This is a genomic window from Streptomyces sp. NPDC047841 (assembly GCF_040704085.1).
Taxonomy (GTDB): Bacteria; Actinomycetota; Actinomycetes; order Streptomycetales; family Streptomycetaceae; genus Streptomyces; species Streptomyces argyrophylli.
The window spans coordinates 286,265-342,668 of record NZ_JBEYRP010000010.1 but is presented as its reverse complement, the minus strand read 5'-3'; the positions used below and the strand labels follow the sequence as shown (position 1 = coordinate 342,668).

The 56,404-nt window shown below is 73.5% G+C and carries 54 protein-coding genes and 1 riboswitch (2 of these 55 cut by a window edge); of the genes, 32 read left to right on the top strand and 22 right to left on the bottom strand.

Translation table 11 applies throughout. The features are described 5' to 3' along the window. From AB0947_RS19080 to AB0947_RS19070, 3 genes are all read left to right on the top strand, one after another. Positions 1-116, top strand: the 3' end of a protein-coding gene (locus tag AB0947_RS19080; protein WP_366751479.1) for an NlpC/P60 family protein. It extends 928 nt beyond the left edge of the window; 116 of the gene's 1,044 nt are visible here — the last part of the coding sequence; its start codon lies beyond the left edge, outside the window; it ends in the stop codon at positions 114-116. Between the two features lie 238 nt (positions 117-354). After that, positions 355-1,365, top strand: coding sequence for an NlpC/P60 family protein (locus AB0947_RS19075; protein ID WP_366751478.1), 1,011 nt, complete (start codon positions 355-357; stop codon positions 1,363-1,365). 27 nt (positions 1,366-1,392) lie between these two features. Next, a complete protein-coding gene (locus AB0947_RS19070) occupies positions 1,393-2,580 on the top strand; it encodes a hypothetical protein (RefSeq protein ID WP_366751477.1) in 1,188 nt (395 codons plus the stop codon). Between the two features lie 37 nt (positions 2,581-2,617). Here the strand turns inward: AB0947_RS19070 and AB0947_RS19065 are convergent, their stop codons facing one another. Then, positions 2,618-3,853, bottom strand: coding sequence for a glycosyltransferase family 87 protein (locus AB0947_RS19065; protein WP_366751476.1), 1,236 nt, complete (start codon positions 3,851-3,853; stop codon positions 2,618-2,620). A 165-nt stretch (positions 3,854-4,018) separates the two neighbouring features. On the opposite strand from AB0947_RS19065, the gene AB0947_RS19060 reads away from it, so the two are divergent. After that, a complete protein-coding gene (locus tag AB0947_RS19060) occupies positions 4,019-5,161 on the top strand; it encodes a glycosyltransferase family 4 protein (protein WP_366751475.1) in 1,143 nt (380 codons plus the stop codon). Positions 5,162-5,250: 89 nt separating this feature from the next. On the opposite strand, the gene AB0947_RS19055 is transcribed toward AB0947_RS19060, so the two are convergent. Then, a complete protein-coding gene (locus AB0947_RS19055; RefSeq protein ID WP_366751474.1) occupies positions 5,251-7,047 on the bottom strand; it encodes an AMP-dependent synthetase/ligase in 1,797 nt (598 codons plus the stop codon). Between the two features lie 307 nt (positions 7,048-7,354). Here AB0947_RS19055 and AB0947_RS19050 point away from each other — a divergent pair, with 307 nt between their 5' ends. The 6 genes from AB0947_RS19050 (at position 7,355) to AB0947_RS19025 (ending at position 12,344) form a co-directional block, all read left to right on the top strand. Further along, a complete protein-coding gene (locus AB0947_RS19050) occupies positions 7,355-8,152 on the top strand; it encodes a metallophosphoesterase (protein ID WP_366751473.1) in 798 nt (265 codons plus the stop codon). Positions 8,153-8,275: 123 nt separating this feature from the next. Further along, positions 8,276-8,719, top strand: coding sequence for an SRPBCC family protein (locus tag AB0947_RS19045; protein WP_366751472.1), 444 nt, complete (start codon positions 8,276-8,278; stop codon positions 8,717-8,719). A 44-nt stretch (positions 8,720-8,763) separates the two neighbouring features. After that, a complete protein-coding gene (locus AB0947_RS19040; protein ID WP_366751471.1) occupies positions 8,764-9,936 on the top strand; it encodes an ArsA-related P-loop ATPase in 1,173 nt (390 codons plus the stop codon). Between the two features lie 55 nt (positions 9,937-9,991). After that, on the top strand, positions 9,992-10,480 hold the full coding sequence (locus tag AB0947_RS19035) for a DUF5304 domain-containing protein (protein WP_366751470.1): 489 nt from the start codon (positions 9,992-9,994) through the stop codon (positions 10,478-10,480). Positions 10,481-10,547: 67 nt separating this feature from the next. After that, the gene (locus tag AB0947_RS19030; protein WP_366751469.1) at positions 10,548-11,501 is read left to right on the top strand and encodes an ROK family glucokinase; all 954 of its coding nucleotides are present in this window, start codon (positions 10,548-10,550) and stop codon (positions 11,499-11,501) included. Positions 11,502-11,600: 99 nt separating this feature from the next. Next, positions 11,601-12,344, top strand: a complete 744-nt coding sequence (locus AB0947_RS19025) for an endonuclease/exonuclease/phosphatase family protein (protein WP_366751468.1) — start codon at positions 11,601-11,603, stop codon at positions 12,342-12,344. A 6-nt stretch (positions 12,345-12,350) separates the two neighbouring features. On the opposite strand, the gene AB0947_RS19020 is transcribed toward AB0947_RS19025, so the two are convergent. Together AB0947_RS19020 and AB0947_RS19015 are read right to left on the bottom strand one after the other, a co-directional pair. Further along, positions 12,351-12,980, bottom strand: a complete 630-nt coding sequence (locus AB0947_RS19020; RefSeq protein ID WP_366751467.1) for a hypothetical protein — start codon at positions 12,978-12,980, stop codon at positions 12,351-12,353. Beyond that, positions 12,973-13,752, bottom strand: coding sequence for an alpha/beta fold hydrolase (locus AB0947_RS19015; protein ID WP_366751466.1), 780 nt, complete (start codon positions 13,750-13,752; stop codon positions 12,973-12,975). Before AB0947_RS19015 ends, AB0947_RS19020 begins: the two co-directional genes overlap by 8 nt. Before the next feature lie 105 nt (positions 13,753-13,857). Between AB0947_RS19015 and AB0947_RS19010 the strand changes: the two genes are divergently transcribed. The 4 genes from AB0947_RS19010 (at position 13,858) to AB0947_RS18995 (ending at position 17,734) form a co-directional block, all read left to right on the top strand. After that, positions 13,858-14,643: a lysophospholipid acyltransferase family protein gene (locus tag AB0947_RS19010; RefSeq protein ID WP_366751507.1), complete on the top strand. Its 786-nt coding sequence runs from the start codon at positions 13,858-13,860 to the stop codon at positions 14,641-14,643. A gap of 36 nt (positions 14,644-14,679) precedes the next feature. Further along, on the top strand, positions 14,680-15,915 hold the full coding sequence (locus tag AB0947_RS19005; protein ID WP_366751465.1) for a DUF5931 domain-containing protein: 1,236 nt from the start codon (positions 14,680-14,682) through the stop codon (positions 15,913-15,915). Next, a complete protein-coding gene (locus AB0947_RS19000; RefSeq protein WP_366751464.1) occupies positions 15,912-16,586 on the top strand; it encodes a response regulator transcription factor in 675 nt (224 codons plus the stop codon). Before AB0947_RS19005 ends, AB0947_RS19000 begins: the two co-directional genes overlap by 4 nt. Positions 16,587-16,705: 119 nt before the next feature. Next, complete coding sequence (locus tag AB0947_RS18995) at positions 16,706-17,734, top strand: 6-phosphofructokinase (protein WP_366751463.1); 1,029 nt, start codon at positions 16,706-16,708, stop codon at positions 17,732-17,734. Between the two features lie 16 nt (positions 17,735-17,750). On the opposite strand, the gene AB0947_RS18990 is transcribed toward AB0947_RS18995, so the two are convergent. After that, the gene (locus tag AB0947_RS18990; RefSeq protein WP_366751462.1) at positions 17,751-19,622 is read right to left on the bottom strand and encodes an anthranilate synthase family protein; all 1,872 of its coding nucleotides are present in this window, start codon (positions 19,620-19,622) and stop codon (positions 17,751-17,753) included. A gap of 100 nt (positions 19,623-19,722) precedes the next feature. After that, positions 19,723-19,779 (bottom strand): trp operon leader peptide, encoded by a 57-nt coding sequence (locus AB0947_RS18985; protein ID WP_366751506.1) that lies wholly within the window; start codon positions 19,777-19,779, stop codon positions 19,723-19,725. A 97-nt stretch (positions 19,780-19,876) separates the two neighbouring features. On the opposite strand from AB0947_RS18985, the gene AB0947_RS18980 reads away from it, so the two are divergent. Beyond that, a complete protein-coding gene (locus tag AB0947_RS18980) occupies positions 19,877-21,229 on the top strand; it encodes a class II 3-deoxy-7-phosphoheptulonate synthase (RefSeq protein ID WP_366751461.1) in 1,353 nt (450 codons plus the stop codon). Positions 21,230-21,397: 168 nt separating this feature from the next. Continuing rightward, positions 21,398-21,622: a bacterioferritin-associated ferredoxin gene (locus AB0947_RS18975; protein WP_030641969.1), complete on the top strand. Its 225-nt coding sequence runs from the start codon at positions 21,398-21,400 to the stop codon at positions 21,620-21,622. Between the two features lie 19 nt (positions 21,623-21,641). Here the strand turns inward: AB0947_RS18975 and bfr are convergent, their stop codons facing one another. After that, a complete protein-coding gene (bfr, locus tag AB0947_RS18970) occupies positions 21,642-22,160 on the bottom strand; it encodes a bacterioferritin (protein WP_366751460.1) in 519 nt (172 codons plus the stop codon). Between the two features lie 171 nt (positions 22,161-22,331). On the opposite strand from bfr, the gene AB0947_RS18965 reads away from it, so the two are divergent. Continuing rightward, positions 22,332-22,964, top strand: coding sequence for a sulfite oxidase-like oxidoreductase (locus AB0947_RS18965; protein ID WP_366751459.1), 633 nt, complete (start codon positions 22,332-22,334; stop codon positions 22,962-22,964). A gap of 12 nt (positions 22,965-22,976) precedes the next feature. Here the strand turns inward: AB0947_RS18965 and AB0947_RS18960 are convergent, their stop codons facing one another. From AB0947_RS18960 to thiO, 6 genes are all read right to left on the bottom strand, one after another. Further along, positions 22,977-23,525, bottom strand: coding sequence for a DUF4396 domain-containing protein (locus tag AB0947_RS18960; protein WP_366751505.1), 549 nt, complete (start codon positions 23,523-23,525; stop codon positions 22,977-22,979). Between the two features lie 72 nt (positions 23,526-23,597). Then, entirely contained in the window at positions 23,598-24,473 is an 876-nt protein-coding gene (locus tag AB0947_RS18955) for a deoxyribonuclease IV (protein ID WP_366751458.1), read from the bottom strand. Positions 24,474-24,578: 105 nt separating this feature from the next. Further along, positions 24,579-26,552 carry a Stk1 family PASTA domain-containing Ser/Thr kinase gene (gene pknB, locus AB0947_RS18950; RefSeq protein WP_366751457.1) on the bottom strand — a complete coding sequence of 658 codons (1,974 nt, stop codon included), beginning with the start codon at positions 26,550-26,552 and terminating at the stop codon, positions 24,579-24,581. A 127-nt stretch (positions 26,553-26,679) separates the two neighbouring features. Further along, entirely contained in the window at positions 26,680-27,474 is a 795-nt protein-coding gene (locus AB0947_RS18945) for a thiazole synthase (protein ID WP_366751456.1), read from the bottom strand. A 3-nt stretch (positions 27,475-27,477) separates the two neighbouring features. Beyond that, positions 27,478-27,690 carry a sulfur carrier protein ThiS gene (gene thiS, locus AB0947_RS18940; RefSeq protein ID WP_030641983.1) on the bottom strand — a complete coding sequence of 71 codons (213 nt, stop codon included), beginning with the start codon at positions 27,688-27,690 and terminating at the stop codon, positions 27,478-27,480. After that, complete coding sequence (gene thiO, locus AB0947_RS18935; RefSeq protein WP_366751455.1) at positions 27,687-28,913, bottom strand: glycine oxidase ThiO; 1,227 nt, start codon at positions 28,911-28,913, stop codon at positions 27,687-27,689. Before thiO ends, thiS begins: the two co-directional genes overlap by 4 nt. Further along, positions 28,911-29,022, bottom strand: a riboswitch (TPP riboswitch). Its footprint overlaps the gene before it by 3 nt. A 53-nt stretch (positions 29,023-29,075) precedes the next feature. Between thiO and AB0947_RS18930 the strand changes: the two genes are divergently transcribed. The 6 genes from AB0947_RS18930 to AB0947_RS18905 all read left to right on the top strand — a co-directional run bounded on the left by AB0947_RS18930 (position 29,076) and on the right by AB0947_RS18905 (position 33,905). Next, entirely contained in the window at positions 29,076-29,426 is a 351-nt protein-coding gene (locus AB0947_RS18930; protein WP_366751454.1) for a hypothetical protein, read from the top strand. Positions 29,427-29,458: 32 nt separating this feature from the next. Next, positions 29,459-30,718, top strand: a complete 1,260-nt coding sequence (locus AB0947_RS18925; RefSeq protein WP_366751453.1) for an FAD-dependent oxidoreductase — start codon at positions 29,459-29,461, stop codon at positions 30,716-30,718. A 37-nt stretch (positions 30,719-30,755) separates the two neighbouring features. Continuing rightward, positions 30,756-31,121: an Rv2175c family DNA-binding protein gene (locus tag AB0947_RS18920; protein ID WP_366751452.1), complete on the top strand. Its 366-nt coding sequence runs from the start codon at positions 30,756-30,758 to the stop codon at positions 31,119-31,121. Positions 31,122-31,213: 92 nt separating this feature from the next. Then, a complete protein-coding gene (gene thiE / locus AB0947_RS18915) occupies positions 31,214-31,864 on the top strand; it encodes a thiamine phosphate synthase (protein WP_366751451.1) in 651 nt (216 codons plus the stop codon). Positions 31,865-31,983: 119 nt separating this feature from the next. After that, positions 31,984-32,907, top strand: coding sequence for a methylenetetrahydrofolate reductase [NAD(P)H] (gene metF / locus AB0947_RS18910; protein WP_366751450.1), 924 nt, complete (start codon positions 31,984-31,986; stop codon positions 32,905-32,907). Positions 32,908-32,963: 56 nt separating this feature from the next. Then, positions 32,964-33,905, top strand: coding sequence for a hypothetical protein (locus tag AB0947_RS18905; RefSeq protein ID WP_366751449.1), 942 nt, complete (start codon positions 32,964-32,966; stop codon positions 33,903-33,905). Positions 33,906-33,968: 63 nt separating this feature from the next. On the opposite strand, the gene AB0947_RS18900 is transcribed toward AB0947_RS18905, so the two are convergent. From AB0947_RS18900 to AB0947_RS18880, 5 genes are all read right to left on the bottom strand, one after another. Continuing rightward, positions 33,969-35,504, bottom strand: a complete 1,536-nt coding sequence (locus AB0947_RS18900) for an NAD(P)/FAD-dependent oxidoreductase (RefSeq protein WP_366751448.1) — start codon at positions 35,502-35,504, stop codon at positions 33,969-33,971. 58 nt (positions 35,505-35,562) lie between these two features. Then, positions 35,563-36,165 (bottom strand): DUF4126 domain-containing protein, encoded by a 603-nt coding sequence (locus AB0947_RS18895; RefSeq protein ID WP_366751447.1) that lies wholly within the window; start codon positions 36,163-36,165, stop codon positions 35,563-35,565. Positions 36,166-36,616: 451 nt separating this feature from the next. Continuing rightward, positions 36,617-37,246 (bottom strand): TetR/AcrR family transcriptional regulator, encoded by a 630-nt coding sequence (locus AB0947_RS18890; protein ID WP_103815274.1) that lies wholly within the window; start codon positions 37,244-37,246, stop codon positions 36,617-36,619. Between the two features lie 47 nt (positions 37,247-37,293). After that, positions 37,294-39,378, bottom strand: coding sequence for a YhgE/Pip domain-containing protein (locus tag AB0947_RS18885; RefSeq protein WP_366751446.1), 2,085 nt, complete (start codon positions 39,376-39,378; stop codon positions 37,294-37,296). Next, the gene (locus AB0947_RS18880; RefSeq protein WP_366751445.1) at positions 39,350-40,135 is read right to left on the bottom strand and encodes an ATP-binding cassette domain-containing protein; all 786 of its coding nucleotides are present in this window, start codon (positions 40,133-40,135) and stop codon (positions 39,350-39,352) included. The genes AB0947_RS18885 and AB0947_RS18880 overlap by 29 nt, the downstream gene beginning before the upstream one ends. A gap of 167 nt (positions 40,136-40,302) precedes the next feature. Here AB0947_RS18880 and AB0947_RS18875 point away from each other — a divergent pair, with 167 nt between their 5' ends. From AB0947_RS18875 to AB0947_RS18865, 3 genes are all read left to right on the top strand, one after another. Next, positions 40,303-40,929 (top strand): SAV_6107 family HEPN domain-containing protein, encoded by a 627-nt coding sequence (locus AB0947_RS18875; RefSeq protein ID WP_366751444.1) that lies wholly within the window; start codon positions 40,303-40,305, stop codon positions 40,927-40,929. A gap of 133 nt (positions 40,930-41,062) precedes the next feature. Beyond that, positions 41,063-41,890, top strand: coding sequence for a methyltransferase (locus AB0947_RS18870; RefSeq protein WP_366751443.1), 828 nt, complete (start codon positions 41,063-41,065; stop codon positions 41,888-41,890). Between the two features lie 315 nt (positions 41,891-42,205). Then, the gene (locus tag AB0947_RS18865) at positions 42,206-42,589 is read left to right on the top strand and encodes a DUF3040 domain-containing protein (RefSeq protein ID WP_366751442.1); all 384 of its coding nucleotides are present in this window, start codon (positions 42,206-42,208) and stop codon (positions 42,587-42,589) included. 295 nt (positions 42,590-42,884) lie between these two features. Here the strand turns inward: AB0947_RS18865 and AB0947_RS18860 are convergent, their stop codons facing one another. From AB0947_RS18860 to AB0947_RS18845, 4 genes are all read right to left on the bottom strand, one after another. Then, positions 42,885-45,266 carry a DUF3488 and transglutaminase-like domain-containing protein gene (locus tag AB0947_RS18860; protein WP_366751441.1) on the bottom strand — a complete coding sequence of 794 codons (2,382 nt, stop codon included), beginning with the start codon at positions 45,264-45,266 and terminating at the stop codon, positions 42,885-42,887. Beyond that, a complete protein-coding gene (locus tag AB0947_RS18855; protein ID WP_366751440.1) occupies positions 45,266-46,624 on the bottom strand; it encodes a DUF58 domain-containing protein in 1,359 nt (452 codons plus the stop codon). Before AB0947_RS18855 ends, AB0947_RS18860 begins: the two co-directional genes overlap by 1 nt. Continuing rightward, complete coding sequence (locus AB0947_RS18850) at positions 46,624-47,670, bottom strand: MoxR family ATPase (protein ID WP_366751439.1); 1,047 nt, start codon at positions 47,668-47,670, stop codon at positions 46,624-46,626. Before AB0947_RS18850 ends, AB0947_RS18855 begins: the two co-directional genes overlap by 1 nt. Positions 47,671-47,917: 247 nt before the next feature. Then, positions 47,918-48,466 (bottom strand): carbonic anhydrase, encoded by a 549-nt coding sequence (locus tag AB0947_RS18845; RefSeq protein ID WP_366751438.1) that lies wholly within the window; start codon positions 48,464-48,466, stop codon positions 47,918-47,920. Positions 48,467-48,885: 419 nt separating this feature from the next. On the opposite strand from AB0947_RS18845, the gene rsmH reads away from it, so the two are divergent. The 6 genes from rsmH to mraY all read left to right on the top strand — a co-directional run. Further along, on the top strand, positions 48,886-49,842 hold the full coding sequence (gene rsmH / locus AB0947_RS18840; protein WP_366751437.1) for a 16S rRNA (cytosine(1402)-N(4))-methyltransferase RsmH: 957 nt from the start codon (positions 48,886-48,888) through the stop codon (positions 49,840-49,842). Positions 49,843-49,909: 67 nt separating this feature from the next. Beyond that, on the top strand, positions 49,910-50,464 hold the full coding sequence (locus AB0947_RS18835) for a septum formation initiator family protein (RefSeq protein WP_366751436.1): 555 nt from the start codon (positions 49,910-49,912) through the stop codon (positions 50,462-50,464). 5 nt (positions 50,465-50,469) lie between these two features. Further along, positions 50,470-52,440, top strand: coding sequence for a penicillin-binding transpeptidase domain-containing protein (locus tag AB0947_RS18830; RefSeq protein WP_366751435.1), 1,971 nt, complete (start codon positions 50,470-50,472; stop codon positions 52,438-52,440). A 31-nt stretch (positions 52,441-52,471) separates the two neighbouring features. After that, on the top strand, positions 52,472-54,127 hold the full coding sequence (locus tag AB0947_RS18825; RefSeq protein ID WP_366751434.1) for a UDP-N-acetylmuramoyl-L-alanyl-D-glutamate--2,6-diaminopimelate ligase: 1,656 nt from the start codon (positions 52,472-52,474) through the stop codon (positions 54,125-54,127). 28 nt (positions 54,128-54,155) lie between these two features. Beyond that, the gene (gene murF, locus AB0947_RS18820; protein ID WP_366751433.1) at positions 54,156-55,571 is read left to right on the top strand and encodes a UDP-N-acetylmuramoyl-tripeptide--D-alanyl-D-alanine ligase; all 1,416 of its coding nucleotides are present in this window, start codon (positions 54,156-54,158) and stop codon (positions 55,569-55,571) included. Beyond that, positions 55,571-56,404, top strand: partial view of a phospho-N-acetylmuramoyl-pentapeptide-transferase gene (gene mraY, locus AB0947_RS18815; protein WP_366751504.1) — the 5' portion only. It continues 237 nt past the right edge of the window; 834 of the gene's 1,071 nt are visible here — the first part of the coding sequence; it begins with the start codon at positions 55,571-55,573; its stop codon lies off the right edge, out of view. Before murF ends, mraY begins: the two co-directional genes overlap by 1 nt.

Here is a 56,404-nt window from a genome sequence, read left to right as displayed (position 1 = left end):
TCGGCCTCTACGCGGGCAACGGCCGCATCCTGCACGCCCCGCGCACCGGCACGGTCGTCCGGTACGAGTCCATGTCGACCATCGGCGGCCCGTTCATGTTCGGCGTCCGGGTCTGACACCCGTCGACACACGGACACGGTGGCGCCCGAACGGGCGAATCACCGGAACCCGAATTGACTCCACGCCCCGCCGGTGACCTGCGTCAGCGGCGGGGCGTCACCCTGTGTTGACTCCGAGGTCTTTGGTCCTGGCCGGTCCGCACGGCTACTGTCTGCCGCGTTTCCCCGGCGCCGGGGCCTCCCCGTCCCCAGGCGCCGGGGAAACGGTCTGTGTCCGCCAGCAGTTAGGACTGCCGTGGGGTCCCACCGTCGCCTTGCCCCCTCCGGATTCGACCGGGGTGCCGCCGCCCTGTGCGTGCTGTCGGCCGCCGCCGCCGCGCTCGGCGCCGTACCGGCGCAGGCGGCACCGGGTGCCGACACCCGGGCCGAGGTGGACCGCCTGTACGAGCAGGCCGAGAAGGCGACCCAGGCCTTCGACAAGGCCGACGAGCGCGCCGGCCGGCTGCGCCGGGAGGTCCGGGACGCCCAGGACCACATCGCCCGGCAGCAGCAGCGCGTCAACGACCTGCGGGAGCAACTGGGTTCGCTGGCCGGCGCCCAGTACCGCTCCGGTGGCATCGACCCGACGGTCGCCCTGCTCTTCTCCGCCCACCCCGACGACTACCTGGACAAGGCGGCCACGCTCGACCGCATCGGCACCCGGCAGGCCCGCCGGCTCGGCGAGTTGCAGTCGGCGCTGCGCGACCTCGCCCAGGAGCGCGCGGAGGCGGCCGGGAAACTCGCCGAGCTGGAGAAGAGCCGCCGGGCCGTGGCCGCGCACAAGCGGACCGTGGAGCGGAAGCTGGCCCGGGCCCGGCGGCTGCTCGACGCCCTGCCCGCCGCCGACCGCGCGGCCTACGCCCGGGCCTCCCGCGGCAGCCGCGCCGACCTGCCCGCCCCGAGCGGTGTCCCCGCCCCCGACGGCCGCGCCGCCGCCGCCCTGGCCGCCGCCCGCTCCGCCCTCGGCCGCCCCTACGTGTGGGGCGCCAACGGCCCCTCGGGCTTCGACTGTTCGGGCCTGATGCAGTGGGCGTACGCGCACGCCGGCGTCCATCTGCCGCGCACCTCGCAGGAGCAGCGGTTCGCCGGCCGCCAGGTGCCGCTCTCCCAGGCCCGCCCCGGGGACCTGGTCGTCTACCGCTCCGACGCCAGCCACGTGGCGATGTACGCCGGCGACGGCCAGGTCATCCACGCCCCCTATCCCGGCGCTCCGGTGCGCTACGACCCGGTCGGGATGATGCCGGTCTCCTCGGTCACCCGGCCCTGACCGCCCTCCTCACCGTACGATCGGGAAATGGCTGGTCGCAGACGGGCGTGGGAGAGCGGGGCCGTGGGGCTCGCCCTGCTGCTGCCGCTGACCGGGTGCGGCGGGCACACGGTGACCGACTCGGCGCGGGCCGAGGTGCAGCGGGTGCTCGACCGGCGCGCGGCGGCCCTGCTCGGTCACGACGAGACGGCGTACGCCGCGACCGGCACCCGCGGCGAGTACATCCGGCTGCGCGCCCTCCCGCTGTCGTCCTGGAGCTACCGGGTCACCGCCCTGCGCCGCACCCCCTCGGGAGCCACCGCCGACGCCGACCTGCGCTACCGCGTCGCCGGCTACGACAAGGCCCCCGTCGACGTCCCCCGCACCCTCACCCTCGGCCGCGCGGCCGACGGCCACTGGTACGTGACCGCCGACGAGCCCGCCCGCAAGGCAGGGCAGCAGCTGTGGGACCAGGGCGCGGTGACCGTGGTCAGGGGCGCGCACAGCCTGGTGCTCGGCGCCGGCGGGTCCGCCGCCGGACTGCGGCCGTACGCGCGGCTGGCCGACCGGGCGGTCCCGGCCGTCTCCGGGGCCTGGGGCCGGGACTGGAGCCGCCGGATCGTCGTACTCGTCCCGCCGTCCCTGGCGGGCATGGCGGCGCTGCTGGGCTCGCCCGCCGGGAACTACCGGGGCATCGCGGCCGTCACCACGGGCGAGACGGGCGGCTCCGGCCGGTCGCCGGCGGACCGGGTGCTGGTCAACCCGGAGGCGTACGCCGTGCTCGGGGACGCCGGGAAGCAGGTCGTCCTCACCCACGAGACGACCCATGTCGCCACCCGGGCGGACACCACCGCCGCCACCCCGCTGTGGCTCTCCGAGGGCTACGCCGACTGGATCGGCTACCTGGGCACCGGCCGCACCCCGGCCGAGATCGCGCCGGAACTGGCCCGGGCGGTCCGCGACGGCGAGGTGCCCGGCGCGCTCCCCGGCGACGGGGACTTCGCCTTCACCCGCGAGCCGACCAGGCTGGCACGGGCCTACGAAAGCGGCTGGCTGGCCTGCCGGATGATCGCCGAGCGGTGGGGGGCGGACCGGCTCGCCGCCTTCTACCGGGCCGTCGGCGCCCACGGCAAGCGGGCGGGCGCGGTGCGGCAGGCCCTACAGAAGGTGCTCGGGACGACACCGGGGGAGTTCACCGCGAGCTGGCGCGCCTACCTCACGACCCGCCTCGGCTGAGCGCGGCGTGCCCCCCCCGGGGCCCCTGGTGCCGGACTCAGGAGGACACCGGGGTCTCCTGCGCGTGGGTGGGCCGGGGCGGGAAGGGGGTGGTGGCGTGCGGCGGCGCGGTCGCGCGCCACAGCCGGCGGGCCGCCATGACGGTGGCCGCGACCAGCAGGCCGTTGCGCACCACCAGCAGCGCGACCCCGTACCAGTCGCTCGTCACCACGTGCGAGAAGCCCAGCGGGAACTCCAGCACCGTCACGAAGGACGCGAGGAGACAGAGCAGCGCGGGCGGTCCCATGCGGCTCGCCCGGTACGAGACGCAGACGGCGGCCAGGCCGGTCAGCCACACCAGGTACTGCGGGCTGATCACCCGGCTGGTCACCGTGAACAGCAGCACCGCCGTCAGGGCCGCGTCGGCGAGGGTGTGCGGCGCGAACCGGGTCGCGCGCAGCCGCCACAGCAGCAGCCAGCCGAACGCGGCCCCGGTCAGCGCCAGCGCGACCGTGCTGACCTGGTCGACGTGCGGGCCCAGGAACTCGATCGAGCCGTAGTTCAGCAGCACCTCGCCCCGCCAGCCGAAGTGCCGGGCCACGTGGAAGACCAGCGAGCCCAGCGACTCCACCTCGGTGCCCCGGTCCCGCTGGAAGGTCAGGAACGCGAAGGCGCCCGGCATGGACACCGAGAACAGCAGGGCGAGCCCCGCCGCGGTCACCACCGCCGACGCCCACGCCCGCCGCCGCACGGCACCGACCAGCAGCAGCGCCGGCCACACCTTCAGCAGCGCGCCGAAGGCGGTCAGGGCGCCCATCACCCGCGGGTGCCGGGCCCCGGCCAGCAGCGCCGCCACGGCCACCGCGGTCACCATCACGTCGTAGCGGGCGTACACCGTCGGCCCGAGCAGCGGCACGCCCGCCACCCACACCCAGGCCCCGCGCGGCGACCGGTCCGGCCGTCCGCCCGCGTACCGCAGCAGAGCCAGCACGACGGCGTCGGCGAGGCAGGCCAGCACGAAGAAGGCGTGCGCGTACGACAGGAAGGGCAGGACGCCGGGGGAGAGGACGGGGAGGGCCGCGGCGGGCGGGTACTGCCAGGTCACGTCGTCCAGCGGAAACGTTCCTTGGCGCAGGACCTCGTACCAGCCGCGGTAGATCACCGACACGTCCGAGGTGACGTCCGGGCCCGGGAAGGCGAACACCCGGAACACGAACAGCAGCAGCGCCGCACGGCTGACGGCCCAGGTCGCGAGCAGCCCTGCCAGGGACCGCCCGGCACCCTTCGTCTCCACCTGATCCCCCTGCCGTCCGCTTCCCGCGCCGATCGCCGTGCCGTCCGCATCCGAGGTGAGCGTCCGTGACGCGGCGAGCGTCCATGATGTCGTGCACACCTGTGCGCATGCCACAGGCTCGGCCGCCCCCGGCCGTGAACGCCCCGTTCGGTAGGGTCGGCGGCGATGCACAAGACCCTGATCGTCACCAACGACTTCCCGCCCCGGCCGGGCGGCATCCAGGCCTTCCTGCACAACATGGCGCTGCGCCTGGACCCCGGCCGGCTGGTCGTCTACGCCTCCACCTGGAAGCGCGGCCGGGAGGGCGCCGAGGCCACCGCCGCCTTCGACGCCGAGCAGCCCTTCACCGTCGTACGCGACCGTACGACCATGCTGCTGCCCACCCCGGGGGCGACCCGGCGGGCCGTCGGGCTGCTCCGGGAGCACGGGTGCGCCTCCGTCTGGTTCGGCGCGGCGGCACCGCTGGGCCTGATGGCGCCGGCGCTGCGCAAGGCCGGCGCCGAGCGGCTGGTGGCCACCACCCACGGCCACGAGGCCGGCTGGGCCCAGCTGCCCGCCGCCCGGCAGCTGCTGCGCCGGATCGGCGAGTCGACGGACACGCTCACCTACCTCGGCGAGTACACCCGCTCCCGGATAGCGACCGCCCTCACGCCGGAGGCGGCCTCGCGGATGGCGCAGCTGCCGCCGGGCGTCGACGAGAAGACCTTCCACCCGTCCTCCGGCGGCGACGCCGTCCGCGCCCGGCTCGGCCTGACCGACCGCCCGGTGGTCGTCTGCGTCTCCCGGCTGGTCCCGCGCAAGGGCCAGGACACCCTGATCCGGGCCATGCCCCGCGTCCTGGCCGCCGAGCCGGACGCCGTCCTGCTCATCGTCGGCGGCGGGCCGTACGGGAAGGACCTGCGCCGCCTCGCCCACGAGACGGGGGTCGCCGGCTCGGTGCGCTTCACGGGCGCCGTGCCCTGGTCGGAGCTGCCCGCGCACTACGGCGCCGGGGACGTGTTCGCGATGCCCTGCCGCACCCGGCGCGGCGGCCTGGACGTGGAGGGCCTCGGCATCGTCTACCTGGAGGCGTCGGCGACCGGCCTGCCGGTCGTCGCGGGCGACTCCGGCGGCGCCCCGGACGCGGTCCTGGAGGGCGAGACGGGCTGGGTGGTCCGGGGCGGCTCGGTGGAGCAGACCGCCGAACGGATCGTGGCCCTGCTGGCCGACGCCGGACTGCGCCGCCGCATGGGGGAGCGGGGCCGCCGGTGGGTGGAGGAGAGGTGGCGCTGGGACCTGCTGGCGGAGCGGCTGAAGACGTTGCTCTGAACCCGGTCCCACCCGGATCGCGCGGGTCCTCGGCGAGGACACCGCGCCATGAGTCACCGTTCGGACCAGCGGGCGTGCGCCGCCCCCGGTCACTTGGCGTAGATCGCCTCGATCTCGTCCGAGTAGTCCTTCGCCACCACGTTCCGCTTCAGCTTCAGCGACGGGGTGAGGTGGCCCGACTCCTCCGTGAACTGGGCGGGCAGGATGCGGAACTTCCGCACCGATTCCGCCTTCGACACCGCGGCGTTGCCGTCGTCCACGGCCGCCTGGACCGCGGCGTTCAGATCCGGGTCGTCCTTCAGCGACGCCGCGGTGGACCCCGCCGGCTTGCCGTGCTCGGCGCACCAGCGGCCCAGGAACTCCTCGTCGATGGTGACCAGCGCGCCCACGAACGGCCGCCCGTCGCCCACCACCATGCACTCCGCGACCAGCGCGTGCGCCCGGATCCGGTCCTCGATCACCGCCGGGGCGACGTTCTTGCCGCCCGCCGTGACGATGATCTCCTTCTTCCGGCCGGTGATCCTCAGATAGCCGTCCTCGTCGAGGGTGCCGATGTCACCGGTGTGGAACCAGCCGTCGGCCAGCGCCTCCGCGGTCGCGGCCGGGTTGTTCCAGTACTCCTTGAACAGGTGCTCGCCGTGCAGCAGCACCTCGCCGTCGTCCGCTATCCGCACCACCGAGCCGGGCAGTGGCTGTCCGACCGTGCCGATCTTCTGCCGGTCCCAGGGGTTGAACGCGGTCGCCGCGCAGGACTCGGTCAGGCCGTAGCCCTCCAGCACCGTGAAGCCGATGCCCCGGAAGAAGTGACCGAGCCGCTCGCCCAGCGGGGCACCGCCGGAGATGGCGTACTCGCCCCGGCCGCCCAGGACCGCGCGCAGCTTGCCGTAGACCAGCTTGTCGAAGACCCGGTGCCTGAGCTTCAGACCGAACGACGGGCCCGACGGGCTGTCCAGCGCCTTGCTGTAGGCGATGGCGGTGTCCGCCGCCTTGTCGAAGATCGCGCCCTTGCCGTCCGCCTGCGCCTTGGCCCGCGCCGAGTTGTAGACCTTCTCGAAGACCCGCGGCACGCCGAGGATCAGCGTCGGCCGGAACGCGGCCAGCTCGTCGGTGAGGTTCTTGATGTCCGGGACGCAGCCCAGTTTGATCGGCGCCATCATCGGCGCCACCTGCACCAGCCGCCCGAAGACGTGCGCGAGCGGCAGGAAGAGCAGGACGGAGCACTCACCGGTGCGGAACAGCGGGCGCAGCCGCTCCACGACGTTCCCGCACTCGGCGAAGAAGCTGCGGTGGGTGAGGACGCAGCCCTTCGGGCGCCCGGTCGTGCCGCTGGTGTAGACGATGGTCGCCGGGTCGTCGGCCTTGGCGAGCGAGCTGCGCTCCTCCACCGCCTGGTCCGACACGTCCTGGCCGAGCCGGGCCAGCTCCGCGACGGCCCCGGCCTCGATCTGCCAGAGGTGCTTCAGCGCGGGCAGCGACTCGCGCACCGCCTCCACGGCCGCCGTGTGGCCGTCCAGCTCCGTGACGCAGGCGGTGGCGCCCGAGTCGGACAGGATCCACCGCACCTGCTCCGGCGAGCTGGTCTCGTACACGGGCACGGTGATCGCGCCCGCGCTCCAGATCGCGAAGTCCAGGAGCGTCCACTCGTACCGCGTCCGCGACATGAGGCCCACCCGGTCGCCCGGCTGCACCCCGGAGGCGATGAGGCCCTTGGCGGCGGTGCGCACCTCGGCCAGGAACTCCCGGGCGGTCACGTCCTGCCAGGCGCCCCCGGCCTTGCGGGCGATGACGGCGACGTCGGGATGCTGCGCGGCGTTTCTGCGGACGATGTCGGTCAGATTCCCGTCCGCGGGGACCTCGTACAAAGCCGGAAGGCTGAACTCGCGCAAGACTGCTGCTCCTCATAGGGCGCCGGCGCCACGACGTTGTGCGATGCGACGGTGCGGTCCAAGGCTCGGGCAAGTGCTCCGGTACAACATGAGGATTCACATGTTGAAATCCTGAGCACGACTGGACTGCCCGGACGTTACCCGCCGGTATGGCGTCTACGACAGGGGGTCCAGGCGAGATGTTCGCTGCGTCACACACGGGGGCGTTCCTTCGCGCACAGTAGTCCACGGCCGAACCGACCGGCGAGTAACCGCAGGCCGGCCCGGCACTGTTCACCCGGACCGCACGCGCCTACGCTTGATCGCCATGGCATCCTCACGTTCCGGCGCCCGGCGCACCCGCGTCCATGTGGTCAGCGACGTGCACGGCAACGCCCGTGACCTGGCCCGGGCCGGCGACGGTGCCGACGCCCTGATCTGCCTCGGCGACCTCGTCCTCTTCCTCGACTACGCCGACCACGCGCGCGGGATCTTCCCGGACCTGTTCGGCAAGGAGAACGCCGACCGCATCGTCGAGCTGCGCACCGCCCGCCGCTTCGAGGAGGCCCGCGCCTTCGGCGCCCGGCTGTGGGCCGGGATCGGCGCCGACCGGGCCACGGCCATCGAGAAGGCCGTGCGCAAGCAGTACGCCGAGCTGTTCGCCGCGTTCCCCGCCCCGACGTACGCCACCTACGGAAACGTCGACATGCCGACGCTCTGGCCGGAGTACGCCCGGCCCGGCACCACGGTCCTCGACGGCCAGCGGGCCGAGATCGGCGGGTGGACCTTCGGCTTCGTCGGCGGCGGACTGCGCACCCCGATGCGCACCCCGTACGAGATCGGCGACGAGGAGTACGCGGCGAAGATCGAGGCCGTCGGCGAGGTCGACGTCCTGTGCACCCACATCCCGCCGGAGGTGCCCGAACTGGTCTACGACACCGTGGCCCGCCGCTTCGAGCGGGGCAGCCGGGCCCTGCTGGACGCCATCCGCCGCACCCGGCCCCGGTACGCGCTGTTCGGGCACGTGCACCAGCCGCTGGTGCGCCGGATGCGGATCGGCGCCACCGAGTGCGTGAACGTGGGCCACTTCGCCGGGACCGGCACGCCCTGGGCACTCGAATGGTGAGGCCGGGCAGGCGGGATGAAGGCGGCGGGCCGGCGGCGCGGTAGCCTTCACGCTGCACACACGTGCGCAGCCCGGCGCACACGAACCTCTCCCACCCGGCCCGCATCTGGAGGAGCCACGGCGATGGCGGAACACACCAGTTCGAGCATCACGATCGAGGCCGCTCCGGCCGACGTCATGGCGGTGATCGCCGACTTCGCGCGCTACCCGGACTGGACCGGTGAGGTGAAGGAGGCGGACGTCCTCGCCACGGACGAGCGGGGCCGCGCCGAACGGGTCCGCCTCGTCATGGACGCCGGCGCCATCAAGGACGACCAGACCCTCGCCTACACCTGGACCGGCGACCACGAGGTCTCCTGGACGCTCGTCAAGTCCCAGATGCTCCGTTCCCTCGACGGCTCCTACCTGCTGAAGCCGGCCGGCGCGGGCGCCACCGAGGTCACCTACCAGCTCACGGTCGACGTCAAGATCCCCATGCTGGGCATGATCAAGCGCAAGGCGGAGAAGGTCATCATCGACCGGGCGCTGGCGGGTCTGAAGAAGAGGGTCGAGTCGGGGGAGGAGTAGACGGCTCCGCCCGCCCCCCGCGCACGGCGGTAGCGTTCACCGTCATGCGCACCATCCTGATCACGGGCCCCGGCGGCAGCGGTCGTACGACCGTGGCCGCCGCCACCGCGCTCGAAGCCGCCCGCGAGGGTCACCGCACTCTCCTGCTGAGCGCCGACCGCACGGACACCCCCGGCACGGCCCTGGGTACTGCGACAGGACCGGTCCCCACCGAGGTCACCCCGCGCCTCACCGCCTGGCGGCCCGACGCCGTCGAACGCTTCCGCCAGGACCTCACCGCCTTCCAGACCCGCGCCTCGAACGTCCTCGACCTCCTCGGCGCCGCCCGCCTGGACGCCGAGGAGGTCACCCCGCTGCCCGGCGCGGAAGAGCTGTCCTTCCTGCGCGCGCTGCGGGACGCGGCCCTGTCCGAGCGCTACGACCTCCTCGTCGTCGACCTCCCGCCCCTCCCGCAGGCCCTCGCCCTGCTCTCTCTGCCCGAGGAACTGCGCCGCTACCTGCGCCGCCTCCTGCCGCCCGAACGGCAGGCCGCCCGCGCCCTGCGCCCGGTCCTCGGCCGGCTCGCCGGCGTGCCCATGCCCGCCGACTGGCTCTACGAGACGGCGGCCCGCTGGGACGTCGAACTGGCCGCCGTCGAGGCCGTCCTCACCGACCGCGACACCGCCGTGCGCCTGGTCGCCGAGCCCGGCCCGGCCGGCGCCGGCGCCATCCGCACCGCCACCCTCGGCCTCGCCCTGCGCGCCCTGCGCACCGAGTCCCTGATCGCGAGCCGCGTCCTGCCCGAGACCGCCCCCGACGGCTGGCTCTCCCCGCTCCTGGCCCAGCAGCGCAAGGCGCTCGCCGACTGGCAGGAGTCGTACGACGTCCACCCCGTCCCGCACCTCGGCCACGACCCGCACGGCCCGGACGACCTCACCGCCCTCGCGGTGCCCGGCGTCAACCCGGCGACCACCCCGGTCGGGTGGCCCGTCACCGACCGGCTCGCGGAGGACGGCGTGCTGGTGTGGCACCTCCCGCTGCCCGGCGCGATACGGGACGAGCTGGACCTCGTCCGGCGCGGCGACGAACTCCTGCTCACCGCGGGCCCGTTCCGCCGCATCGTCGCGCTGCCCTCCGCCCTGCGCCGCTGCACCGTCGCCGGCGCCGGGCTCCGGGACGGCGAGCTGCGCATCCGGTTCGCCCCGGACCCCGGTCTGTGGCCCGCCGCCGGACGGTGAACGGGTACGGCCGTTCGGGTAACGTCGTAAGGGCGAACCGGAGTCAGGAGCCGCCATGAGCGAAGAGCGTCCCGCACCCGACCCTTCCCCGGAGGAGCCGGCGAAGGCGACCGACGCCGACGCCTGGGCCACGGCCGCCGCCGAGGACCTCGCCGCCGAGCAGGCCCGCCGCCGCGCCGAGCACGGACCGCCGCCGGGCTCGGCGGCCGAGGAGCTGAGGAAACTCGTGGACACGGTGGCCGACAAGCTGTCCGGCCTCCAGTCACCGCTCCTCGGCGGCCTCGCCGGACCCGCCGCCCAGCAGGTGGTGCGGCAGGTCGTCCAGCAGGCGAAGGCCGCCGTCGAGCCCGTCATAGAGCGCAACCCCGACGTCTTCGACCACCTGGCCGCGGCCGGCGGCGAACTGCTCGCCGCCTACCGCTCCGCCGTCCAGGCCCAGGAGCGCCGCTGGACCACGGGCACGGCCGGCCCGGCGCGGGACCGGAAGGAGCCGGGCGACCCGGACGAGGGCACCGGCCCGGGGGAGCGCATCGACCTGGACTGAAGCCCTCGCACGGCAGGGCCTCGGGTACGGTTGGCCGTAGCGGGGCTCGACCGAAACTGAGGGATTCATGGGACTCACCATCGGCGTCGACATCGGCGGCACGAAGATCGCGGCCGGCGTGGTCGACGAGGAAGGCAACATCCTCTCGACCTTCAAGGTGCCGACCCCCACCACGCCCGAGGCCATCGTGGACGCCATCGCCTCGGCGGTGGAGGGCGCGCGCGCCGGGCACGAGATCGTCGGCGTGGGTATCGGCGCTGCCGGTTACGTCAACCGGCAGCGCTCCACGGTGTACTTCGCGCCGAACATCGACTGGCGCAACGAGCCGCTCAAGGAGAAGGTCGAGGCACGCACCGGCCTCCCGGTCGTGGTCGAGAACGACGCCAACGCCGCCGCCTGGGGCGAGTACAAGTTCGGCGCGGGCAAGGGCCACCGCAACGTCATCTGCATCACGCTCGGCACCGGCCTCGGCGGCGGCATCATCATCGGCAACAAGCTGCGCCGCGGCCACTTCGGCGTCGCCGCCGAGTTCGGCCACATCCGGATGGTGCCGGACGGCCTGCTGTGCGGCTGCGGCTCGCAGGGCTGCTGGGAGCAGTACGCCTCCGGCCGCGCCCTGGTCCGCTACGCCAAGCAGCGCGCCAACGCCACCCCCGAGAACGCCGAGCTGCTGCTCTCGCTGGGCGACGGCAGCCCGGAGGGCATCGAGGGCAAGCACATCTCCATGGCCGCCCGGCAGGGCGACCCGGTCGCGGTCGACTCCTACCGCGAGCTGGCCCGCTGGGCCGGCGCGGGCCTGGCCGACCTCGCCTCGCTGTTCGACCCGTCCGCCTTCATCGTCGGCGGCGGCCTGTCCGACGAGGGCGAGCTGGTCCTCGACCCCATCCGCAAGTCCTACAAGCGCTGGCTGGTCGGCGGCAACTGGCGTCCGGTCGCCGACGTGATCGCGGCCCAGCTGGGCAACAAGGCGGGCATGGTGGGCGCGGCGGACCTGGCCCGGGAGCCCGACCCGGTCATGTAGTGCCCGAAGGGGCGCGAGGAACGGCGCGGCGAGTCACGACGGATGCGGCCCTCGCCCGCGGTTCCCGCGCCCCGGCCCACGGGGCGTACATTGATCCACATGGCGCTGCTCCCCGACTCCGCGACGCAGGCCGACGGCTCCGCGGTCGTCCGTGTCCTGAGCTACAACATCCGCTCGATGCGCGACGACACGGACGCGCTGGCGAGGATCATCACGGCCTGCGCCCCCGACCTGGTCCTCCTCCAGGAGGCCCCCCGCTTCTTCCGCTGGCGCAAGAAGCTGGCGCGGCTCGCCGCGACCTCCGGCCAGGTCATCCTCACCGGCGGCGCCACGGCGGCCGGACCGGCGATCCTGTGCTCCCTGCGCGCCACCGTCGAACGCACACAGGACGTCCTCCTGCCGCTCACCCCGGGCCTGCACCGGCGCGGCTTGGCCACGGCCGTGGTCCGCTTCGGCGGCGCCCGCCTCGGCGTGGTCAGCTGCCACCTGTCGCTCCAGCGGGACGAGCGCCACGACCAGGGCGGCCTGCTGCTCGACCGTCTCGCCGGACTCGGTGCCGAGCACGTCGTCGCGGGCGGCGACCTCAACGAGGGGCCCGAAGGCCGCACCTTCCGCCGGCTCGCCGGCACCCTCCAGGACTGCCGTGCGACCGCCCCCTGGGGCGGCGAGTTCACCTCCACGCCCACCGACCCCCGCCGGCGCATCGACGCGATCTTCGCGACCAAGGGCATCGAGGTGCTGGGCTGCGGGGTGCCCCTGGACCAGCCGGGCGTGCGCGAGGCGGACCTGAGGGCGGCCACGGACCATCTCCCGGTCCTCGCCGCCCTCAGAATCCCGGCCTGAGCCGGCTCAGACCACCGCTCCGCGCCCCGGGTCGTCGTCCTCCTCGTCGTCCGTCCGCATCCGCGTCACCAGCGTCAGGAAGCCGCCGAGGAAGCCGCCGATGCCGAGGGTCGCCAGCCACCAGGTCATGTCCCAGCCGAGCAGCACCGCCAGCAGGAGCAGGACCGGGCCGCCGACCACGCCGAGCCAGGCGAACCTGGCGGTCGTGTCGGAGGTCGGCAGCGGGGGCGGCTCCGGCGGCACGAAGTGGCCCTCGTCGTCCTCGCCGAAGTCGTCGTCGGACGGTTCGGGCGCCGTGTAGTCCCGCGGGCCGACGCCCGGCGCGAAGGAGACGGAGCCGCCCAGCGGCCTGGCGGGCTGCCGGTCCGCGGACTCCTCCGGTTCGTCGTGCGGCTCGCCCTCCTGGTCCTTCACCGCCTTCTTCTCCAGCAGCGCGAGGTCCTCGACCGGCTTGAAGGGCCGGGCGCCCGGCGGGTCCGGCGGTTCCTCGCCGTACCCGGCGACGATGGCGCGCCAGACGGCGTCCTCGTCGAACGGCACCTCCTGCCGGTCCGGCTCGCGGGTCTCGTGACCGCCCTGGTCCTCGTGGCCCTCACGGCCGTCGCGGTCCTCACGGTCGGAGTAGTGCTCAGCCAACTGCGGCCGTCCCTTCCTTGCCGACACCGGGTGCGAGCCGGCCGATGAAGGCGAGGCTCTCCTCGAAGATCCGGTCCGCGTCGTTGTCCAACGTCGCGACGTGGTAACTGTGTTCCAGCACGATCTCCGTGACGTCCGTGGCCGACACCCGGCTCAGCACCCGCGCCGAGTCGGCCGCCGGGACGACGTGGTCCCGGGCGCTGCGCAGCAGCAGCAACGGCTGGGTGACCTGGGGCAGCTCGCCGTCCAGCCGGCGCAGGAACACCCGCAGCGAGTGCGCCGCGTGCAGCGGCACCCGGTCGTAGCCCAGCTCGGCCGCGCCCTCCTTGGCGATGTCGCTGGCGATGCCCCGCGTCGTGCGCACCAGGTGCCGGGCCACCGGAAGGGCGTACGCCGACAGGCCGTGCACCTGGTTGGCCGGGTTGACGACCACCGTGCCCGCGACCCGCCCGCCGTGCCGGGCCGCGAGCCTGAGGGCCAGCGCCCCGCCCATCGACAGGCCCGCGACGAACACCCGGGAGCAGCGCTCGGCGAGCAGCCGCAGTTCGCGGTCCACCTGCGCGTACCAGTCCTGCCAGGTCGTGAGCTGCATGTCCTCCCAGCGGGTGCCGTGGCCGGGCAGCAGGGGCAGGGAGACGGTCAGGCCGTGGGCCGCGTGGTGCTCCGCCCAGGGGCGCAGCGACTGGGGCGAGCCGGTGAAGCCGTGGCAGAGGAGAACCCCCACCTCACCGCCCTCGTGGCGGTACGGCTCGGCTCCGGGGAGAACTGGCATGTGCTTCACCGTACGCGACCGCACCGACACCGACCAGGGTCGTCGGGCCCATTGACGGTCCCGCGGGTTAAGGTCTCCTCGGAGAGACCAGGAGGCATACGGGTGTTGTACGGCGCGATGAAGGTCGCCATCGGAGGGCCGCTGAAGGTCGCCTTCAGGCCATGGGTGGAGGGCCTGGAGAACATTCCGGCCACGGGCCCGGCCATCCTGGCCAGTAATCACCTGTCCTTCTCGGACTCGTTCTTCCTGCCGGTGATGCTGGACCGCAAGGTCACCTTCATCGCCAAGGCGGAGTACTTCACCACCCCGGGTGTGAAGGGCCGGCTGACCGCAGCCTTCTTCAAGGGCGTCGGCCAGCTCCCGGTGGACCGTTCCGGGGCGCGCGGCGCCGGTGAGGCGGCGATCAAGAGCGGCATAGAGGTGCTGGAGCGGGGCGAGCTGTTCGGCATCTACCCGGAGGGCACCCGCTCGCCCGACGGACGGCTGTACCGGGGCAAGCCCGGCGGCCTCGCGCGCGTGGCCCTCGCCACCGGCGCGCCGGTCATCCCCGTGGCCATGATCGACACGGAGAAGATCCAGCCGCCCGGGCAGGTCGTGCCGAAGCTGATGCGGCCCGGCATCCGCATAGGCAAGCCCCTGGACTTCAGCCGGTACCAGGGCATGGAGCACGACCGGTTCGTGCTGCGCGCGCTGACCGACGAGGTCATGTACGAGATCATGAAGCTCTCCGGCCAGGAGTACGTCGACGTCTACGCGACCGCCGCCAAGCGGCAGATCGCGGAGGCGGCGAAGGCCGCCAAGGAAGCGGAGAAGGCGGCGAAGGCCGCCAAGGAGGCGGAGCAGGCCGCCAAGGAGGCGGCGCAGGCCGGCGAGGAGCAGGCCGGGTCCTAGACAGGGCACGAGGGGGACCGGGGGGGACCGGGGGACATGCCCAAGCGTGAACGCGTCATGCGCATGTCGGTCGAGCTGCCGCTGTGGCGCGCGCTCGCCGGCTACCGCGTCCTGACCATGCTGTACGCGATCGGCCTGTGCGCCACCGCGTACGACCACTTCGTGCGGCCCTGGGTCGCCGTCGCCTACTACGCCGTGCTGGCCGTGTGGACCCTCGCCACCCTGCCCAAGGTGGCGAGCGCGGCGAGCTGCACCCGGCGCTTCCTGGCCGCCGACCTGACCGTCGCCCTCGTCGGCATCCTGCTCACCCCGGTCGCCGACAACCACGAGCGGATCGCGGGCGGCGGCCCCACCCTGCCGTCGATATGGACGGCCGGCGCGGTGCTGGCCTTCGCCGTCAAGGGCGGCTGGCGCTGGGCGGCCGTCGCCTCCACGGCCGTCGCCGCCGTCAACCTGGTCGAGCGCGGCCGGCCCGCGCGGGACACCGTGCACAACGTGATCCTCGTCTGGGTGGCCTCCATCGCCATCGGCTACGTGGTGGAGGTGGCCCGCGCCTCCGAGCGCACCCTCGCCCGCGCGCTGGAGATCGAGGCCGCCACCCGCGAGCGGGAGCGGCTGGCCCGCGACATCCACGACAGCGTGCTCCAGGTGCTGGCGATGGTGAAGCGCCGGGGCGCGGCCCTCGGCGGCGAAGCGGCGGAACTGGGCCGGCTGGCCGGGGAGCAGGAGGTGGCCCTGCGCACGCTGGTGTCGGGCGGCCTGGTCCCGGTGTCCCGGGTCTCGGAGGACCTGGCGGCCGGAGCCGTGGTCCGCGCGGTGGAGGAGCCCGACGAGGACGCCCCGGCCGGCCCGGTCGACCTGCGCTCCCTGCTCGCCCGGTACGCGTGCGCCCGGGTCAGCCTCGCCGAGCCCGGCGCCCCGGTGCTGCTGCCGTCGGCCGCGGCCCGCGAGGTGGCCGCCGCGGTCGGGGCCGCCCTGGACAACGTGCGCCTGCACGCGGGGGCGGACGCCCGGGCCTGGATCCTGGTGGAGGACGAGCCGGACGAGATCGTCGTCACCGTCCGGGACGACGGCCCCGGCATCCCCGAGGGCCGGCTGGCTCAGGCCGAGGGCGAGGGCCGGCTCGGGGTGGCGCAGTCCATCCGGGGCCGGCTGCGCGACCTCGGCGGCAGCGCCGAGATCGTCTCCGTGCCCGGGCAGGGCACGGAAGTGGAACTGAAGGTACCGAAGGGCGTCGTACGGGCGCGGGGGAAGAAGGCGGAGCAGCGATGACACAGCAGGACCCGATCAAGGTCATGGTGGTGGACGACCACCCGATGTGGCGTGACGCGGTCGCCCGTGACCTGGCCGAGTCCGGCTTCGAGGTGGTCGCCACCGCCGGCGACGGCGAGCAGGCGGTCCGCCGCGCCAAGGCCGCCGCCCCGGACGTCCTCGTGCTGGACCTCAACCTGCCCGCCAAGCCCGGCGTCCAGGTGTGCAAGGAACTCGTCGGCCACAACCCGGCGTTGCGCGTCCTCGTCCTGTCGGCGAGCGGCGAGCACGCCGACGTGCTGGAGGCCGTGAAGTCCGGCGCGACCGGCTACCTGCTGAAGTCGGCCTCCACCGGGGAACTGCTGGACGCGGTGCGCCGTACCGCCGTCGGCGACCCGGTGTTCACGCCGGGCCTCGCCGGGCTGGTCCTCGGCGAGTACCGGCGGCTGGCCGCCGAGCCCGCGCCCGCGCCGGACGCCGACGAGCCGGGCGCGCCCCGGCTGACGGACCGGGAGACGGAGGTGCTGCGGCTGGTGGCGAAGGGCCTGAGCTACAAGCAGATCGCCGAACGCCTCGTCATCTCCCACCGCACGGTGCAGAACCACGTGCAGAACACCCTCGGCAAGCTCCAGCTGCACAACCGGGTGGAGCTGGTGCGGTACGCGATCGAGCGCGGCCTCGACGAGGAGTAGGACCGGCGCGGCCCGCTTCCGGCCGTGCACCGGAATCACCCTTCCCGCCCCTCCCGGTGTGACCTGAATCACCATTAGCGTGACCGGGTGTCAGGGAACCGCTGCGAAGGGACATTTCCATGCGGGTCGGAGTACTGACCGGAGGCGGCGACTGCCCCGGGCTCAACGCCGTCATCCGGGGCATCGTCCGCAAGGGCGTGCAGGAGTACGGCTACGACTTCGTCGGCTTCCGGGACGGCTGGCGGGGTCCCCTCGAAGGCGACACCGTCCGTCTCGACATCCCCGCGGTGCGCGGCATCCTGCCCCGCGGCGGCACCATCCTCGGCTCCTCGCGGACCAACCCCCTCAAGGCGGACGACGGCATCCGCCGGATCAAGGCCAACCTCGCCAAGCTGGACGTCCAGGCGCTCATCGTGATCGGCGGCGAGGACACCCTGGGCGTCGCCGCGCGGCTGTCCGGCGAATACGGGGTGCCCTGCGTCGGGGTGCCCAAGACGATAGACAACGACCTGGCGGCCACCGACTACACCTTCGGCTTCGACACCGCCGTCAACATCGCCACCGAGGCCATCGACCGGCTGCACACCACCGCCGAGTCCCACATGCGGGTCCTGGTGGTGGAGGTGATGGGCCGGCACGCCGGCTGGATCGCGCTGCACTCCGGTCTGGCCGGCGGCGCCAACGTCATCCTCATCCCCGAGCAGCGCTTCGACACCGAACAGGTCTGCGACTGGGTGACCTCCCGGTTCCGGGCGTCGTACGCGCCGATCGTGGTCGTCGCCGAGGGCGCCGTGCCGAAGGACGGCGACATGGTGCTCAAGGACCGGTCGCTGGACTCCTTCGGGCACGTCCGGCTGTCCGGGGTGGGCGAGTGGCTGGCCAAGGAGATCGAGAAGCGCACCGGGAAGGAGGCCCGCACCACGGTCCTCGGGCACGTCCAGCGCGGCGGCACGCCGAGCGCCTTCGACCGCTGGCTCGCCACCCGCTTCGGTCTGCACGCCATCGACTGCGTCCACGACGGCGACTTCGGCACGATGGTCGCCCTGCGCTCCACCGACATCGTCCGCGTCCCCCTGGCCGAGGCGACGGCCCGGCTGAAGACGGTGGACCCGAGGCTGTACCAGGAGATCGGGGTGTTCTTCGGCTGACGGCGGCCTCCCGCGGCTACACGGTCGTACGGCGCAGCCGGCCGATCAGCTCCCGTACGACCGCCGTGCCGTTCAGGGTCAGCACCGACTCGGGGTGGAACTGCACGCCCGCGAAGCCGGGGCCCCGCAGGGCGTGCACCTCGCCGTTGGCCGCGCGGCTCACCTCGACGCCGTGCGCGGCCAGTTCGCGGGCGGCCTCGTCGTCGCAGCGCGCCGTGAAGCTGTTGTAGAAGCCGACCGTCTCCGGCCGCCCGAACAGGTCGATCTCCGTCTGCGCCCCCTGGTACGGCACCTCCTTGCGGACCAGGTCCAGGCCCAGCTCGGCCGCGAGCAGCTCGTGCCCCAGGCAGACGCCCAGCACCCCGTGCCGGTGCTCGCGGAGCACGGTGGCCGCGAGCTCCCGCAGGAACCCCATCTTCGGGTCGGCCCCGTCGCGCGGGTCGCCCGGGCCGGGGCCCAGCACCACCGGCCCCTCGTGCGCGCGGACGGCCGCCCGCAGCCCCGGCTCGTCGTAGCGCCGCACCGTCACCTCCAGGCCGCCCGAGCGCAGCACGTGCGCCAGCATCGCCGTGAAGGTGTCCTCGCCGTCGACGACCAGCGCGTGGCCGGCCGGCTCCGGCGCGTGCTCCTGCATCCGCAGCCAGAACGGCGCGAGCCCGGCCCGGCGCCCGTCCAGCGCCGCCCGCACCCGGGGGTCGTCGGCCAGCCGGGGCCGCTCCCGCTCCGCCCGCGGCCGGGACGGCCGTACCCCGAGGGCGGCCAGCACGCCCGCCGCCTTCGCGTGGGTCTCCGCGACCTCGCCGGCCGGGTCGGAGCCGCGCACCAGCGTCGCCCCCACCGGAACGCGCAGCCGGCCGCCGGCGGAGATGTCGGCGGTGCGGATCAGGATGGGGGAGTCGAGGGTCTGCGCGCCCCCGGAGTCCCGCCCGAGCAGGGCCAGCGCCCCGGCGTAGTACCCGCGTCCCACGCCGTCCCGTCCGAGGGGCTCGTACCGCTCGATCACCCGGCAGGCGTTCTGCACCGGCGAGCCGGTCACCGTCGCCGCGAACATGGTCTCCCGCAGCACCTCCCGCACGTCCAGCGAGGACTTCCCGCGCAGCTCGTACTCGGTGTGCGCGAGGTGCGCCATCTCCTTCAGCCGCGGGCCCACGACGACCCCGCCCCGGTCGCCGACGGTGCACATCATCTTGAGCTCCTCGTCGACGACCATCGACAGCTCCTCGGCCTCCTTGCCGTCGGCGAGGAAGCCGAGCAGGTGCTCCGGGGTCGGGCCCTCGGGGGGATAGCGGTACGTCCCGCTGATCGGGTTCATCACCACGGTCCCGCCGCTCATCCGGACGTGCACCTCAGGACTCGCCCCCACCAGCGTCCGGTCCCCGGTGTGCACCACGAACGTCCAGTACGCGCCCCGCTCGCCCTCCAGCAGCCGCCGGAACAGCGCGAGCGCGTCGGCGCGGCCGAAGCCGGGGATCGCACCCTCGTAGGTGCGCCGGATCACGAAGTTCGCGCCCTCGCCCCGGCCGATCTCCTCGCGCAGCACCCGCCCGACGGTCTCCGCGTACTCCTCGTCGCTCACGTCGAAGCCGCCGCCCTCGACCCGCACGTCGTGCGCGGGGAGCCGGCGCAGGGCCTCGTCCAGCGGCAGCGTGTGCGTCTCCTGCGGAGTCAGCACCAGCAGCGGGGTGCCGTCGTCGCGCACGTCGAAGCCGCGCTCGCGGATCTGCCGGAACGGGATCAGGGCGAGCCCCTCGTCGGGCAGGTCGGCGAGCCGGTCCCGGCCGCTCACCGGGCCGAGCAACACCTCCACCAGGTCCTCGTCGCGGCCCGGAGTGCGGCGGCGGAGCAGGGCGAAGGGGCGGGGATCGGACAGCAGGTCCATGAGGTCCACGGGTCGGGTTCCTTCTCGATCGTCTGACGGAGAGGAACGGCCCCGGACACACCGAAGGCCGCCCCTCGGGCGGCCTTCGCGAAGTCGTGCGTACGCGCAGTCAGTGGGCCGCCGGATGAGCGGTCCACCACCAGGTCTGGGTCGAAAGCGCGAACATGCGACGCACCCTACCGCATGTCCGCACTGTGTTCGCGGTGTCTCATCAGCTGAGCACCGGCGGGGACGGCGCGACGGCACCCCGTAATGTTGGGGTCGTGACCGTGAACGCTAAGACCAGCCCGAGCGCTGGCAACACCTGGCGAGACCTGCCCGCGGCGCAGCAGCCCGAGTACCCCGACCCCGAGGCTCTGCGCGCAGTGATCGCGGACCTCGAGTCGTATCCGCCGCTCGTCTTCGCGGGCGAGTGCGACCAGCTGCGCGCCCGGATGGCGGCCGTCGCCAAGGGAGAGGCGTTCCTCCTCCAGGGCGGCGACTGCGCCGAGGCCTTCGACGCGGTGTCCGCCGACCACATCCGCAACAAGCTCAAGACGCTGCTCCAGATGGGTGCCGTCCTCACCTACGCGGCCTCCGTGCCGGTGGTCAAGGTCGGCCGGATCGCGGGCCAGTACTCCAAGCCCCGCTCCAAGCCGACCGAGACCCGCGACGGCGTGACGCTCCCGGTGTACCGGGGCGACTCCGTCAACGGCTTCGACTTCACCGAGGCCAGCCGCATCCCGGACCCGGAGCGGCTGAAGCGCATGTACCACGCGTCGGCCTCGACGCTGAACCTGGTGCGCGCCTTCACCACCGGCGGCTACGCCGACCTGCGCCAGGTGCACGCCTGGAACCAGGACTTCGTGCGGACCTCCCCGTCGGGCCAGCGCTACGAGCAGCTCGCGCGCGAGATCGACAGCGCCCTGAACTTCATGCGGGCCTGCGGCACCGACCCGGAGGAGTTCAAGACCGTCGAGTTCTACTCCTCGCACGAGGCGCTGCTGCTGGACTACGAGTCCGCCCTGACCCGGGTCGACTCCCGCACGGGCAAGCTGTACGACGTCTCGGCGCACATGGTGTGGATCGGCGAGCGCACCCGCCAGCTGGACCACGCGCACATCGAGTTCGCCTCGCGCATCCGCAACCCGATCGGCATCAAGCTCGGCCCGGCCACCACGGCCGAGGAGGCGCTGCGGTACATCGACCGCCTCGACCCCGAGCGGGAGCCGGGCCGGCTGACCTTCATCGTCCGCATGGGCGCCGGCCAGATCCGCGACAAGCTCCCCGAGCTGGTCGAGAAGGTCACGGCGTCCGGCGCGACGGTGGCCTGGGTGACCGACCCGATGCACGGCAACACCTTCGAGGCGGCCTCCGGGCACAAGACCCGCCGCTTCGACGACGTGCTCGACGAGGTCAAGGGCTTCTTCGAGGTCCACAAGGCGCTCGGCACCCACCCGGGCGGCATCCACGTGGAGCTGACCGGCGACGACGTCACCGAGTGCGTGGGCGGCGGCGACGAGATCTTCGTGGACGACCTGCACCAGCGCTACGAGACGGCCTGCGACCCGCGGCTGAACCGCAGCCAGTCGCTGGACCTGGCGTTCCTGGTGGCCGAGATGTACCGGGACCAGTGACCCGGGATCGGTAGCCACCGCCTTGTGACGCGGAGTCCTGGGGCGCGGATCACATCCGATCCGCGCCCCTGCCACTTTCGCGGCCGCCGGGGAGATGGGTAAGGTTAGGTTTGCCTCACCGATACGGGGATGGCAGGAACAGGGACCCCCGGCGGGAGGTGAATCCGCGTGTACGTCTGCAGTTGCTTCGGTGTCACCGAGGACCAGGTCAAGCAGCACGCGGAGAACGGCGCCTGCACCCCGCGCCAGATAGCCTCCGCCTGCAAGGCGGGCACCGACTGCGGCGGCTGCGTCCGGCGCATCCAGGCACTGCTCGGCCGTGGCGCCTGCCCCCGCCGGGAACTGATCGACCAGCGCGCCCCGGCCCTCGTACCGCTGGACGACGCCGCGTAGCGTCCGCGCCCCCGCGGGCTCAGTGGGTGGAGAAGCCGCCCGTGCCCGGACCGGAGGAGTCGGGCTGGCTCTGCTCGACGACGGTCGACAGGTACAGCGCCTCGCCCAGCTTCTCCACCAGCTCCAGCTGGGTGTCCAGGTAGTCGATGTGGTGCTCCTCGTCGGCCAGGATCGCCTCGAAGACGTTCGCCGACGTGATGTCGTCCTTCTCGCGCATCACCTGGACGCCCCGGCGCAGCCGGTCGATGGCCTCGACCTCGATCTGCCGGTCGGCTTGGAACATCTCGGTCACCGACTGCCCGACCCGCACGTGGAAGAGCCGCTGGTAGTTGGGCAGGCCGTCGAGGAGCAGGATGCGGTCGGTGAGGACCTCGGCGTGCCGCATCTCGTCGAAGGACTCCGCGCGCGTGTACCGGGCGAGCTTCGTCCACCCCTTGTGGTCCTGGAGCTTGGCATGCAGGAAGTACTGGTTGATCGCGGTCAGCTCGGCGGTCAGCTGTTCGTTGAGCAGTTCGATGACCTCGGGGTCGCCTTGCATCGCTGTGGACTCCTTCCAGGTGGGCCCGGCCGATAGCGCCGCATGATTCCACCGGCGAGGAAGATCGTCCAGTAAGTACGCACTTAGTAAGTACGTCATGAGTCGATGGCAATTGTCCGGTTCTGGAGCGGGTGGTCAAGGGCACTGCCCGAGGTCTGTCAGGATGGATACATGGGTCATCCGGTGGAGCGAGGGTCTGGGGCGGCGGCAGGGTCCGAGCTTCCGCCGGGTCAGCGGCTCCAGCGGGGCTGGCCGGTCACGCACTACGGGCCGGTCCCGAAGTTCCGGCCCGAGCGCTGGGAGTTCGGTGTCTTCGGCGCCACCGCCGACGGTGACAAGCGCACCTGGGACCACGAGGAGTTCACGGCCCTGCCCTACACCACGGTGGTGGCCGATCTGCACTGCGTGACGAAGTTCAGCATGGTCGGCGCGGAGTGGGGCGGCATCCCGGCCCGCGTGATCGTGGACCTGGCCCCGCCCGCGCCGGACGTCACCCATGTGATGGTCTGGGCGGAGTACGGCTTCAGCTCGAACCTGCGTCTCACGGACTTCGTCTCCGACCGCACGATCTTCGCCACGCACAAGGACGGTGAGCTGCTCACCGCCGAGCACGGCTTCCCGGTCCGGCTGATCGTGCCCCACCTGTACGCCTGGAAGGGGCCCAAGTGGGTCCGGGGCGTGGAGTACATGACCGCCGACCGCCGCGGCTTCTGGGAGGAGCGCGGCTACCACAACGTCGGCGACCCCTGGAAGGAGCAGCGCTACTCCTACCAGGAGGAGCCCGGGGACGGCCCCGAGCTCTGATCCCCGGCCCGCTCAGTGGTGGTACCCGTGCACCACCGCGTGGCCCTTGCCCCGGCCGATCATCCACTTGTTGACCGGCGTGGTCACCATGAACGCGAGCACGAACGAGACCGCGAGCGAGATCCAGAACAGCGCGTCGCCCAGCGTGGCGTCCATCGCCGACGGCCAGACCAGGATCACCCCGTTGTCCATCAGCTCCATCACGGCGATGGACAGGGTGTCGGCGGCCAGCGCCACCCGGAAGGCCGTGCGGAAGCCGACGCCGGCCCGCCGGACCCCGCGCAGGGTGAGCGAGTAGCCGAAGACGAAGGCCAGGACGACCGCCAGCACCATGGTCGGCAGGTTGCCCCAGCCGAAGGCCGTGCCGGCGACCATGCCGAGCACCTCGCCGATGGCGCAGCCGGTCAGGCAGTGCAGGGTGGCCTGGACGGCCGTCGCCCAGGTGGCGGCGGGTGCGGGGTGCCGGCCCCGGTGGGCTTCGTGACCTTGGTGCTGTTCCCGGTGGCCCGCGCCGGCGGGCCCGTGGTGGTGTGCGTGTGCCGTGTGCGCCTCGTGCTCCATGACGACCCCCATGTCAGGTGACGGCTCCTGCGCCGACAGGAACCATATACCCCACGGGGGTATTCCCGGCGGTCAGTCCTCGCGCAGTGCCTTCAGCCGCGCCACGTCCGCCGCGTGCCCCTCCTTGCCGCCGGGCGTCTCGATGACCAGCGGCACGCCCTCGGTCGCGGGGTGGGTCATCAGCGCCCGGAACGGGTCCTCCCCGATATGGCCGGCGCCGATGTTCTCGTGCCGGTCCTTGTGGGCGCCCGCCACATCCTTGGAGTCGTTGGCGTGGATCAGCTTCAGCCGGCCCGGACCGACGGTGTCCACGAGCAGGTCCAGGGTCCGGTGCATGCCGTCCGGCCCCGTCAGGTCGTGCCCGGCGGCGAAGACGTGGCAGGTGTCCAGGCACACGCCCAGCTTCGGATGCGCGTCCAGCGCCTCGAAGTACGGCCCGAAGTCCCAGGTCCGCGAGCACAGCGAGGCGCCCTGCCCGGCGGTCGACTCCAGCAGCAGGAACGGGTCGTCGTCGTGGGTCAGCTCGTCCAGCAGCGGCAGCAGGCGCGCGCGCACCTGCTTCAGCGCGACCTCCCGCGTCCGGCCGCCGGTGGCGCTCCCGGTGTGCACCACGACACCCAGCGCGCCGATCTCCCGCCCGCGCCGCAGCGAGTGCCGCAGCGACTCCACCGACCGCTCCGCGGTCGCCTCGGTGTGCGAGCCGAAGTTGATCAGGTAGGGCGCGTGCACGTACGCCGGGACCGACTCCTCGGCGCAGGCCGCGCGGAACGCCTCGTCCTGCCGCGGGTTCCCGGCGGGCGTGGCCCAGCCGCGCGGATTGGCGACGAAGACCTGCACGGTCTCGGCCTTCAGGTCACGGGCGTACGACAGCCCGACGGAGTGCAGGCCGCCGGCCACGGGCACATGGCCGCCGACGGGGTTGCGGAGGGGGGACTGAACGGGACTCACCCGTCCAGGGTGTCATGTCCGCCCCAGTGCCCGGACCGCGCTCCCCGGTGAGACCGTCACCGGTGGCTGCTGATCACGGGTCACCCGAGTGCCCGTGATCGCCCGTCACCGGATGGTGATCGTTATCGTCGACCCCTCGGGCGCCTCGTCGCCGCCGTCCACCGACTGCTTCTTCACGGTGTCCCCGAACAGCCCCAGCAGCCCGCGGTCCTCCTTGACCTCGAAGCCGGCGTCCTCCAGGGCCTGGTGGGCGTCGTCCACGCTGTCGCCGACCACGTCCGGGACCTCGATCATCTCCGGGCCCTTGGACAGCGTCAGCGTCACCGTGTCGCCCTCGGCCGCCTGGTGACCGTCGTCCGGGCTCTGCGCGGCGACCTCGCCCTCGTCGTACTCGGAGTTGACCCGTTTGCCGGCCACCTCGACCTTCAGCCCGGCGTCCGTCAGCTCCTGCTTCGCGCTCTCCAGGTCGTCGCCGGTGACGTCCGGCACGTCGATCGGGCTGCCCTTGCTGACGATCAGCGCGATGGCCGAACCCGCGTGCCGCTCGGTGCCCGCCTCGGGTGCCGTACCGATCACCGAGCCCCTGGGGACGTCGTCGCTGAACTTCCGGGTGACCATGCCCGGCTCCAGGTCCTTCGCCTTCAGCCGCGCCCGCGCCCCGGCGAGCGACTGGCCCGCCACGTCCGGGACGTCCACCGTCTTCGGTCCCAGCGACACGGTCAGCGTCACGGAGTCGTGGTCCCGGATCCGCGCGCCGGGCGCCGGGTCGGTGCCGATCACCGTGCCGCGCTCGACCGTGTCGCTGTAGGCGCGCTCGACCTTCCCGACGTCCAGCCCGGCCGTCTCCAGCCGCTCCCTGGCCTGCGCCTCCGTCTTCGCCAGCAGCGGCGGCACCTTGGTGAACTGGCCGGAGTTGATGTACCAGACGCCGGCGCCGACGCCGAACACCACCAGCACGGCCGCGATCACCGCCAGCACCGCGCGCGGGGGCCGCGCCGGGCGCCGGCGGGGCGGCACGGGCGGGCTCCGGAACCGGGCGGTGCGGTCGACGCCGTCCCCGGCGCCGCCCTCGAACGCGTCCTCGTCCGCCGGCAGCGGCCGGGACGGGGGGTCCCCCGCGCGGGCGAAGCCGGGCACGGGGGAGGTCAGCGCGCGCGGGATGACGCTCGTGCGGTCCTCGGCGTTGTCGTGCGCCGCGGTCAGGGCCTGCGGCGGCAGCGCGTCCAGCTGCTCGTCGGTCAGCGACAGGTGGGCCTCGCGCACCTGGGCGAGCAGGGCCACGGCGTCGTGCGGCCGTATGTCCGGGGTGCGCGCGGTGGCCGACGCGACCAGCTCGTCCAGCTGGTACGGCAGGCCGGGCACGAGCGCCGAGGGCGGCGGCACGTCCTCGTGGAGGTGCTTGTACAGCACCTGGGCCGGGGAGTCGCCGGAGTGCGGCTTGGCGCCCGTCAGCATCTCGTACAGGACCACACCGCACGCGTACACGTCGGCGCGCGGATCGGTGGTGCCCTGCTCGATCTGCTCCGGCGCGAGGTAGGAGACGGTCCCGAGCACGGCACCCGTCGTGCTGGTCACCGTGTCCACGGAGCGCACCAGCCCGAAGTCGGCGACCTTGACCCGGCCGTCGTCGCCTATCAGCACGTTCTCGGGCTTCATGTCGCGGTGCACGAACCCGGCCCGGTGCGCGGCGCCGAGCGCGGCGAGCACCGGCTCCAGGACGTCCAGCGCGGCCCGCGGCTGCACCGCGCCCCGCTCGCGCAGCACGTCCCGCAGGGTGCAGCCGGCTATGTACTCCATCGCCAGGTAGACGTACGACCCGTCGGTCCCCTGGTCGAAGACCTGCACCACGTTGGGGTGGTCGAGCCGGGCGACGGACTTGGCCTCCCGGATGAACCGCTCGACGAACACGCCGTCGGCCGCGAGCGTCGGGTGCATCACCTTCAGCGCGAGCACACGGTCAAGGCGGGTGTCCAGGGCCCGGTAGACCGTGGCCATCCCGCCGGCCGCGATCCGCGCGTCGACGCGGTACCGGCCGTCGAGCACCTGCCCGACGAGGGGGTCCTGAAGGGTCGTATCCACGAGAGGCGAGTCTACGAGGGGGCACCGGCGGTTCCCGCGCCGAGACCGCTTTCCCACCAGCACTGCAGCCGACCTGTGACGCACCCACCACCCCGCGGCCGCCGGCCGGACGGCACCGCGGCACCGGTCAGAACGCGGGACGCTCGGGGTCCAGCACGGCCAGGCCCTCCGCGGGAGACGACGCCTCGGCGAGGTACCTGCGGGGAATCCGCCCGGCCCGCCGGGCCAGCCGGCCCCCCTCCACCGCGAGCCTCATGGCGCAGGCCATCAGCTCCGGCTCCTGGGCCCGCGTCACCGCTGAGGCGAGCATCACACCCGCGCACCCCAGCTCCATCGCCAACGCCGCGTCCGACGCCGTACCGGCCCCCGCGTCCAGGATCACCGGCACGCGCGCGTGCTCCACGATCAGCTGGAAGTTGTGGGGGTTGCGGATCCCGAGCCCGGACCCGATCGGCGACCCCAGCGGCATGACCGCGGCGCACCCCACGTCCTCCAGCTTGCGCGCGAGCACCGGATCGTCGTTCGTGTACGGCAGCACCGTGAACCCGTCGTCCACCAGCGTCTCCGCCGCCTCCAGCAGCTCCACCGGATCCGGCAGCAGCGTCCGCTCGTCGGCGATGACCTCCAGCTTCACCAGGTCCGTGCCCAGCGCCTCCCGGGCCAGCCGGGCGGTCAGCACGGCCTCGCCCGCGGTGAAGCAGCCGGCCGTGTTCGGCAGCACCCGGATGCCGAGCTTCTCCAGCACCGACAGCACCGAGCCGTGCACGGAGGGGTCCACCCGGCGCATCGCGACCGTGGTCAGTTCCGTACCGGAGGCGACCAGCGCCCGCTCCAGCACGTCCAGGCTGGGCGCCCCGCCCGTGCCCATGATCAGCCGGGAGGAGAAGGACAGGTCACCGAGGACCAGGGGATCACCGGTCATGGCTCAGCCTCCCTGCACGGCGGTGAGGACCTCGACCCGGTCGCCGTCGGCGAGGGCGGTCGTCGCCCACCGCGCGCGTGGGACGACCGTCTCGTTGACGGCGGCGGCCACCCCGCGCGGGGCGGCGGTGAGGGTCCGGACGAGGGTGTCGAGGGCGGTGCCCGGGGCGATCTCCCGGCGCTCCCCGTTGACGGAAATCATGACCGGGCTGTTCATACGGGCTGCTCCACCTCTTCCTTCTCTTCCCTCGTCTCCCCGTGCTCTTCCCTCGTCCCCACGCGCGCGGCGGCCTCTGCGGACGCGGCGCCGAACCGCCGCGGGGTGAACGGACGGGCCTCCTCCGGAAGCTCGCCGGTGACCAGCGCGTGCGCCAGCACGTCCCCGGTGACCGGCGTGAGCAGCACGCCGTTGCGGTAGTGCCCGGTGGCCAGCAGCAGCCCGGCCAGCCCGGACGGGCCGAGCAGCGGCGCGTTGTCCGGGGAGCCGGGGCGCAGCCCGGCCCGGGTCTCGGTCAGCGGCAGCTCGGTGATGCCGGGCACCAGCTCGTGCGCGTCGCGCAGCAGCTCGTACACGCCGCCGGCGGTGACCGTCGTGTCCCAGCCCAGCTCCTCGCTGGTGGCGCCGACGACCAGTTCGCCGTTCTCCCGCGGCACCAGATAGACCTGGCCGCCCCGCACCACGGCCCGCACGGTCCGGCTCAGGAACGGCGCGTACCGGCGCGGCACGGTCAGCCGCAGCACCTGCCCCTTCACCGGCCGCACCGGAGGCAGCAGCTCGTCCGGCACGCCCGCGAGCCGCCCGCTCAGGCTGCCGGCCGCGAGCACCACCCGGTCCGCGCGCAGAGCCGTGCCGTCCGCCGTGGTGGCCCCGGCGGCCCGGTCCCGCACCACGTCCAGCCGCTCCGCCCACGCCCGGTGGAACACCACACCGGCCCGCTCGCACGCGGCCACCAGGGCCGCCGCCAGCCGGCGCGGGTCGATCTGGTGGTCGCCGTCGACCCGCAGCCCGCCCCGCACCCCCGGCGCCAGCATCGGCTCCAGGCGCCGGCACTCCCGCCCCGACAGCCACTCCGAGGTGAGGCCCGCGCGCCGCTGGAGCGCGTGCAGCTCGCGCAGGTGGGCCCGGTCGTCGGCGTCCAGGGCGACGGCGAGGGTGCCGCAGCGGCGGTAGCCGAGGTCATGGCCGGTCAGTTCGGTCAGCTCGGCCGCGAAGGCGGGGTAGCGGCGGGCCGACTCCAGGTTCAGGGCGAGCAGGGTCTCCTCGCCGTAGTGCAGCTCGGTGACCGCGGCCAGCATCCCGGCCGCGACCTGCGCGGCCCCGCCGCCGGGTGCGGGGTCCACCACGGCCGTGGCCAGCCCGCGCTGCGCCGCGCGCCAGGCCGTGACCAGGCCGATGATCCCGCCCCCGATGACGAGGACGTCGGACGTACGTGACGACATGGGCGTCCAGCCCCTCCCTTCGCCGGCATGACCCGGATCAGGTTCGTACGGTCGGAGGCCGCCAGCCTCCCTCTCAGCCCGGTGCGTCCGGGCTCCCGCGAGTGCTTGTACGGTGGCAACCCTAGCCCGCCGTTCCTCCCACCCGTAAGGGAGCCCCGTTCCATGGCCCGTTCGCTCGACGGACTGATCCTCGCCCCCGTGGCGGACCAAGCCCCAGGTCAGGTGGGTACCCGCACACGGTTCGCGTACCACGAGGAGGACGGCGCGATCTGGGCGGAGTACGCGGGCGGCGACGTCGTGCGCGGCCACCTGGTCGGCACCCGCGAGGGCGACCGGCTGGACTTCCGGTACGTGCAGCTGAAGACCGACGGGACGACCTCCTCGGGGCACTGCGCGTCCACGGTCGTCGAGCTGCCGGACGGGCGGGTGCGCCTGGACGAGACCTGGGAGTGGGAGTCCCAGGCCGGCTCCGGCACGAGCGTGGTGGAGCAGGTCACCGAGCCCGCCCCCTGACTGACTCCTCGTCAATTGTCTATGGTGATCGGGTGAGCGAGCAGACAGCGCAAGAGGGCACGGCGGCGGCGCGGCGCGTGGTCGTCGTCGGCGCGGGCATGGCCGGGGTGCAGACCGCGGTCGCCCTGCGGGAGCAGGGTTTCCGGGGCGACGTGACCGTCATCGGCGCCGAGCCGCACCAGCCGTACGACCGGCCGCCGCTGTCGAAGGCGGTGCTGCTCGGCAAGGCCGAGGACTCCGCCTTCGAGGTGGACTTCGAGTCCCTCGGCGTCGAGCTGCGGCTCGGCTGCGAGGTGTACGGCGTGCGCCCCGCCGAGCGCGAGCTGGACACCGGGACGGGCCCGGTGCCGTACGACGTCCTGGTCCTCGCCACCGGCGCCGAACCGGTCCGGCTGCCCGGCACCGAGGGCATGCCCGGCGTGCACCTGCTGCGCACCCTGGACGACGCCGAACGGCTGCGCCCCGTGCTCGCCCGGCAGCACGACATCGTGGTCGTGGGCGCCGGCTGGATCGGCGCCGAGTTCGCCACCGCCGCCCGCGAGGCCGGCTGCGCGGTGACCGTCGTGGAGGCCGCCGGCCATCCGCTCGCCGGTGCCCTGCCCGCCGAGGTCGCCGCGCCCATGGCCGCCTGGTACGCCGAGGCGGGCGTGGAGCTGCGCGTCCACGCGCGCGTGGAGCGCGTCGAGCCCGGCGAGGTGGTGCTCGACGACGGAACCCGGCTGCCCGCGGACGCCGTCGTCGTCGGCATCGGCGCCCGCCCCGCCACCGGCTGGCTGGCCGGCTCCGGCATCGAGCTGGGCGCGCACGGCGAGGTCCTCACCGACGACCGCCTGTGCACCTCCGTGCCCGAGGTGTACGCCGTCGGCGACTGCGCCTCCTTCCCGTCCGCGCGCTACGGCGAGCGGCTCCTCGTCCACCACTGGGACAACGCCCTGCAGGGCCCGCGCACGGTCGCCGCGAACATCCTCGGCGAGACCCCGGCGGTCTACGACCCGGTGCCGTACTTCTGGTCCGAGCAGTTCGGCCGCTTCGTCCAGTACGCGGGTCACCACTCCGGGGCCGACCGGCTGGTGCGGCGCGGCGACCCGGCGGGCCCAGCCTGGACGGTCTGCTGGCTCCGCCAGGACCGCCTGGTGGCCCTCCTGGCCGTCGGCCGCCCCCGCGACCTGGCCCAGGGCCGCCGCCTGATCGAGGCGGGCCGGCGGATGGACCCCGAGGCGCTGACCGACCCGGCGCGGCCCCTGAAGAACGCCACGGCCGACCAGCACACCCTCCCGCCTGGACCTGCCTGACTTCCGACTGTCGGTGGGGGATGGCAGGCTAGGGAGCGTGACCGAGATTGACGCAAAGATCGATGCTCTCGTCCCCGCCTGGCTCACCCTGCCCGACATCGCCGACATGCTCGGTGTCGAGGTGACGCGTGTCCGGCAGCTGGTCAAGGAGGGCCAGCTCATCGCCGTACGCCGGGGTGAGAACAGGGCGCTGCACGTCCCCGCCGCCTTCATCGACGGGGACAAGGTCGTCAAGGGCCTGGCCGGGACCCTGACGCTCCTGCGGGACGACGGCTTCACGGTCGAAGAGATGATCGAATGGCTCTTCACCCCCGACCCGACCCTGCCCGGCACCCCCGCGCAGGCCCTGAGCGAGAATCGCGGCACGGAGGTGAAGCGCCGCGCCCAGGCGCTCGCCGTCTGAGCCGATCCGCAGCAGGCAGGTGGCGTGCGGGCCGGACGCCCGTACGCCACCGCGCACCACCGCCAGGGACACCGACCACGGGGGGACCCCGCATGTCCGACACCGCCCGCGCCGCGCTCGCCGACGCCCGCCTGTACCTGTGCACGGACGCCCGCACGCGCCAGGGCGACCTGCCGGAGTTCCTGGACGCGGTCCTGGCCGGCGGTGTCGACGTCGTGCAGCTGCGGGACAAGGGCATGGAGGCCGCCGAGGAGCTGGAGCACCTGGAGGTCTTCGCCGACGCCTGCGCCCGGCACGGCAAGCTGCTCGCGGTCAACGACCGGGCGGACGTCGCCCATGCCGCCCGCGCCGACGTGCTCCACCTCGGCCAGGGTGATCTCCCGGTCCCCGCGGCCCGGGCGATCCTCGGCGACCGGGTGCTGATAGGCCGCTCCACGCACGCCGAGGCGGAGGCCGCGGCCGCCGCCGTCCAGGACGGCGTGGACTACTTCTGCACCGGCCCCTGCTGGCCCACCCCCACCAAGCCCGGCCGCCACGCCCCCGGCCTGGACCTGGTCCGCTACACGGCGTCCCTCGGCACCGACCGCCCCTGGTTCGCCATCGGCGGCATCGACCTCGGCAACCTGGACCAGGTGCTCGACGCCGGGGCCCGCCGGGTGGTCGTGGTCCGCGCGATCACCGGGGCGGACGACCCGGGCGCGGCTGCGGCTGAGTTCGCGAAGCGGCTGCGGGACGCCCGCTAGGGCCTCCGAACGGCAGGTCCGAGGGCCGTTCTGTCCACCTGCTGGACAGGAGAGCGGCAAATCGGGCAAATTGCCGACATCCGGTTGGGGGACCGCCCACCCCTGGCTAACCTGCCGGTATGGCCCTCGGAACCGCATCCACCAGGACTGATCGCGCGCGCACCGTGCGCGACATCCTCGCCACCGGCAAGACGACGTACTCGTTCGAGTTCTCGGCGCCGAAGACCCCGAAGGGCGAGCGGAACCTGTGGAGCGCGCTCCGGCGGGTCGAGGCGGTCGCCCCCGACTTCGTCTCCGTGACCTACGGCGCCGGCGGATCCACCCGCGCGGGCACGGTCAAGGAGACCCAGCAGATCGTCGCGGACACCACGCTGACCCCGGTCGCCCACCTCACCGCGGTCGACCACTCCATCGCCGAGCTGCGCAACATCATCGGCCAGTACGCGGACGCCGGCATCCGCAACATGCTCGCCGTGCGCGGCGACCCGCCCGGCGACCCGATGGGCGAGTGGGTGCCGCACCCCCGCGGCCTGACCTACGCGGCCGAACTCGTCCGGCTCATCAAGGAGTCGGGCGACTTCTGCGTGGGCGTCGCCGCGTTCCCGGAGATGCACCCGCGCTCCGCGGACTGGGACACCGACGTCGCCCACTTCGTGGACAAGTGCCGTGCGGGCGCCGACTACGCCATCACGCAGATGTTCTTCCAGCCGGAGTCGTATCTGCGCCTGCGCGACCGCGTGGCGGCCGCGGGCTGCGGGACGCCGGTCATCCCGGAAATCCTGCCGGTCACCAGTGTGAAGATGCTGGAACGGTTGCCGAAGCTCAGCAACGCCCTTGTCCCGGACGCCCTGAAAGAGCGGATCCTCACAGCGAAGGACGATCCGGCGGCGGTACGCTCCATCGGTATCGACTTCGCCACGGAGTTCTGCGCGCGGCTGCTGGCCGAGGGAGTGCCCGGACTGCACTTCATCACGCTCAACAACTCCACGGCGACCCTGGAAATCTACGAGAACCTGGGCCTGCACCACCCCCCGCAGGCCTAGACCGGCCGCATCGCGATACGACACACTGCGTAGCGGCCACTGGGAGAGGGGCGTACATGGGCTGGACGGTCCTCTACATTGCGTTCGGCGGCGTCGCGCTGTGGCTGCTGGGCGAGGTACTGCTGCAGTACAAGGCGCGGCTGCGCTGGCGCCTCCTCGCCTTCGGCGGCTTCCTCGGCGTCGTGGTGGGCGTGCTGATGCCGTCCGTCATCGTGATCGGGCTGGGCGCGATCGCCTTCGCGGTCGGCCAGACCTACGTCACGCTGTCGTTCCGCCGCGGCTTCGCCTCCGGCTGGGCGGTCAAGCGGCCCGGCCCCGAGGCGGCGGCCGGCAGCAAGCGGCGCCGCGGCCGGGCGGACCGGCACGCGCCGGACCCGCAGGGCGCCGACCCCGAGTCCGCCCCGGCGGCCGACGACGGCGACCCCGGCGCCACCGGCCACGAGCCCTACGGCCACGGCCAGGCGCACGGCGACTACGACGACGACTACGACCGCGACGACGTCTTCACCCCCGCCGCCCGCGCGGCCGACCCCACCGCCGCCGAGACCACCGCCGTCTACGAGCCGCAGCCCCTCCCCGACGACACCGGCAACTACGGCGTGTACGGCGACCCCGCGCACGCGCACCCCGCCCCGCAGGGCGACCAGCCGAGCTACGCCTACGACTACTCCGGCTACGGCCAGCCGCAGGGCTACGCCTACGACGGCGCGGCCCAGCAGGGGTACGCCAACTACTCCGACCCGTACATCGGCAGCCAGCCCCACGGCTCCTACGACCAGGGATACGCCCAGCAGTACGGTCAGCAGCAGGGCTACGCGCAGGACCCGTACGCCACCGGCGGTTACGGCGAGACCCCGGCCGGCGGGGTGTGGGTGCCGCAGCAGCGCACCGACGAGACCTACGGCGGCGAACTCCCGCAGGAACAGCCGTATCCCCACCAGCAGGGCGGGCAGCAGCCGCAGTCCGGGGCCGGCTACGACGAGCAGTACCGCTTCTGACGGTCGGGCCCTGGGCCTCACCCGGGCCCGTCCAGCGTGAACCCGCCGTTCACCGGCGCCCGTTCACTGCGAGCCGCGGAACTCCGGGCCCTCCACGATCAGGCCGGCCACCAGCGCGCCCGACATGCCGGCGTGCGGGAGGCCGCCGCCCGGGTGGGACCAGCCGCCGACGGCGAACAGGCCCTCCAGGGCCGTGGAGTTGGCCGGATGCAGCACCCCCTCCGGCGCGGCCAGCGCGGGCGGCGGCACGGCACCGCCCACGGCTCCCGTCTCCCGCTCGGTGTCCAGCGGCGTGCGGACCTCGCGCCACAGCACCCGCTCGCGCAGCCCCGGCACGGCCCGCTCGGCGGCGGCGGCCATCCGGTCCGCGAAGGCGTCGGCGGCACCGGGCGCCGCCCAGTCGTACTCCGTCGCCGAGGGCACCGTCGCCGTCAGCACCACGCTCTCGTGCTCCCCGTCGGGGCGCAGGGCCGGGTCGTCCGGCCGGTCGACGACGGTCGTCGGCAGGTCGGGCAGCAGCCCGTGCCGCAGCAGATCCAGATCGCCCTCGTCGTCGGCCGCGTGCACCACCGTGCGGTGCACCGCGCCCGGCTCCCGTGCCCCGCGCAGCGCCAGGCACACGACCACCCGGCCCGGATACCGGTCCTCCGGCCGGGGCGCGACGGCCTCGGCGCCGTACACCTGCCGGCCCGTCAGGCCGCGCAGTCTCCACGGGCCCTGGCCGACCACGAAGTCCGCCTCGGCCACCGTCCCTCCCCCGGAGCCGGGCGCCCGGGAGGTGTCCCCGGCCAGCTCCACCCCGGCCGCCCGGCCGTCCTTCTCCAGGATCCGGGTCACCTCGGCGCCGAACACGAACTCCACCCGCCGTTCCCGGCACCGCTCGTACACCGCGTCCGCCAGCTCCCGGATGCCGCCGCGCACGTACCAGGTGCCGAAGGCGTGCTCCATGTAGGGCAGCACGGCCGCGCTCGCCGGGGCGGTGCCCGGGTCGACGCCGTACGCGAGCGCGTACCCGTCCAGCAGCTGTGCCAGCCGGGGGTCGCGCAGTTCCCGCCTGCCGATCTCGGACAGACTGGCCACGCGGCGCCTGCCCAGCAGCCGCTTGTACGTGGTGCCGGGATACGGCTCCTTGCCGGCCAGCACCTGCCAGTTGGGCCACAGCGGCTCCTCCAGCAGCGGCCGGCGGGTGCGGTCCCAGGCCTCGCGGGCCCGCACCAGGAAGTCGCCCCAGCGCTCGCCCGCCCCCGCGCCCAGCGCCTCGTCCAGGGCCGCGACGACGCCGGCGCGGGAGGCGTTGGGCAGGGACACCCGCGTGCCGTCCGCGAAGACGTGCCGCGCGGACGGGTCGACCTGGACCAGCTCGACGCGGTCCTCCAGCGGTTCCCTGCCGGTCTTGACGAACAGGTCGCGGTACACGGCGGGCAGCGTCAGCAGTCCCGGGCCCGTGTCGAAGCGGAACCCGTCCCGCTCGAACCGGCGCACCGCGCCGCCGTACGTCTCCGTCCGTTCGTACACCGTCACCCGGTGGCCCGCGACGGCCAGCCGGGCGGCAGCCGCCATCGCGCCCATCCCGGCGCCGATCACCGCAATCCGTGCCATGCCCGTGACTTTATCGACCGCCACCGACAGCCCGGCCGCGGGGCGGCTCAGGCGCAGGTCAGGGGGCCCGCGAGGCGAGACGCCGCTCCTCCCGGCGCTGGGCCCGGCGCCGCAGGAAGCGGCGGATGCGGGAGACGAGGAACAGCAGGGTCGCCAGCCCGCCGGCCAGCAGGACGGCCGCGATGACCGCCGCCGCCTCCGGGTGGAACACCGCGAACGTGACGATGCCCCCGACCCCGAGGTCCTCGGCGAGGCTCAGCGCGATGTTGCTGAACGGCTCGGGCGAGGTGTTGACCGCCATCCGCGTCCCGGCCTTCACGGCGTGGCTGGCCAGCGCCGTCGAACCGCCGATCAGGCCGGCCGCCACATCGGAGAGCGAGCCGCTCTGCCCGGCGAGCAGCGCCCCGACCCAGGCACCGGCGAGCGGACGGACCACCGTGTGCACGGAGTCCCACAGCGAGTCGACGTAGGGGATCTTGTCGGCGACGGCCTCGCACAGGAACAGCGCGCCCGCGACGATCAGCACCTCGGGGCGCTGCAACGTCTGCGGGACGTCGTCGGCGACCCCGGTCGCGCCGAAGAGGCCGAGCAGCAGCACCACCGCGTAGGCGTTGACGCCGCTGGCCCAGCCGCTCGTGAAGACCAGAGGGAGTACGGACACGCACGCGATCGTAGCCAGACGCCGGAGCACAGGCGCGGGCACGCGCGCGGACGGCTGAGTACGCGTACTCAGACGGCCAGATGAGTACGCGCGCGGATGGGCCGGAACCCGTGCGGACGGGAGAGTGGAGGCACGGCAGAGGGGGGCGGCCCGGCACCGCCGGCACGGGGCGGCGGAACGGCGCCCGCCCCCTGGCCGCTCCTTCCGCCGATCCGTCGGCGGAAGCGAGGCACGGGGGCCTCGGGGGACGACCACCACGGGGGTCCGCGACGGGGAGCCCGTACCGGGGAGTACGGGAGGGAAGTACGGGGGAGCCACCGGGAGGAACGGGGGAGAACGGGGGAACCCCGGTGGCGGCACGGGGAAAGGGGAAGGCGCCGGTCCACAGCGGACCGGCGCCTTCCGCGTGCGCTTTCCGGGCCGGGTGCGCCTCCCGGGCCGGGCGCACCGCTCAGACCTTGCCGCTGACCCGCCCCTGGAGCAGCCGGGACAGGGCCGCGTGCACGTCGTCCAGGGAGCGCTCCGGCTGGAACGACTTCCAGTCCAGCGCGGCCACCAGGACCATGCCGACCAGTGCCGCCGCCGTCAGCTGGACATCGATCTCGTCGCTGAACTCGCCCGCCGCCACGCCTTCGCGCAGCACGCCCTCCACCACCGCGACCGCCTCCTGCCGCACCACCATCAAGGTGGACTGCCAGGCCCGGTTGGTGCGCCACAGCTCGGCGACGTACAGCTGGGTGAAGGCCGGGTAGCGGTCGATGAAGACCAGTCCCGCGCGGATCATCGCGTCCAGCGCGTCCACCTTGCCGCGGCCCTCGCGTGCCGCCTGCTCGGCCGCTTCCTTCAGGGAGGCGGTGAGCAGGCCGACGCCGTGCCTGAGCAGCTCCTCGAAGAGAACGGACTTGCTCGCGAAGTTGTAGTAGACCGTGCCCTTCGCGACCCCGGCCCGCTCGGCGATCTCGTCCACCGTGGTCGCGGAGAAGCCCTGCTCGGCGATGAGCGTGACGGCCGCCTCGTAGAGCTTCTGCCGGGTGGCCTCGCGGCGCGTGCTGCCGCCGGCCTTGGCGCTGCTGCTTTCCATGGCCCCGATTCTCACAGGTACGCGCGCGTGCGGGCGCTCGCCCCGGATCACAGGCTCAGCTCCGGGTGCAGCCGGGCCGGGGTCCACACCTGGCTGCGGCGGGCCGCGAGGGCGGTCAGCGCGAGGGCGCCCGCGGTGAATGCCCCGAGCACGCCGCACGCCAGCCATACCGGGCCGAGTCCGCCGCCCGTGATCAGCCGGCGCAGTGCCTCCACGATGTAGCTCATCGGCAGGAACGGGTGGATGGCGTTGAAGAACCCCGGGCTGGTCTGGACGGGATAGGTGCCGCCCGCCGAGGTCAGCTGGAGCATCAGCAGCGCGAGCACGAGGATCCGGCCGGCCGCGCCGAAACGGGCGTTCAGCCACTGCACGATCGCCGCGAAACAGGCGGTGACCAGGAACAGGAAGCCGATCGTGCCGGCCGCCCGCAGCATCTGGAGGCCGACCGCCCAGTGCAGCACGGCCATCAGGGCGGCCACCTGGAGCACGCCCACCGCGACCACCGGCAGCCAGCCGGCGAACGCGATCCGCCAGGCGGAGGCGCCGGCCGCCAGCGCCCGCCGGTTCAGCGGCGGGATCAGCATGTAGGCCACCATCGCGCCGACCCACAGCGACAGCGGGATGAAGTAGGGGGCGAAGCCGGTGCCGTAGTTCGGTGCCCTGTGCAGGTCGTGCGAGGCGAGCTGGACCGGGTCGGCCATCACGCCGGTGCGCCGGTCGCGGTCCTGCTTGTCGTAGTCCGGGATCTTCCGCGCGCCCGAGTGCAGTCCGCCGGCGAGCTTCCCGGAGCCGTCGGACAGCTTGTACAGGCCGCCGTTGAGGGTCTCGGCGCCCGACTCCGCGGTGCCGATGCCCTTGTCGAGGGCGACCGCGCCGGTGTGGGCGGTGCCCAGCCCGGTGTGCAGCTTCTCGGCGCCGGCGGCGACCTGGTGGGCGCCGGTGTTCAGCTCGTCGATCTTCTTGACGGCGTCCTCGGCGTCCTCGGACAGGTGCGGTGCGCGCTCGGCGAGGGCGTCGGCCTGCTTCTGGAGCGCGCCCAGGTTGTCCCGCATCGTCTTCAGGTCGCCGTCCTGGTCGGCGATCAGCGTGTTCAGGTCGTCGGCGACGGTGGCCACCTCGGCGGCGGCCGTCCTGGCCCGTTTCAGCTCGGGGCAGGCCGGGTCGGGGACCGTCGCGCCCTCGCAGCGCCGGTCGTACACCTCGTCCAGGACGGCGGAGGAGGCGTGCGCGGTCTTCGCGGCGCCCGGCGCGAGCTTCACCAGCACGTCCAGGTTGTCCTTGACCGCCTTGGCCGAGTCGGAGACCAGCCGGGCGGTGTCCCCGATGGTCTTCTCGTTGTGCTTCAGGAACGGGCCCGCCTGGGCGTAGACGCCGTCGACCTTGTCGGCGAGCGCCTGGGTGCCGTCGGCGACCTGCCGCGAGCCCTCCTGGAGGTCGCCCGAGCCGGTGTCGAGCTTCTTCAGGCCCTTGGCCAGCTTGCCGCTGCCGCCCTTGGCGTCCTTCAGCCCGTCCGCGAGGTCCTTGGAGCCCTTCTCCGCCTTCCCGATCCCGCTGTTCAGCCGGTCGGCGCCCCGCGCGGCCGTGACGGTCTCGTCGTGGATGTCGGAGAAGGACACGAAGATCTTGTCCAGGAAGCTCCGGGAGGCCTTGGTGGACGCGGCCGAGCGCACCTCGTTGAAGACCGTGCGGGAGATCTGGCCGACGATGTAGTTGTTCGCGTCGTTGGTGCGCACCCGCAGGGCGCCGGTCTCCGGGGAGTCGCCCGAACTGGACGCGATCCGGCGGCTGAAGTCGGTTGGCATGGTCAGCGACAGGTAGTAGGTGCCGTCCTCGACGCCCGCGCGGGCCTGTTCGTCGCTCACCTCGTGCCACTCGAAGGTCCGGCTGTCGCGCAGCCCGTCGACGATGTCGTCACCGGCGGTGATCTTCTTCCCGCCCGCCGTGGCGCCCTTGTCGTCGTTCACCAGGGCCACCGGGATGCGGTCCAGACGGCCGTACGGGTCCCAGAACGACCACAGGTACAGGGCGCCGTAGAGCAGGGGCAGCACGAGCAGGGCGACGAGGGCGGCCCGGGGGAGCCTGCCCCGCCCGAAGCGCCTGAGCTCAAGCGCGGCCAGCCTCGGTGAGCGCATCACCGGCGTCCTCCTTCTCCGGCTCGGTCGAGACGCTGACGCAGTCCTCGGGAGCGGTGCGGCACACGGCCAGGACCGTCGTGCCCGCGCGCGCGAGGCACCGCAACCGGTCCCAGACCTCGGCGCGTTCGGCGTCCGAGAGCTTCATGTCGACGTCGTCCACCCCGAGCAGCAGGGGCCGGCCGAGCAGGGCCAGCGCGAGGGACAGGCGCAGCTCCTGCGGCCGTTCCAGGTCGCGTACGGCCGTCCGGGAGCCCTTCGGGAGCGTCTCCAGGTCGAGTCCGGCGGCGGCCAGGGCCGCGTCGACGCGCAGCCGCGCCTCGTACGCGCGCTGGGCCCGGGGCCGCAGCAGTTGGCGCAGGGAGTCACCGAACCGGCTTTGCAACAGCGCCCGTTCGCGCAGGTGCTCGCCGACGGTGAGGGCCGGCTCCAGGTCGGTCACGCCGGTCACGTTCGCCACCGCGCCGACACGGCGCAGGGCCGCCATCTGACGGGGGAGTTTGAACCCGGCGACGGCGGCCACTCCCTCGGTGGGCTTCATCCGTCCCGTGAGTGCGAGCAGCAGACACGTGCGGCCGGAGCCTGACGGTCCCTCGATCGCGATCAGCGAGCCGGGCCCCGCGTCCAGGGTGACGCCGCGGAAGGCCCATCCCCGCGGCCCCTTGAGCCCGAGCGCCTCGGTCCTGACCGCGGCGCCGGCCGCGGCGCCCGCGCCGGCGGTTCCGTCCGCGCCGGCCGTTGTGTGTACGTCCTCCACAAGCCCCCCTGCCGCCTGGGCCGTAATTGAACTGACTGGTCAGTGCAAAAATACGCCCGAACCTACGATCGAGGCAAAAGCCCAGGTCACAACGGATTGTCAGTGGCATACCGCACGATGGGCACATACGGCATTCATGCCGTTACCCAGACGACAGGAGGTTCGTCATGGCCCACTCGTCCGCAGCCGCCGCCCGCCGGCGCCGCGCCACCGGCCCTGCCCCCTCACTGACCGGCCCGGCGAGCGACGTGCACCCCGTGCTCCGCCGGGCCACGGCCCCGCCCGCCGCCCTCGACCTGCTCGCCCAGGCCCGTGCCGGACTGGAGGAGGCCACCGTCCTTCAGACGCCGAACGAGCGCTATGCCACGGCCCACCTCGCCGCCCTGCGCACCGCCGCCGCCGTGCTCGCCGCCCGGGGCCGGCCCGAGACCTCCCCGCGCCGCCGGGCCCGCATCCGCAGCGCCTGGGAGGTGCTCCCCGAGATCGCCCCGGAACTGACCGAGTGGAGCGCGCTGTTCGCCTCCGGCGCCGCGCGCCGCGCCCGCGCCGAGGCGGGCATCCAGGGAGCGGCCGGGCAGCGGGACGCCGACGACCTGATACGCGACGTGGAGATGTTCCTCCGCATCGTGGAGCGGCTGCTGGTCCTCCAGCCGGTCCTGCCCCAGCCCCGCCAGGACACCGCCGGTGACACCGCCGCCGTCGACGACGGCACCGGCGGCGTTCAAGGCCCGAGGAGGGGAGGCGGCCGGGGGAGGGGAGCCGGTCCGGGAGGTGATCTGCCGGACGCGGGCTGACCGGACGCGGTCCGACGACGGGACCCCGCCGGGAGGCGCGCGTGGCCCGGCGTCGTCGCGGTGACCAGGCACGGCGTGGAGGCAATAGGGTGGACATCGCCTGAAGTCCCGCCCCGCCGAGGAGTCAACTGCCGTGTCGGACCCGATGCGCCCGCCCGTCTCCCACGACCACCCCCAGACGACGTCGCTGCGCTCCGACCCCTCCCGTCCTCGCGCCTCTCTCGGCACGGCGGTGGTCTGGGAGGTCCTTCAGGACGCCCTGGACCGCCGGGTCAAGGCCACCGGCCGGGACGCGCTGGACGTCCTGGACACCGGGGGCGGCAGCGGCAGGTTCGCCGTGCCCCTCGCCCGCCTCGGCCACCGCGTCACCGTGGTCGACCCCAGCCCCAACGCGCTGTTCGCGCTGGAGCGCCGCGTCACCGAGGCCGGTGTCGCCGGCCGGGTCAAGGGCGTCCAGGGCGACGCGCACGGCCTGTTCGACGTGGTCGAGCGCGGCGGCTACGACGCCGTCCTGTGCCACGGCGTCCTGGAGTACGTGGACGACCCGGCCGAGGGCATCCGCAACGCGGTCGCCGCGCTGCGCCCCGAGGGCGTCCTCAGCCTGCTCGCGGCCGGCCTCGGCGGTGCCGTGCTCGCCCGCGCCCTGGCCGGCCACTTCACCGAGGCCCGGCAGGCGCTCCAGGACCCCGACGGCCGCTGGGGCGCCGGCGACCCGGTGCCCCGTCGCTTCACCGCCGAGCAGCTCACCGCGCTGGTCGAGGGCGCGGGTCTGCGGGTCGGCGCGGTGCACGGCGTGCGCGTCTTCGCCGACCTGGTCCCCGGGGTGCTGGTGGACACCGAGCCCGGAGCCCTCGACGCGCTGCTGAAGCTGGAGGCCGCGGCGGCAGAGCTGCCCGCGTTCCACTCCGTCGCCACCCAGCTCCACGTGCTCGGGGAGACCACGGGTCCTCACGAGCCCTGAGATCACCGTCGGCACGCGAGCGCATCCCGGGGACGGAGGCGCGCAGCCGGGGCGAGCCGCTGATCAGCGCCTCGTGCGCGGATGGAGTACGCCACAAGCCCCCCGATCGAGGGGTTTGCGCCGTATGATCGAGGTACACCGCCCGGCATGACGGGTCGGCCGCCGGGGAATGGAAGCCTCAGCGAGTCGGACGGCCATGACGGGCTCCGGTTGGCCAGTTGGCGTAGAGGGGCGGGTTTCACGGGGGCGATTCCCTGCCTATCCTGAAGGGACCCCCCGGGTCGCCCCCGGCGACTGCACGATGAGGAGGACTCCGTGCCGCTCTCTGAGCACGAGCAGCGAATGCTTGAGCAGATGGAGCGAGCGCTGTACGCCGAAGACCCCAAGTTCGCGTCGGCGCTTGAGGGAAACGGGCTGCGGACGTACACCCGGCGGCGGGTCTACCAGGCGGTCGCAGGCTTCCTCGCGGGTATCGCGCTCCTCATGGCCGGAATGGTCGCGCAGCTGATCTGGGTCAGCGTGGTGGGTTTCCTCGTCATGCTCGGCTGTGCCGTGCTGGCCGTCACCGGCTGGCGCAAGGCGCCGAAGCCGGGTGAGCAGCCTCCCGTCGGCCTGCGCCGCCAGGCGCGGCCGAAGCGCTCCATGATGGACCGGATCGAGCAGCGCTGGCAGCGCCGCCGGGACGAACAGGGTCACTGACCGCGCCGCTCCTCCCACTGCGCCGGACCCGCGGACATCCGTGAGGGGCGGCCACCACCCGGTGGCCGCCCCTCACGCGTGCCCGGCCCCTCCGCCCCACGCCCGCGAAATGAGCCGCGCTGCCGCCGAGCCACGCGGCCCTAGGCACGCGTGCGGGGTGCCTGAACAGGTCAGGGCCTTCTGGGTTCGGTGCCCGCGTCGGCCCGCGCGTCCAGCCATGTGCCGCCCGCGCTCCGCCCGGCGCCGGCCGCGCCGTCCGTGCTCAGTGTGCCGGCCGCACGGACGGCGCCGCTGTTCAGCTTCGCTGGTCCGACGGACGGCGCAGTGCCGGGCGGGCCGCCGTGAGGCGGGCTCGCAGGGCTGACCAGCGGGCCGAGAGCGCCCACAGCACCCGCACCGAGGAGCGGGGCAGGAACCGGGCCCGCAGCCGCGTCCCGGTGCTCACCGTGGCCCGCAGCCCTTCGGTCACCCGGCGTACGTCCTGTGCCGTTCCCGCGGCCGGGCGCGGGGCGGGCGCGTACAGCACCTGCTCCACCGCGTCCGCGACCCGGTGCACCGCGGCCCCGGCCGCCGGATCGAGATGGCCGAGCCGGACGATCCGGTCGGCGGCCTTGCGCGGAGTCAGCGACTCGTCCGGCGCGATGCCGTGGTCCCAGGCGCTGTCGGTCAGCTCCTGCCACGCCGCCAGGGTGTGCGCCGCCGCGCCCCCCGGCGTCCGGTCGTGCCCGCCCAGCCGGCGCCCGCGCATCCGCTCCCGCCACAGCAGCGGCGACAGCGGAACCGCCAGGACCAGCAGCGCGCCCAGCCCGGTCAGCGGCCACCACCACCAGCCGTCGCCGCCGTCCTCGTGGGCCGGGGCCGCCGCCGCGGACGCGCTGCCGCAGGCCTGGAGCCTGCGCAGCTCACCGGCGCAGCTCTCGCTCGGCGAGGCCGCCGCCGAGGGCGCCGAGGACGCACCCTTGGACGGCAGCACCTCGTCCGGCACCGAGCTGCCCGGCGTGTCCGACTGGGTGTACGACGGCGTGGTGCCCCGGGTCGGGGTCGGCTCGAAGCGGGTCCAGCCCACGCCCTCGAAGTACAGCTCGGGCCACGCGTGCGCGTCCTTCTGGCTCACCGCGACCGTGCCGTCGGCCTGCGGGGTGCCGGGCGCGAAGCCCACCGCGACCCGGGCCGGGATGCCGAGGGTGCGGGCCATCGCGGCCATCGCGAAGGAGAAGTGGACGCAGAAGCCCTGCTTCTTCTTCAGGAAGTTCGCTATGGCGCCGGGACCACGGCCCACCTCCACCGAGGTGTCGTACTGGAAGCCCCCGTTGACCGCGAACCAGTCCTGGAGCTTCACGGCCTCCTCGTAGTGACTGCTCGCGCCCGCCGTGATCTCCCGCGCGGTGCGGGCCACCACCTTCGGCAGCGAGGGCGGCACCTTGGTGTACTCGCGCCCCAGCGCGGCCGGCGGCTGCGGCGCGGCGGCCAGCTGTTCCGCCGTCGGCCGCACGTCCAGGCTGGTCACCTGGTAGGTCTCGCCGCGCGTGGTCTGGCCGCGGTCGCCGACGAGGGTCATCCCGACGGGCTCGTACCGCCACCGGCCCCCGATCTTCACATCGCTCGGCGGGTAGGGCATCGGCAGCCAGTCCTGCGCGTACCAGCCCGCCGCCGTGACGGTCGTCGTCACCTTGCCGCGCTCGACGTCCGACCCCAGGCCGATGGGGGTGGGAAGCTTGTCCGGCACGCCGACGATGTGCCGCTGCGCCGGCTTCCAGGTGGTGCCGTCGAAGTCGTCCAGGGAGACGATCCGCAGGTACAGGTCGGAGATGTCGTTCGTGTCCGTCCGCAGCGTCAGCACCTGGCGGTCGTCGTTCGTGTTCAGGTTGTCGCGCAGGGACACCAGCGGGTTGACCGCCGAGATCGTGCCCCCGTTGCCGCCTCCCACCCCCACGCCGGCGCCCGCGGCGTCCAACAGCCCGCCGTTGATCGTGGGCAGCGCGAGCGGCACCACCAGGGCCACGCCGAGCGCGACCGCGCCGATCCGGCGTCCGGTGCGCACCGGTGCCACGGCGCCCTCCGGGCCGCCCGGGGTGCGGGGCGCGCCGCCGAAGACCCGGCCCCACTGGGCGAGCCGGTCCCGGCCCTCCGCGAGCAGCAGCATCAGATAGCCGGCCGCCGCCACCAGGAACCACAGCCAGTCCGCGCCGCCGCCGGACAGGCCGGCGGCCACCGAGTACAGCGCGAGCAGCGGCAGCCCGGCCGGGGCCGCGCTGCGCAGCGTCACCGCGAGCGTGTCCACCAGCAGGCCGATCACCAGCGCGCCGCCGATCAGCATCAGTTTTATGCCGTCGGTGACCGGTGCCGGTGTCGCGTACCGGCTGACGTCGTCCGTGCCCTGCTGGAGCAGGCCGGCGAAGTACCGGAAGGTGTCCGGGCCGGGGATCAGCCCGATGAGCGCGTGCCCCCGGGCGAAGACCAGGGTCAGCAGCATCAGGGTGACCAGCGCCTGCGCCGCCACGGTCAGCGTCCGCCCGAGCGGCACCCGCCGGGCGGCCGCCCCGACTCCGGTCTGGATGGCCACCAGCGGGACCAGTTGCAGCAGCCAGGTCGGTTCGGTGACCAGCGGCAGCAGCGCACAGGAGGCCATCAGGGTGGCCGCCGCCGCGCACAGGGCCAGCCGTGCCCGCCCGCTCATCACCGTGCCTCCCCGGTCACGGCGGTCAGCCCGGAGCGCTCCCGGTCCGCCTGCCGCCACAGTTCGTCGGCCGGGGCGCCGCGCGGCACGCTCAGCGCCGTCCAGCCCGCCTCGCGCAGCATTCGCAGCCGCTGCTCGTGCCGGTCGCCCGGGCGGGGCACGTCGGTCGCCTCCCGGGTCCAGGTGCCGGGGTCCAGCACGAAGGCGACGGCGCCGCCGCTGCGCCGGCTCATCTTGGCGACCGTCGTGGCCTGCTCCTCGTCCAGGTCGCCGAGGAAGGCGATCAGCAGCCCCTCGTTGCCCCCGCGCAGCACGTCGTACGCCCGGGACAGCCCCGTGCCGTCGGAGTGGTCGATCACCGCGAGGGTGTCCATCATCAGCCCGGCCGCGTCCGCCGTCTCCTGGCCGGTGCCCGCGAACCCGTCGGCGCCCTCGCCGGGTACCGCGCTGCCGGTGTCGGTCAGCAGCCGTACCGAGAAGCCGCGCTCCAGCATGTGCACCAGCACGGAGGCGGCGCCGGAGACGGCCCACTCGAAGGCGGAGTCCGGGCCCGCGCCCTCGTAGGCGCCGCCGCGGGTGTCCAGGAGCACGGTGCACCGGGAGCGCCGTGGCTGCTCCTCGCGGCGCACCATCAGTTCGCCGTAGCGCGCGGTGGACCGCCAGTGCACCCGGCGCAGGTCGTCGCCGTAGCGGTAGCCGCGCGGGATGACGTCGTCCTCGCCGGCGAGGGCCAGCGAACGCTGCCGCCCGTCGCCGTACCCCTTGGCCTCGCCGCCGAAGCGGACCGGGGAGAGCGGCGCCACGCGCGGGATCACCGTCAGGGTGTCGTACGTCGAGAAGGAGCGGGTCAGCTCGCACATGCCGAAGGGATCGGCGAGCCGCAGCTGGAGCGGGCCGAGCGGATAGCGGCCCCGCAGGTCGGAGCGGACCCGGTAGGACACCTCGCGGCGGCCGCCCGGCTCGACCCGGTCCAGCACGAAGCGGGGCCGGGGCCCGAGGACGTACGGCACCCGGTCCTGGAGCATCAGCAGGCCGGTGGGCAGCCGGGAGACGTTGTCCATGCGCAGGTGCACCCGCGCCTCGCTGCCGGCGGGGACGCGCGCGGGGGCGAGACGGCGGCTCGCGGCGACCCGGTAGCGGGTGCGGTACAGCACGGCCGCGCAGAGCAGGGGCAGCACGGCGAGCAGCAGACCGACCCGCAGCAGCTCGCTCAGGCCCAGCACGAACGAGCAGATCGCGGCGGCGATCCCGGCGGCGAGGAAGGAGCGGCCCCGGGTGGTGAGGCCCGCCAGGGCCGTACGGACCCCGCCCGCCTCCCCGCGGTCGGCCTCCGCCGGCCCGGCCCCCCAGGAGCTCATCACAGACCCCGCGGGGGCTGCTGGGGATAGGCCGGGACGACGCGGCCGAGACCGCCGAAGCCGTTCTGCGGGGCCGGGGGCTGGGCGGTGGGCACCGGGGTGTGCTGGAGGATCTCCAGCACCACCTGCTCGGCCGTGCGGCGGTTGAGCTGGGCCTGGGCGGTGGGCAGCAGGCGGTGGGCGAGGACGGCGACGGCGAGCGCCTGGACGTCGTCCGGCAGCGCGTACTCCCGGCCGGCCAGGGCCGCGGACGCCTTGGCCGCGCGCAGCAGGTGCAGCGTCGCGCGCGGGGAGGCGCCGAGTCTGAGGTCGGGGTGGGTGCGGGTGGCGGCGACCAGTTCGACCGCGTAGCGCCGGACCGGCTCGGCGACGTGCACCGCGCGGACCGCCTCGACCAGCTTCACGATCTCGTGCGCGTGCGCCACCGGCTGGAGGTCCTCCAGCGGGCTGACCCCGCCGTGGACGTCGAGCATCCGCAACTCGGCCTCCACGCTCGGGTAGCCGACGGAGACGCGGGCCATGAAGCGGTCGCGCTGGGCCTCGGGCAGCGGGTAGGTGCCCTCCATCTCGACCGGGTTCTGGGTGGCCACCACCATGAAGGGGCTGGGCAGTTCGTACGTCTGCCCGTCGATGGTGACCTGCCGCTCCTCCATCGACTCCAGCAGCGCGGACTGGGTCTTGGGCGAGGCGCGGTTGATCTCGTCGCCGATCACGATCTGCGCGAAGATGGCGCCCGGCTTGAACTCGAAGTCCCGGCGCTGCTGGTCCCAGATGGACACGCCCGTGATGTCCGAGGGCAGCAGGTCCGGTGTGAACTGGATGCGCCGCACCGAGCAGTCGATGGACCGCGCCAGCGCCTTGGCGAGCATCGTCTTGCCCACCCCGGGGACGTCCTCGATCAGCAGGTGGCCCTCGGCGAGCAGCACGGTCAGCGCGAGTCGTACGACCTCGGGCTTGCCCTCGATCACGCCCTCCACCGAACCGCGCACCCGCTCCACCGTGGCGGTCAGCTCAGTGAGGTTCGCTCGATCGTCATAGGTCGTCACCCGGCCCTCCTCGGCCTGTTCTTTCCAGGCCGGCGCTCTCGTGCGAAACCGGCCCACCCCGAAACACGGACACCACGCGGGAAAAGTTCCGCGTGACGTCACACCCCGCATTCTTGCCGCCGTTACCGATTCGTGTCACTCGCCTGTGGACAACTGCCCGCACGATGCCGGTCTTACGACTTTTCGACCGTGTTTTCGATACGGGCACGGCGGAATGCATACCGGGGCGGTGGGCCGGCACCCCGGATCAGGCCGGGTCGACCTCGCGCAGCAGACCGGTGCGCACGTCGAAGACGAAGCCGCGGACGTCGTCGGTGTGCAGCAGGAACGGCGAGGTGCGCACCCGCTGCATGGACTGGCGCACGTCCTGGTCCACGTCACGGAAGGACTCCACCGCCCAGGACGGCCGCTGGCCGACCTCCATCTCCAGCTCGTTGCGGAAGTCCTCGGTGAGCGCCTCCAGGCCGCAGCCGGTGTGGTGGATGAGCACGACGCTGCGAGTGCCGAGCTTGCGCTGGCTGATGGTCAGCGACCGGATGACGTCGTCGGTGACCACACCGCCCGCGTTGCGGATCGTGTGGCAGTCACCGAGCTGCAGGCCGAGGGCCTTGTGCAGGTCGAGGCGGGCGTCCATGCACGCGACGACGGCGACGTGGAGAACGGGGCTGGCGTCCATGCCGGGGTCCGTGAACGCCTCGGCGTACCGCCGGTTGGCCTCCACGAGGCGGTCGGTCACGGTGTCTCCGGCCGGTATGGCGCCTTCGGATCCGGTGGGCATCGCTGCGGAAGTCGTCATGCTGACGACGTTACTGGTCACCCGGGGTTCCGGCGTCCTGTGAGAGGGGACGGAGAACGTCATCGTGGCGTGTTGTGAGCTAACCCACACGGAGGGCGAGACCGACCGGACGGACGAATCCGTTCGCATGACCGCCCCGGTCCGTGCGCGGTGCGCGACGCGCAGGCCGGTTGATTGACCGCGAGACAGGGTGGACTAAAGTGGCGCGAAGCGGGAGGCGTGGCTCTTCCCGCTGGTGAAACCCCCGGAGACCCCGGCACGCGCCCGGACCGTCTCCCCACGCGCGCGGCGCGTACGTACGGCTCGGCCTCCTCCCGCTCCCGGTCGGCTGACGCTTCCGGCGCCGGCAGGCCGTCCCCTCACGAGCTGGCGGGGACCCGCGGCGGTGCGTATCCTGCGCCGGACCCTGAGAGGCCCCCTTGAGCCAGAGTCGACACGTCCCGGTGATGCTCCAGCGGTGCCTGGATCTGCTGGCGCCCGCCCTGGAGCAGCCGGGCGCGGTGGTGGTCGACTGCACCCTCGGCCTCGGCGGGCACAGCGAGGCGCTGCTCGTCCGGTTCCCCGGCGTGCGGCTGATCGGCCTCGACCGGGACAAGCAGGCGCTGCGGCTGTCCGGTGAGCGGCTGGCCGCCCACGGGGACCGCGCCACCCTCGTGCACGCCGTGTACGACGAGCTGCCCGAGGTGCTGGACCGGCTCGGCATCGCGCGCGTGCAGGGCGTGCTGTTCGACCTCGGCGTCTCCTCCATGCAGCTGGACGAGGCCGGCCGGGGCTTCGCCTACGCGCAGGACGCGCCCCTGGACATGCGCATGGACCAGACGACCGGGATCAGCGCCGCCGAGGTCCTCAACACCTACCCGGCCGGCGAACTCGTGCGGATCCTGCGGGCGTACGGCGAGGAGAAGCAGGCCAAGCGGATCGTCGCCGCGATCGTCCGGGAGCGCGAGAAGGAGCCGTTCGGCAACAGTGCGCGGCTGGTGGAACTCATCAGGGACGCGCTGCCCCAGGCCGCCAAGCGCACCGGCGGCAATCCGGCCAAGCGCACCTTCCAGGCGCTGCGCATCGAGGTCAACGGCGAACTGTCGGTCCTGGAGCGGGCGGTCCCGGCCGCCGTGAAGGCCCTGGACGTCGGCGGGCGCATCGCCGTGCTGTCGTACCACTCGCTCGAAGACCGGCTCGTCAAGCAGGTGTTCGCGGCCGGGGCCGCCACCACCGCGCCGCCCGGGCTGCCCGTCGTGCCCGAGCGGTACCAGCCGCGGCTCAAGCTGCTCACCCGTGGTGCCGAACTTCCCACCGAGGAAGAGATCGCCGAGAACCGCCGGGCCGCACCGGCCAGACTGCGGGGTGCCGAGCGCATCCGGGAGGACGTCGAGTGAGCGAGACGGGTCGGAAGGGTTCCCCCGCGCACCGGGGGAGCGGTGTCCCGCACGCACCGGGGGAGCAGTGAGCAGGAAACCCGAGCTGAAGGGGAGGGCCGCCCGGCTGGCCCGGCTCTTCCCGGCCGGCCGCGCCCACGCGGCCCGCACCCCGTTCGTCCTGCTCGTCGTCGTGCTCCTCGGCGGCGGCCTCATCGGGCTGCTGGTGCTGAACTCCGCGCTCAGCGAGGGCTCGTTCGAACTCGCCGACCTGCAGAAGCGGACGAAGAGCCTCACCGACGAGGAACAGGCCCTCCAGCGCGACATCGACGCCTACTCGTCCCCGGACGCCCTCCAGCGCCGCGCCCGCGAACTCGGCATGGTCCCCGGCGGCGACCCGGCCTTCCTGGGCCCCGACGGCACCGTCAAGGGCGTCCCCGGCGTCGCCGCCCCCGAGCCCGCCGCCCTCACCGCCCCGGCCGGCCCCGGGCCGCTCACCCCGGCCGGCGTCACCCTCCCCGCGGGCCCGCCCGTCGCCCCGGCCCCCACCGCGCCGCCCCAGCCCCCGGGCGACCCGGCGGCCGCGCCCTCCGCGCCGCCCGCCACCCTCCAGTCCCTCCCCACCCCGACCCCCGGCAGGTGACGGAAGTGTCCGACAGGCAACCGCCGCGCCGCCGCGTGCCCGGGCCCGGGCCCGCCAAGCCTCCCCGGCCGCGGGGTGCCGTCCGGCGGCAGCCCGCGCCCGGTGCCCGGCCGGTCCGCCGCTCCGGCGGTGCCCGGCCCCCGGTGTCGCGCCCCCTCCGGCTCGGCAGCCCCCGGCCCCGGCTGCGGCTGGTCAGCCTCGCCCTGACCCTGGTGCTGCTCGCCTTCGTGGTGCGGCTGCTCCAGGTCCAGGCCGTCGACGCGAGCTCCTACACGGCGCGGGCCGAGCAGAACCGGTACGTGGTGCACACACTGGCCGCCGAGCGCGGCGAGATCACCGACCGCAACGGCGTCGCCCTCGCCGTCAGCGAGGACGCGTACGACATCACGGCCGACCCGACGATGTTCGGCCCCGCGCAGCTGAAGATCTCCGACGGCCCGGAGAAGGCCGCGGCGCTGCTCGCGCCGATCCTCGGCCAGGACCAGGCCACGCTCGTCAAGAAGCTGCGCCCCGCGAACCGGAACTCCCGCTACACCCGGCTCGCCACCCGGCAGACCCCGCAGGTCTGGCAGCAGATCAAGGACCTGAAGACCGCGCTCACCCACAAGTCGGAGACGGACCGCACCACCGTCAACGTGCTGGCCGGCGTCTTCGCGGACCCCAGCAGCCAGCGCGTGTACCCCAACGGCGACCTGGCCGCCGGGATACTGGGCTGGGTCAACGCCGACGGCCAGGGCGGCGGCGGCATCGAGCAGGAGCTGGACAAGCGGCTGTCCGGGAAGGACGGCAAGGTCCGCTACGCCCAGGCCGGCGGGCGCCAGGTGCCGACGGCCGGGTCCACCGAGACCCCCGCCGTGCCCGGCTCCGACGTCGAGCTGACCATCGACCGCGACATCCAGTGGGCCGCGCAGAACGCGATCAGCGAGCAGGTGAAGAAGTCCCGGGCGGACCGGGGATACGTCATCGTCCAGGACACCCGCACCGGCCAGATCCTGGCCATGGCCAACTCGCCCGGCTTCGACCCCAACGACCTGTCCAAGGCCGACGGCGACGCCATGGGCAACGCGGCCGTGCAGGACGCCTACGAGCCCGGCTCCACCGCGAAGGTGATGTCGATGGCGGCCGTGCTGGAGCGGAACGTCGCGACCCCGCTCACCCACGTCGTCGTACCCAACCGGCTGCACCGCGGCGACCGGCTCTTCCAGGACGACGTCGACCACGGCACCTGGAACCTGACCCTCAACGGCGTGCTCGCCAAGTCCAGCAACATCGGCACCATCCTGGCCACCGGCGAACTCGCCAGGACGCAGCCCGAGGCCAACAAGGTCCTCTACTCCTACCTGCGCAAGTTCGGCATCGGCAGCCCCACCGGGCTCGGCTTCCCCGGCGAGACCGCCGGCATCCTCGCGCCGCCGCAGAAGTGGTCCACCTCGCAGCAGTACACGATCCCCTTCGGCCAGGGCTTCTCCATCAACGCGATGCAGGCCGCCTCGGTGTACTCGACCATCGCCAACGGCGGCGTCCGCGTCCAGCCGACCCTGGTGCGCGGCACCAAGGGCGCCGACGGCCGCTTCGACCCCGCGCCGAAGCCCGAACGGACACGGGTCGTCAGCGAGAAGACCGCCAAGAGCCTCGCGCAGATGCTGGAGTCCGTCGTGGACGACGGCCAGGGCACCGGCATCAAGGCCCGCATCCCGGGGTACCGGGTCGCGGGCAAGACCGGCACGGCCAACCGCGTGGACCCGCTCACCGGCCGCTACCACGGCTACACGTCGTCCTTCGCCGGCTTCGCCCCCGCCGACAAGCCGCGGATCACCGTCTACTGCGCCATCCAGAACGCCACCTCGGGCAGCTACTTCGGCGGCCAGATCTGCGCCCCCATCTACAAGCAGGTGATGGAGTTCGCCCTGAAGACCCTCCAGGTCCCGCCGACCGGCGCGAAGGCCGCCAGCCTGCCCGTCGACTACAAGCCCTGATCAGCACCTCGGAAACACCAGGAACCAGCTCGTGACAACGATCACCCCGGACCCCGGGAACCAAGGCGCCCACAGGCCCTCACTTCGCTCCGGAGCGGGTGCGCCCGGTACGCTCACCGCCGTGCCACACGCTGATCAGTCCCCCATCACCCAGAAGGGCCAACCCGTGACATATCCGGGACTGCCCCGGCCGACGACGCTTCCCGCCACACCCCTCGCGGAGCTCGCCGGCCAGCTGGGTGCCACCGCGCCGGAAACCGCCGCCGAGGTCACGGGGATCACCCACGACTCGCGCGCGGTCCGCCCCGGTGACCTGTACGCCGCCCTCCCGGGCGCCCGGCTGCACGGCGCCGACTTCGTCACCCAGGCCGCGAGCCTGGGCGCCGTCGCCGTGCTCACCGACCCCACGGGCGCCGAGCGCGCCGCCGCGTCCGGGCTGCCCGTCCTGGTGGTCGAGGACCCGCGCGGCCGGATGGGAGAGCTGGCGGCCACGATCTACCACCACCCGGGCCGCGACCTGCTCCAGATCGGCATCACCGGCACCTCCGGCAAGACCACCACCGCCTACCTGGTGGAAGGCGGCCTGAAGACGGCCCGTTCGACGGGCCTCATCGGCACCGTCGAGATCCGCATCGGCGACGAGCGCATCAAGTCCGAGCGCACCACGCCGGAAGCCACCGACCTCCAGGCCCTGTTCGCCGTCATGCGCGAAGAGGGCGTCGAGGCGGTCGCCATGGAGGTCTCCAGCCACGCCCTGGTCCTCGGCCGGGTCGACGGCTGCGTCTTCGACATCGCCGTCTTCACCAACCTCAGCCCGGAGCACATGGAGTTCCACTCCGGCATGGAGGACTACTTCCAGGCCAAGGCGCAGCTGTTCACGCCGGAACGCAGCAGGCTGGGCGTGGTCAACGCCGACGACGAGTACGGCCGCCGGCTCGCGAGGGAGGCGACCGTGCCGGTCGTCACCTTCTCCGCCGAGGGCCACCCCGACGCCGACTGGCGCGCCCAGGACGTCCAGGTCGGCCCCATGGACTCGACGTTCACCGTCCTCGGCCCGAACGGCGAGCGCGTGCACGCCAAGTCGCCGCTTCCAGGCCCCTTCAACGTGGCGAACACCCTCGCCGCCGTCGTCGCCCTCGCCGCGGCCGGTCTCGACCCGCAGGCCGCCGCCGACGGCATCGCCGCCGTCCCGGGCGTCCCGGGCCGCCTGGAGCGCGTCGACGCCGGACAGCCCTACCTCGCGGTGGTCGACTACGCCCACAAGACCGACGCCGTCGAGTCGGTGCTCAAGGCGCTGCGCAAGGTCACCAAGGGCCGGCTGCACGTCGTCCTCGGCTGCGGTGGCGACCGCGACCAGACCAAGCGCGCCCCGATGGGCGCCGCCGTGGCCCGGCTCGCCGACACGGCCGTACTGACCTCCGACAACCCCCGCTCCGAGGACCCCCTCGCGATCCTCGCGGCCATGCTCCAGGGCGCGGCCTCCGTGCCCGCGCACGAGCGCGGCGAGGTCCTCCTCTTCGAGGACCGGGCCGCCGCCGTCGCCGCCGCCGTGGGCCGCGCCCAGGCCGGCGACACCGTGCTGGTCGCCGGCAAGGGCCACGAGCAGGGCCAGGACATCGCCGGCGTGGTCCGTCCCTTCGACGACCGCCAGGTGCTCCGCGAAGCCATCCAGAAGACCCAGGGATGAAAATCCAGAAGACCCAGGGGATGAACTTGTGATCGCCCTCTCCCTCGCCGAGATCGCAGCAGTCGTCGGCGGGCAGACGCACGACATACCGGATCCGTCCGTACAGGTCACGGGACCGGTCGTCCGGGACTCCCGCGAGGTGGTGCCCGGCAGCCTGTTCGCCGCCTTCGTCGGCGAGCGCGTGGACGGGCACGACTACGCGCGCGCGGTGACCGAGGCCGGCGCGGTCGCCGTGCTGGCCTCCCGCCCGGTCGGCGTTCCCGCGATCGTCGTCGAGGACGTCCAGACGGCCCTCGGCGCCCTCGCCCGGCACGTCGTACGCCGGCTCGGCGCGACCCTCGTCGCCCTGACCGGCTCGGCCGGCAAGACCAGCACCAAGGACCTCATCGCCCAGGTGCTCCGGCGCAAGGCGCCGACGGTGTTCACGCCCGGCTCGCTCAACAACGAGATCGGGCTGCCGCTGACCGCCCTGTCCGCCACCGAGGAAACCCGGTTCCTCGTGCTGGAGATGGGCGCCCGGGGCATCGGGCACATCCGCTACCTCACCGGCCTCACCCCGCCGAGGATCGGCCTGGTGCTCAACGTCGGCAGCGCCCACATCGGCGAGTTCGGCGGACGTGAGCAGATCGCCCAGGCCAAGGGCGAACTCGTGGAGGCGCTCCCGGCGGCCGAGGAGGGCGGCGTGGCGGTCCTCAACGCCGACGACCCGCTGGTGCGCGCCATGGCCTCCCGTACCAAGGCGAAGGTGGTCCTTTTCGGAGAGTCGGCCGAAGCGGACGTACGGGCCGAGAACGTACGACTCACGGACAGCGGACAGCCCTCCTTCAGGCTTCACACACCCTCCGGTGCAAGTGATCTGACGATGCGCCTGTACGGTGAGCACCACGTGTCGAACGCGCTCGCCGCGGCCGCCGTCGCCCATGAGCTGGGCATGTCCGCGGAAGAGATCGCCACCGCGCTCTCCGAGGCGGGCTCCCTCTCCCGCTGGCGCATGGAGGTCACCGAGCGCCCGGACGGCGTGACCATCGTCAACGACGCCTACAACGCCAACCCCGAGTCCATGCGGGCCGCCCTCAGGGCGCTCGCGGCCATGGGCAAGGGGCGCCGCACGTGGGCGGTGCTCGGCAAGATGGCCGAGCTGGGGGACGAGGCGCTCGCCGAGCACGACGCCGTCGGACGGCTCGCCGTCCGGCTCAACGTCAGCAAGCTCGTCGCCGTCGGGGGGATTGAGGCCTCCTGGCTGCAATTGGGCGCATATAACGAGGGTTCGTGGGGTGAGGAGTCGGTGCACGTGTCCGACGCACAGGCGGCGATCGACCTGTTGCGCAGCGAGTTGCGCCCGGGGGACGTCGTGCTCGTGAAGGCGTCCCGTTCGGTGGGTCTGGAGAGCGTCGCCCAGGCGCTCGTCGAGACCGGCGCCGAGGGTGAGGTTGCCGCCCGATGATGAAGCAGATCCTGTTCTCAGGAGTCATTGGCCTCTTCCTGACGCTGGTCGGCACCCCGCTGCTGATCAAGCTCCTCGCCCGCAAGGGCTACGGCCAGTACATCCGTGACGACGGCCCGCGCGAGCACGCCAGCAAGCGCGGTACGCCGACCATGGGCGGTATCGCCTTCATCCTGGCGACGATCGCCGCGTACTTCCTGAGCAAGCTCATCACCGGTTACCCGCCCACCTACTCCGGGCTGCTCGTCCTCGGCCTGATGGCCGGCATGGGCCTGGTCGGCTTCCTCGACGACTACATCAAGATCGTCAAGCGGCGCTCGCTGGGCCTGCGGGCCAAGGCGAAGATGGCCGGCCAGCTGATCGTCGGCATCGCCTTCGCCGTGCTGTCGCTCCAGTTCTCCGACGCCCGCGGCAACACCCCGGCCTCCACCAAGCTGTCGTTCATCACCGACTTCGGCTGGTCCATCGGCCCGGTGCTGTTCGTCGTCTGGGCGCTGTTCATGATCCTCGCGATGTCGAACGGCGTGAACCTCACCGACGGCCTGGACGGTCTGGCCACCGGCGCCTCCGTGCTCGTCTTCGGCGCCTACACCTTCATCGGCGTCTGGCAGTTCCAGGAGTCCTGCGCGAACGCGGGCACCCTGACCAACCCCGGCGCCTGCTACGAGGTGCGCGACCCGCTGGACCTGGCCGTGGTCGCCTCCGCGCTGATGGGTGCCTGCCTCGGCTTCCTGTGGTGGAACACCTCGCCGGCGAAGATCTTCATGGGCGACACCGGCTCGCTCGCCCTCGGCGGTGTCCTCACCGGCCTGGCCATCCTCTCCCGCACGGAG

Excerpts from the sequence above, each read along its gene's own strand:
- AB0947_RS19070 (WP_366751477.1), top strand. The coding sequence starts at position 1,393 with ATGGCTGGTCGCAGACGGGCGTGGGAGAGCGGGGCCGTGGGGCTCGCC.
- AB0947_RS19060 (WP_366751475.1), top strand. The coding sequence starts at position 4,019 with ATGCACAAGACCCTGATCGTCACCAACGACTTCCCGCCCCGGCCGGGC.
- AB0947_RS19050 (WP_366751473.1), top strand. The coding sequence starts at position 7,355 with ATGGCATCCTCACGTTCCGGCGCCCGGCGCACCCGCGTCCATGTGGTC.
- AB0947_RS19045 (WP_366751472.1), top strand. The coding sequence starts at position 8,276 with ATGGCGGAACACACCAGTTCGAGCATCACGATCGAGGCCGCTCCGGCC.
- AB0947_RS19040 (WP_366751471.1), top strand. The coding sequence starts at position 8,764 with ATGCGCACCATCCTGATCACGGGCCCCGGCGGCAGCGGTCGTACGACC.
- AB0947_RS19035 (WP_366751470.1), top strand. The coding sequence starts at position 9,992 with ATGAGCGAAGAGCGTCCCGCACCCGACCCTTCCCCGGAGGAGCCGGCG.
- AB0947_RS19030 (WP_366751469.1), top strand. The coding sequence starts at position 10,548 with ATGGGACTCACCATCGGCGTCGACATCGGCGGCACGAAGATCGCGGCC.
- AB0947_RS19025 (WP_366751468.1), top strand. The coding sequence starts at position 11,601 with ATGGCGCTGCTCCCCGACTCCGCGACGCAGGCCGACGGCTCCGCGGTC.
- AB0947_RS19015 (WP_366751466.1), bottom strand. The coding sequence starts at position 13,752 with ATGCCAGTTCTCCCCGGAGCCGAGCCGTACCGCCACGAGGGCGGTGAG.
- AB0947_RS19005 (WP_366751465.1), top strand. The coding sequence starts at position 14,680 with ATGCCCAAGCGTGAACGCGTCATGCGCATGTCGGTCGAGCTGCCGCTG.
- AB0947_RS19000 (WP_366751464.1), top strand. The coding sequence starts at position 15,912 with ATGACACAGCAGGACCCGATCAAGGTCATGGTGGTGGACGACCACCCG.
- AB0947_RS18995 (WP_366751463.1), top strand. The coding sequence starts at position 16,706 with ATGCGGGTCGGAGTACTGACCGGAGGCGGCGACTGCCCCGGGCTCAAC.
- bfr (WP_366751460.1), bottom strand. The coding sequence starts at position 22,160 with ATGCAAGGCGACCCCGAGGTCATCGAACTGCTCAACGAACAGCTGACC.
- AB0947_RS18965 (WP_366751459.1), top strand. The coding sequence starts at position 22,332 with ATGGGTCATCCGGTGGAGCGAGGGTCTGGGGCGGCGGCAGGGTCCGAG.
- AB0947_RS18960 (WP_366751505.1), bottom strand. The coding sequence starts at position 23,525 with ATGGAGCACGAGGCGCACACGGCACACGCACACCACCACGGGCCCGCC.
- AB0947_RS18945 (WP_366751456.1), bottom strand. The coding sequence starts at position 27,474 with ATGACCGGTGATCCCCTGGTCCTCGGTGACCTGTCCTTCTCCTCCCGG.
- thiS (WP_030641983.1), bottom strand. The coding sequence starts at position 27,690 with ATGAACAGCCCGGTCATGATTTCCGTCAACGGGGAGCGCCGGGAGATC.
- thiO (WP_366751455.1), bottom strand. The coding sequence starts at position 28,913 with ATGTCGTCACGTACGTCCGACGTCCTCGTCATCGGGGGCGGGATCATC.
- AB0947_RS18930 (WP_366751454.1), top strand. The coding sequence starts at position 29,076 with ATGGCCCGTTCGCTCGACGGACTGATCCTCGCCCCCGTGGCGGACCAA.
- thiE (WP_366751451.1), top strand. The coding sequence starts at position 31,214 with ATGTCCGACACCGCCCGCGCCGCGCTCGCCGACGCCCGCCTGTACCTG.
- metF (WP_366751450.1), top strand. The coding sequence starts at position 31,984 with ATGGCCCTCGGAACCGCATCCACCAGGACTGATCGCGCGCGCACCGTG.
- AB0947_RS18905 (WP_366751449.1), top strand. The coding sequence starts at position 32,964 with ATGGGCTGGACGGTCCTCTACATTGCGTTCGGCGGCGTCGCGCTGTGG.
- AB0947_RS18900 (WP_366751448.1), bottom strand. The coding sequence starts at position 35,504 with ATGGCACGGATTGCGGTGATCGGCGCCGGGATGGGCGCGATGGCGGCT.
- AB0947_RS18890 (WP_103815274.1), bottom strand. The coding sequence starts at position 37,246 with ATGGAAAGCAGCAGCGCCAAGGCCGGCGGCAGCACGCGCCGCGAGGCC.
- AB0947_RS18885 (WP_366751446.1), bottom strand. The coding sequence starts at position 39,378 with ATGCGCTCACCGAGGCTGGCCGCGCTTGAGCTCAGGCGCTTCGGGCGG.
- AB0947_RS18875 (WP_366751444.1), top strand. The coding sequence starts at position 40,303 with ATGGCCCACTCGTCCGCAGCCGCCGCCCGCCGGCGCCGCGCCACCGGC.
- AB0947_RS18860 (WP_366751441.1), bottom strand. The coding sequence starts at position 45,266 with ATGAGCGGGCGGGCACGGCTGGCCCTGTGCGCGGCGGCGGCCACCCTG.
- AB0947_RS18855 (WP_366751440.1), bottom strand. The coding sequence starts at position 46,624 with ATGAGCTCCTGGGGGGCCGGGCCGGCGGAGGCCGACCGCGGGGAGGCG.
- AB0947_RS18845 (WP_366751438.1), bottom strand. The coding sequence starts at position 48,466 with ATGACGACTTCCGCAGCGATGCCCACCGGATCCGAAGGCGCCATACCG.